Consider the following 42,088-nt stretch of genomic DNA (forward strand, 5'->3'; position numbering starts at 1 on the left):
TTATCCACAACATCTTGCCTAAATGCGCAAGAATGCGCGTGTTTTAATAAGGGGTGCATTCAAAGACCTGGTAACCGTAGTCGTCACCGACATTTTCATAGGCACCATAGTCGATGCACTCGTAGTTCGGGGTAGAGACGGCTGTCAGCAGCAATTGCTTGCCCGCCTCTCGATCACACCCCAGAACACCAACCGTGACCGCCGCATCACCCAAAACATCCAGGATCGGACAGCCAGAAACCTGCGCCATCGCCAACGCGGCCCGATCCCGAACCGGACCCAGCCGAGGGGCATATTGTGCGTTGATCCGCACAGCCTCGGCCAGATCGCCGCGCACGCGCACATCGAACACACTGCCATTCACAGCCACGCGAGTGGCAGGAACATCGCGAAAATGCGGAGTGCCGGCGGCGCAGGCGGCCAGCAACAGAAGTGCGAGAAACCGGATCATGCCGCAAAGTTGCAGCATTTTGGTTAACAGAACCTTTCCGAACGTCAGGCCCGCAGCACCTCTCCCAGCCGGCGAATGCCTTCGCGGATCGTCGCCTCGTCGGAATTTGAAAAACTGAGACGGATCGTGTTTGCACCGCTGCCATCCGGGAAAAACGCCTGCCCCGGAACAAAAGCTACTTTGACTGTGTCCAGCGCACGCGCCAGCAGGTCAGAGCCAATCCTCCCCTCGGGCAACGTGACCCAGATGAACATTCCACCCTCAGGGCGTGTCCAATCCACCCCGTCCGGCATATGCTGTTCCAATGCGTTCAGCATCACATCACGGCGGCTGCGATAGACTTCGCGCACTTTTGGAATATGAGTGTCAAAACAGGCCTGCGCCACCTGATGCACGGCCATCTGGTTAATGGTCGCGGAATGAAGGTCGGCTGCCTGTTTCAGCAGTACCATCTGAGAAATGACTGGCTTGGACGCAACGACCCATCCCATGCGCAAACCAGGCGACAGCGTTTTCGAGAAACTGCCGCAATAGATCGTCCGACAGTCCTCGATTGACCCTTTGCGGGCCTGCTCCAAAGACAGTATGGGGGGGATCGGTTCCCCGTCGTAGCGCAGAGCCTGATAGGCTCCGTCCTCTATCAACGCGCAATCCAGCTCCTCGGCCAGATCCAGCAGAGCCTCCCTGCCCTGCAAGTCCACGGTTTCTCCTGTCGGGTTTGCAAAATCCGCTGACAGATAGGCGAACTTCACAGTGCCTTCGCCTGCTGCGGCCTTGTATTCGTCCGCCCCTTGGTTGCCATTGAGCCGGTCAAAGCGCGGCTCATAGGCGTTGAATGCCGCCAGCGCACCCAGATAAGTGGGCCACCCAACCAGGGCCGTATCGCCGGGGGACAGGAACAGCTTGCCCAGATAGTCCAGCGCCTGCTGTGAGCCAGAGGTGATCAGGATGTTGTCGATGTCACACTCCACCCCGATTTCGTGCATGTGCTGCACCAGCCACTGCCGTAATGGGACATAGCCTTCGCTGACCGAGTATTGCAGCGCCTGCGCTTGCATATCCGGCCCCAGGGCCTGCTGAAACGCCTGTGCAAATGCATCGGCGGGAAACAGGGCGGGATCAGGAATCCCACCGGCAAAGGAAATGATGCCGGGTTGGTCGAGCAGCTTCAGCAGTTCGCGAATCTCTGACGCTTTCATCCGCGAGGCCCGGGTGGCAAACAAAGGGTTTTGGGACATGAGGTTCCTCCGATCTCAATTCGGCGCAGCCTATGCCCTCTCACATTAAAGTCAATATTGCTGACCTTATTTTTCGGCGGATGTGACCGGGGATTCTTGAACAGCACCAGCGTCCATGGTCAAATGAATTGACCAATTTCGGAAGATGAGATGCCTTTTCACAAAGTTCAGACGGAAAAACTGTCGCTCGCAGTCGTTCGCCAGATCGAGCTTCTGATCCTGCGTGGCATCCTGCGCCCTGGAGAGCGCCTGCCATCAGAGCGAGAGTTGGCAGAGCGCATGGGCGTTTCGCGCCCGTCCTTGCGTGATGCAATTTCCGAACTTCAGGAACAGGGGCTTTTGACCGCGAAAGCCGGATCCGGGATCTATGTGGCCGAGGTTCTGGGCTCTGCCTTTTCCCCTGCGCTGATCCGTTTGTTCGGCAGCCATGAGGAAGCCGTATTCGACTATCTGTCCTTTCGCCGTGACATGGAAGGGCTGGCGGCCGAACGGGCCGCGCGGATGGGATCAGACAGCGACCTTAAGGTCGTTCAAGCGATCTTTGACAAGATGCAGGCGGCCCACAACCGAAACGCTGCGAATGACGAGGCGCAGCTGGATGCCGAATTCCACATGGCCATCATCGAGGCCAGCCACAATGTGGTGATGCTGCATATGATGCGGTCGATGTATGACCTGCTGGTGCAGGGGGTGTTCTACAATCGCCAGACCATGTTCCGTCAGCGCGCCACCCGCGAGGCCATCCTAGATCAGCACCGCGCCATCAATGTGGCTCTGCAACAGCGTGATCCTTTGGCTGCACGAAATGCAATTGAACGCCATTTGGACTTTGTGGAACGCTGTATGGCGGACCAACAAAAGACCGATCGGAACGAAGCTATTGCGCAACAAAGGCTGCAACACGAAACCGGGCGGACCTAAGGGCCGTCCTGATAATTCAGACCGAGCAGGGCAAGGCCGGGACTAGGCGGCGCCTGACGCGGCTGGAAGCAGATGTCGGGGAAACGGAGCCCCGCTGCCTTCTCCCAGACGGTCCTCAGCGGCCAGTGTTGTCAGGGCCGGGTCGATGAACAGCCTTGCACCGCGATCCCTCAGATGTTTGTGCAGCATAACATGTTCGCACACTTGTTGGCCTTTTTCGTCCCGGCAAGAATAGCGCAATCCCCGCAGCGCGCGGGATTTATACAACCCGGCACCTCCGAAAGCGCTGTCGACCGGGATCAGGGGCGTATCGGCAGGAATGTGAAACTGGCGGTCAAAAACAGCGGACTTCATAACAGACCGGCGCCATTTACGACGCCCGAACAGCGGCCTGCGCGTGCTTTGAATGCGTTGCCACACGTCTTCATCACACCAGCCAGGGCATCGCAGCGCGTAGATATCGTCATACGCTGGTTTGGGGTTGGCGAAAACACCTTCCCACAACGGGGCGACCCGCTGCGCTGCTGCCAGAACTGTCTGAGCATCCAGGCAGGTATTCGGACCATCCATATCCAACACCAGTGTCAACTCCAGGTCCCTGTCTTGGTCCTCGAGTTTTTTGAGAACTGCGTTCCTGGCCGCCGTGATGCGCTCGACCCGGTTTGGCAATTCTGACGCTAGACCATCCAGTCGCATGATATCGACATGCCTACTTTGACCCGCATAGTCGGACAACACTTGATCCGTACCGTCCGTGTTGTCGTTCGTCGCAATGGTGACAGTGAACCGGCGCAACTGCGCGGACAGGTTTTCGATCCTGTTGATCGTGTCGATCAGCGCCGACCCGCCATTTCGGACGACGCCGACAATATTCATCGAAACTGCGTTGCCTGACACCGCCTGTCTTTCCCTGCTATTGTCACGCCCCCAGCGGAGCGCTCCTATCAACCTGATCCCCGGCAGGTCGTAGGATTCGGAGTGTTTCGAACAACAGAAACAGAAGCGGGCCAAAAACAAAAGACCCGACAGCCAAAAGCTCTCGGGTCGTCTGTTTCATTTGTCTGTCGGGGTCACCCTTCAGTGCAGCTTGGCACCTACATCTGCAATCGATGCATCGATCAGCTTGTTGGCCTGCGCTGCGGTCATTTGCTTCGCCAGAACCGAGCTTGCCGCGGAAACCGCAACCGAAACGGCCTGATCACGCACTTCCTTCACTGCAGATGCTTCAGCCGAAGCGATCTGGTCTTGAGCAGCCGCAAGACGACGCTCGATCGACTTTTCCAAGTCAACTTTCGCCTGTTCTGCTGCCAAAGCCGCGTCTTCCTTCGCTGCTGCAACAATCGCATCGGCCTGCCCCTGAACTTCACGCTGCTTGCGCTCGTAAGAGGCCAGCAAAGTGCGTGCTTCTTCATGCAGCGCACGGGCTTCGTCCAGTTCGGATTTGATGCCTTCGGCACGGTTGTCCAGCGCACCGCCGATCATACCGGGGACCTTGAAGTAGAACAGGACCGCGATGAAGACGATGAAGCCCAGAAGGACGACAAAGTCGGTATTGCCAAGCGAGAAAAACGGGCCGCTTGCGGCAAAGGCCGGGCTGGCTGCACCAACGGTCAGGACAAGAGCAAGAGTGTTCCGCATGTCACTTATCCTTTCGTCTGCGCGTCAACAGCACTGGCAATAGCATCAGCTTCCGCTTCGCCGCCCAGCGCAATTACCAGTTCAGCCGCCGTATCCTTGGCAACCACCTGAATGCTTTCCAGCGCACCGACACGGATTTCGGCAATCGCCTTTTCCGATTCAGCCGCCTTTGCAGCGATTTCCGCGTCCGCCTTTGCAATCGCGACATCCAGACCAGACTGGATTTCGGCGCGTGCTTCGGCAGCGATCCGCTGCGCTTCGGCACGGGCATCGGCCAGCGCCTTGTTATAGGCCTCTTCGGCCTCGACCGCTTTGGCCTTCAGATCTTCGGCCGCAGCCAGGTCATTTGTAATGGTCCCCTGACGTTCCGCCAGGATTGCCGCGATGCGCGGCAGGGCCACGCGGGACAGGACCAGAAAGATGACGACCAGCGTAATGACCAGCCAGAAAATCTGGTTGGGGAACCAATCGAAGCAGAGCTGTGGCATCCCGATGGCAGAGCCATGCGAGTCGACGCACGAGCCAACTACTTCTTCTGAAATGGGTTCAGTCGCCATGATGTCCTCCGTCGGAACGTTGTCTTTACAACAGATGGGCCGCTATGGCTTGGGCCCACCTGCGCGTAAGGATCAGGTTCCGCAGATTAGACGGCGAACATCAGCAGCAGCGAGACCAGGAATGCGAAGATCCCCAGGGCTTCTGCGAATGCGATACCGATGAACAGGGTTGCGGTCTGCGAAGCAGCCGCCGAAGGGTTGCGCAGGGCGCCGGCCAGGAAGTTGCCTGCTACGTTGCCCACCCCGATTGCGGCTGCGCCGGAACCGATTGCTGCCAGGCCTGCGCCGATGTGTGCGAGATCGCCTTCCATGATGTTTCTCCTTACGAATTGGAAGTTTCGATGTTTGGGTATCGGACCTCAGTGCGACGGATGCAGCGCATCCTTCAGGTATACACAGGTCAGAATGGTGAATACGTAGGCCTGAATGAAGGCCACCAGGACCTCAAGGCCGTACATTGCGGTGATCGCCAGAACCGACACGGGCGAAATCACGGCAATCGCGGCGAAGCCTGCGAAAACCTTGATCACCGCGTGGCCTGCCATGACGTTACCGGCAAGACGAATGGAGTGGCTGACGGGACGCACGAAGTACGAGATCAGCTCGATGATTGCCAGGATCGGGCGCAGCGCCAACGGCGCGCTGGACACCCAGAACAAACCCAGGAACCCGGCGCCGTTCTTGACGAAGCCCAAAATGGTCACGGTCAGGAACACGGCCAGCGCCAGCGGGATGGTCACGGCGAAATGCGATGTCGTGGTGAACGAGGTCGGGATCAGACCCAGGAAGTTCGCGGTCACGATGAACATGAACAGGGTCATGACATAAGGGAAGTACTTGACGCCTTCCTTGCCGCAAATGTCTTCCAGCATCTTGTAGATGAAGCCATAGGCCAGTTCCGCCACCGACTGCATACGCGTCGGCACAATGGCACGTTTGGATGTGGGCAGAACCAGCAGAGCTGTTACGGCCAGCACTGCAAAGAACAACCACAGAGTCACGTTGGTGACCGTGAACATGCCTATCGCACCGTCGCCGAACAGCGGCTTGACGATGAACTGATCCATCGGGTGGAATACCAGGCTGCTGCCTTCTGCTGCGGTGGTCTCAGTTGCCACGTTCAGTCCCTCTCGTCCTTCTCGGCCGCCGATGCCGCCGTTTGTTTATCTTGAACCTCTTTCGCGCTGCGGAGCATAACCTTCACGCCCGCGACAAGGCCCAGCAATGTGAACAGCACCAGAAAGATCGGGATCGTCCCGAGCAGGCTGTCCAGCCCGTATCCGATGCCAAATCCGATCCCGAGACCGGAAACCATTTCAATGACCATCCTCCAGGCAAGCTCGCCCCCGGACACGTCAGCGTCCGCACGAGGTTTTGGCGCCTTGGCCTTTTTCGCCGCCTCGATCTTGGCCTCCAGCTGCGCCATCCGCTGCTTTTGGTCATCATCGGTCACGGGCGTTTCCCTCGTACAGTCTTGGGCATGGTGCTAAGGCGCGAAAGGCGCAGAGTCAACGACCTTGAACGCCCTGATTGACGCACCTTAACACTCTGAAAAAGTTGTATTTTCCAGAAGACCCAAGGCACGCCAATCGCTCCGATGGCCACCGGTGCGCCGCCAGAGCCCTGAATCTCCATATTCAACCAAATGGTTGACCAATCCCGACGGCTATGGTTGAGCGGACACATGTCCAACGATCTCGACACAGTCTTTGCAGCCCTCGCCGACCCCACCCGCCGCGCTATCCTGGCGATGCTGCTGGAGGATGATATGGCCGTGACAGATGTGGCCGAACCGTTCGAGATGTCGCTGGCCGCGATTTCCAAACACTTGGTGATACTGACCAAGGCAGGTCTGATCAGTCAGGAAAAACACGGGCGGGTAAAGTGGTGCAAACTCGAACCTGACGCCTTGCGCGCCGCTTCGGTCTGGATGCAGGGGTTCGGGCAATTCGAACCCGTCAATCTGGACGCGTTCGAACGGTTTCTAGAAATTGAACTGCCGAGGTCGGACGAGGCCTAACGCACCACAAAAACCGACATGCTGGCGTGTTTCGCCAGATAACCGGCGTGGCTCGAGAAGATGTAGTCGGTGATCCGGGGTGCGTGGGTGCCGACAATGACCAGATCTGCGCCAATCTCCTCCGCAGCACGGGTCAGATCGCTGTCCACTTCGGCGGCGACGTCGACCGAATGCACCTTGCGCATGGAAACGTCGGATCCACTCTCAGCAGCCAACTGTTCGGTGAACTCCGCCAATTCCTTGTCGATCTCAGCTTCGGTTTCCGAGGATTCACCCATATGGGCCCCGGTGACGCTGACCAGAGTAATTTTAGCCCCCTGCCATTTTGCAACTTGTGCAGCGACATCGGCCGCTTTGCGAACCTCGGGCGGTAGATGCCGGTCAATCGGCAACATGATGTGTTTGAACATGATCTCCTCCTTTAGCTTGCTGACGAAGCTAATGGAGGTGCCGCAAGGGCGCCTTGATCTGGCTCAACAAAATCTATCTCTGGGATGTATCTTGGATTCGCCCGGTTCCGCCCGAGAAGATGGGCCTTATTCCATGACGCGGCGAACTGGCACCGAGGGCGGGATTTCCTCTTTCAACAGCATAAGCAAAGCGATGATTGTCAGCGCCACACCACCCAGGATCAAACCGGGTGGCACGCCTTTGCCCAGCGCAATCTCCCACAAAATGACCCAGCTGGGAACTAGGTAGGTATAGGCCATGACCTTGGCCGACGGCAGCCGCAGGGAAGAAAACTGCACCAACACGAAGCTGGCTGCCGTTGCAAAGAACGAAATATAGAACAAGCCGGTCCAGACAATGGCCGGAAGCGCAGCCCAATCGGTGGCCATCAGGTCAGACCAGCCGAGCACGACCAACAACAGGCACCCGGCGACCAGCGTACCGAAGGTAAAGACCACGGCGGGCTCTCCTCGGTTCAGCTTGCGGATCGCGGGCGTATAAATCGCGTGGGCGACGCAGCCCCAGAAATAGATGATCTCGCCCCCACCGATTTCAAAGGCACGGAACATCTGCCAGTCGGCCCGAAAGATCACCCACAGCGCGCCCACCGCACCGATGGTCAGTGCCAGCGCCATGCGCGGCGTTGTGATCTGGCGCAACAAGACCCACCCCGCCATGGCAGAAACAACTGGTGTCAAAGTGAATACCGCGGCCGCACTGACAGGCGGCGCGGTTTGCAGCCCATAAAACATCAGGACGAAATAGGTGGCGAATAGACCCCCAAGTACCAGATAACGCCAAGGCGCCTGCGCGGCGCTGCGTGGCAGGCCGGTTGTTGCAAGCGCGGCCAAACCAATCACCGCAGCGGCAATCGCAAAGCGCACCGCGTTCAGAGCGGCCGGGGCAATCTCGTTGGCGATCATGGACCCCAGCGAAAAGCTGCCCGCAACAAGGGCTGAGAAGGTCAGCATGGCCAGATGGCCACGCATCTGCGGATTCATGGCTGCCAGCCTTTGGCTTCTTCTTTCAGATAGCTCAGGAACGCCTGCACCTTGGTGGTGCGATGCAAATCCACGTGGGTCACCAGCCAAAGATTGCCGAACCATTCCGGGAGCGGATCAATCACCTCGACCAGATTGTCGTGGCGGGCGGCCTCCCAACGGGCCATGAAACCGATGCCTGCACCGGCCAGAACGGCCTCGCGCATGCAGAAGTTGTTGGTACAGCGGAAGGTGATGCGATCGGCAGGTACCGTCGCGCGCAGCCAGCGGGTGAACGGCGCGCGGCTGGTCTCATCGTCAGAACTGACGAAGTGATAGTTTCCGAAATCCTCGATGCCGGATGGCCTGCCGAACCGTTTGACGTACGAGGTACTGGCATAAAGGCCGACTTCCTCTTGCCGGAACGGTTGGACAACATTGTCGGGTTGATCGGGAGCCGATCCGGCGCGGATCGCCACATGCGCCTCGCCATATTCCAGCCGGAACAGCCGGTCGCCGGTCAGGTATCGCACGATCAGGTCCGGATGCATCTTTTGAAACGCGGTGAGCGTTGGCACGACCAACGGCGCAAGAGACCCCAGAGATGTCACGACCAATTCACCCGAGACGTCGTCTCCGCGACCCTTCATCCGGCCGACAAGCTGATTGAACTGATCTTCGGTAGCCTGCGCCACACGCAGCAGATCGTCGCCTGCTTCGGTGGGTGTGTATCCCCGCGCATGACGCTGAAACAGTTTGACACCCAAACGCGACTCGATCGCATCGATGTGACGGATCACGGTGGCATGGTGAACACCCAGAACCTCTGCCGCGCCGCTGACCGTACCCATGCGTGCCACCTGATAGGCGGTTCTCACTTCATCCCAATTGTCCATGGCAATGTCATCACTGTGCAATTTCCAACAATAACTGTTGATGTATCCGAGTTTCGTTCGCAAACGCAATAATCATATTGGCGGCAGGACAAGATTTCCGTGACCCAAAGGACCTGAACAATGGCTAAAACTATCCTTCATATCGACTCTTCTGCCCGCCGCGTGAATTCGACCACCCGCGATCTGTCCGACCGCGTGGTCAAGCAACTGGGCGCAGAACGCATCATCCGTCGTGATCTGGCCACCCCCCTGCCCCTGCTGACGGAAGACTGGATCGCCGCCAATTTTACCCCCGCCGACCAGCGCGACGACGTACAGCGCGACCGGCTGGCCCTGTCGGACGAACTGGTTTCCGAATTGCAAGACGCCGACACCATCGTCATCGGCCTGCCGATCTATAACTTCTCGGTCCCCGCGGCGTTCAAGGCGTGGATAGACCTGGTTGCCCGCGCGGGTCTGACCTTTTCCTACACGGAAAACGGCCCCAAAGGCCTGCTGGAAGGGAAGCGTGCCATTCTGGCCATCGCATCGGGCGGTGTTCCTGTCGGGTCCGAAGCTGATTTCGCCACCAATTACGCGCGCCACGTTCTGGGTTTTATCGGCATTCATGACGTCGACGTCATCGCCGCGGATCAGATGGCCGTGAACCCGGATGCGGCGCTGGAAAATGCCCGCAAGGCAGTGGCGGAGCTTGCAGCCTGATCGCCTCTGGTCAATAGGCGTTAAAACGTCCAGTCTGCCGGTCAGCAAACAGGCAGACTGGACGGGGCGCATGAAAAAAATAGGTATTCTGGGTGGCGTGGGCTGGGCCTCGACCGTCGACTATTACAGGGCCATTGCCGAAGGGGCCGGGCGTTATTTCGCTGAACGTGGTCACGGCTCGCCTTTGCCAATCCCTCCGATGACCATCGAATCCATCACGCAGGCCAGGACACGTGCCCTTCGTGGTGTTGTCGGGGATGAGGCAAGCTGGGCGGATTTTGACGCGGTGTTCCGCGACGCCCTGCTGACTCTCGAACGCGCCGGGTGCGATTTCGGCATCATCGCGTCCAACACCCCCCATGCGCGGCTTCACGCGATACGGCAGAGTGTCTCGATGCCAATCCTCAGCATCTTTGACGCGACCGCCGAAGCCACTGCAGGAACTGGCGCGTCCAAGGCTCTGGTCTTGGGAACAGCTGTGACGATGCAGGCCACCAACTATGCGGATCGTCTGGACGCCGAAGGCATTGCCGCAAATGAACGGTTGCCCGAACCCGAGATTTCCAAGATGCAGGCCATGATCGACAGTGACTTCTACGGCGGCGCATCCGACGCGGCCCGGGCCCGACTACTGGCCTTTTGCGACAAGTACGCCAGCCCCGGAACCGCGATTCTGCTGGCCTGTACCGAGCTTCCACTGGCTTTTCCGAACCACCTGGACGATCCGGTGTTCGAGGCTGACCGACACCTGTTCGTCAACCCGTCAGCCGCGCATGTTGCCGCCGCACTGAAAGAGGCGCTGATGTAATCAGGGCAACCAGGTGACCTCGCACCCGATGCGATCGAAGAAGGCCATCATATCTGCCCGCTTCAGGGCCACGGTGCGGTCGTTGACAAGGGGGTGCATGTAAATCACCTCGGCCTGTTTTGCCGCCGCATCCATGAAGAACCGTACATCATTCTGAACTCCGTTGATCATCGCCAGCGGGCTGACCGCGCCGGGACGTATGCCTAGGTTCTGGAACAGACGGTCCGCCGAGCCAAAGGACAGGTTGCCAATGCCCAGCTCGGCCCCCAGCGCCTTAAGATCAATCTCGCGGCTTTGCTCCAAGGTCACCAGATAGTTGCGCTTTTTCTTGTCTCGCAGATACAGGTTCTTGACCCGAAGCGCGTACTCTCCCGGCACCATGAACTGGTCTTCAACCGCCTTGGCATCCTCAACCGTACGCAAAGGCGCATGGGTATGCAGGCGATAGGTCAAGCCCCAGCCAGCCATCCGCGTCAACAATGCGTCGGAGCTCAGCGGCAGTGTGTCCTGATAGGCAGATGAAGCGTCCACGAAACCCTCCTGTTTAGACTGCTCATCGCGCACCAAGGCTTGGAATTCAAGCGCGGGACATACAATCGCCCGGGTGATAGCCTGTCCGAATGAAAGTCGCGCGCAACACACCCCAACAGCTGATCCTCAGCGATACCCCTTGGTTCTTCGGAATTCTGTTTGCTTTGAATACCCTGATTTTTGCAGCGCTTGGCCTTTTGCTGACATGGGCTGGCGGGTCGGCTTTCTGGTACGGGTTAAGCATGATCATCTTTGGTGGCGCTATGGGTTTATGGAGCTTTCACCTGCTGGTGAGGCGCGTTCAGGTAATATTTGACCGGACCAAGGGCACGTTGGTGATCCGTCAGAAATCCATCTTCGGATATGCAGCTATAGAGCACGCTCTGTCCGACCTGTCCCATGCAGAAGTTGAAACCATACTGAACAAGCCCGCATGGTTGTTCGCAAGCCGTCATCGTCCGGTTCTGTTGCTGGACAAGGGTATGAGTGCGGGTCGTCATCCGATCATCCAAGCTTTTTCGACCGGAACCTGTGCCGAACGCATCACCGGCACGGTCAATGACTGGCTTGCTGCACGTGGAGGTGACCCCGGCACCCGCTCTGCCTGAAATCAAGGCGATGCGGTCTTGGTGCCTGCCTGTTTGCGATTCCATTCGCGCAAGGCGCGGGCAAATCAAACTGGAACAGGATGTTGGAACGGTGCTAGCGTACCGCCATGAAAGTGACCCGAGACACCCCGAACCAACTGATCATCGCCAATACGCCCTGGTTCATCGGTATCATGCTGGTCATTTTCATTCTGGCCTTTGTCGGTTCCGGTATTTTCCTGATGAGCACGGGCGGCGAAGGCATCTGGTTCGGCCTGATCTTCGCCCTGGGCGGAGGTGGTCTTGGCTTTGGTGCCTTTTGCGCTTTTGTAAGACGGGTTCAGATCATTCTGGACAGGAGGAAGGACAGTATCCTGATCCGCCGCCAATCCGTCTTTGGCTATGAAGCGGTTGAACACACGCTGTCCAACCTGTCCCACGCTGAAGTCGAAAGCACGACATCCCGCGGCAAAAACGGCACCTCGACGCTGTATCGCCCGGTCCTTGTTCTTGAGAAAGGGATGAGCGCCGGTCGCCATCCCATTGTCGAAGCATTTTCCAGCGGGTCTGGTTCTCATCGGTTGGCTGATGCCGTAAATGACTGGCTTCCATCGAAGCTCGGGCAAGACCGTCGTGAAGTCGGGGCGGGTTAAGGGGCCAAGCCGCGTTCCAGCCACAAGCGTTCCTCGGGTGAAACTAACTCGGACATACAGGCACCGTAACGCCCCATGTCTTCCGCCGTTAACTTGCCTTCCCATTTCTCGCTGGTTCCTGAGGCAAAGAACTGCGCGTAGTCGTGGAAGACAGTTTGGAAGCCCGGCGCTTGTGCCGCGCGTTCGGCATTGTTTTTCATCGAACCGAAGCTGCCTGCCTCGGCGATATCGTTGACCAGTTTTGGATCGATATTGATATCTGAAATCCGGGCTATCCGGGCCACCTGACCCGGCAGGTCACGACTGAGTTCTGCATAGTGCAGAAAGTGAATATTGGGCAGCTGCCGGTAACCCCAGAAGGATCGAAAGTGATGAATGATCGATCTGAGAGACAGATCATCCGTGCCCTTGGACGATGCGGGCCGTTCCAGAAACATCGCAAACGCCTCGGACAAATCATCGGGAAACAGATAGTCCAGCCAGTCTTCCTTCATATTGGCAACATGATTTCGAAGCGAGAAATGCACGTCAACCGGGTGGCGATGCACCACAAGATAAGTCGCATCTGGTGAATAAGTGATCCCGTCCAAAGGCGTATGAGTCTTGATGCAGCGCCGATGCGTCTGCGCCTCCAACTGAGAGGCTTGTTCTTCCTGATCCCTGAATCCAGCGTCCAACCATGGCGAGACCTTGTTGTCATAAACTGCAGGATCCGCTCTACCGGTGATCAGCATCCGAACCAGCGTCTGCGTCCATGTTGTTCCACACTTGGGCGGTGTGCAGACAAAGATATCGTCTGGGCGGATATCGAAACTGGACCAGATGTCTGTGTTGGTGACTTGTCCGACATACTCGTTCGTTCTTTGCGGAAGATTGTCCTTCATAGCGCCCCCTGGACTTGGTACATCCAGATTACACCACGCGCGGTGCGTTTACCTAGGGCCCACCTTGACTCGGGCAGTCCATCGGCGTAGATGACGCCACAACATCCGGAAGCGTCTGATCTTCCGGTCCCTTGAGTCGTTCAGGGATCGCCCCCCACCAGCGAGTTTCGCCCGTGGGGGCAATTGTGCATTTAACCGGTGTTTCTTATCTAAGAAGCGCCACGAGATAACCGGCTAAGGAGGCCGAAGGCATGTTTGAAAATCTATCCGAACGCCTCTCTGGTGTCTTCGACCGGCTGACCAAACAGGGCGCCCTGTCCGAGGAAGACGTCAAAACCGCCCTGCGCGAAGTGCGGGTTGCCCTGCTGGAGGCTGACGTCTCGCTGCCGGTTGCAAGGGAATTCGTCAAGAAGGTGCAGGAACAGGCGACCGGTCAGGCTGTTACCAAGTCGATCACACCCGGCCAGCAGGTCGTCAAGATCGTGCATGACGCTTTGGTTGACACCCTGCGTGGCGAGGAAGACCCGGGTGCGCTGAAGATCGACAACCCGCCCGCGCCGATCCTGATGGTCGGCTTGCAGGGCTCTGGTAAAACGACGACCACCGGCAAGCTTGCCAAACGCCTGAAAGAGAAAGAGGGCAAGAAGGTCCTGATGGCCTCGCTGGACGTCTATCGCCCGGCGGCGATGGATCAGTTGGCCGTTCTGGGCACGCAGGTTGGTGTAGACACTCTGCCGATCGTGCCGGGCCAGAAACCGGTAGACATTGCCAAGCGCGCCAAGCAACAGGCGACGCTGGGCGGCTACGACGTCTATATGCTGGATACCGCGGGTCGTCTGCATATCGACGAGGTTCTGATGAACGAGGTCGAGCAGGTCCGCAACGTGGTCGACCCGCGTGAGACGCTGCTGGTCGTCGACGGCCTGACCGGTCAGGTCGCCGTCGAGGTGGCCGAGGAGTTTGACGCCAAGGTCGGTATCTCGGGCGTGGTCCTGACACGGATGGACGGTGACGGGCGCGGCGGTGCGGCACTGTCGATGCGCGCCGTGACCGGCAAACCGATCCGCTTCGTCGGTCTGGGCGAGAAGATGGACGCGCTCGAAACTTTCGAGCCGGACCGGATTGCCGGTCGTATTCTGGGCATGGGCGACATTGTTGCCCTGGTCGAAAAAGCCCAGGAAACGATGGAGATGGAACAGACCGAGCGCATGATGAAGCGCATGGTCAAGGGTCAGTTCAACATGAACGACCTGAAAATGCAGCTGGAACAGATGATCCAGATGGGTGGCATGCAGGGCATGATGGGCATGATGCCGGGCATGGGCAAGATGGCCAAACAGATGGATCAGGCCGGACTGGACGACAGGATTCTGCGCCAGCAGATCGCCATGATCCAATCCATGACCAAGCGCGAACGCGCCAACCCGCAACTGCTGCAAGCCAGCCGCAAAAAGCGCATCGCGGCGGGTTCCGGGATGGAGGTCAGCGACCTCAACAAGCTGCTCAAGATGCACCGGCAGATGTCGGACATGATGAAGAAGATGGGCAAGATGGGCAAAGGCAAAATGCTGAAACAGGCCATGAAAGGCATGTTCGGCAAAGGCGGCCCCAGCCCCGAGGACATGGCCGCAGGAATGGATCCCAAAGCGTTGGAGCAGGCGGCCAAGGCCATGGGCGGCAAGATGCCCGGTCTGGCCGGCGGCATGGGTCTGCCACAGGGCCTAAGCGGGTTCGGAAAGAAAAAGTGACGCCAGCACGCTGCACCCAGCCCCCGTCCGGAAAGGCGGCGATGGCAGCAGCGCAATATCGCGCAGCCCTGCCGGTCATTCAGACCCGGCGGCTGGTTCTGCGTGTGCCCACCCTGGACGACCTGCCGGTGTGGACGTCGATCTGCAACGACAGCTTTGGTGATACCGCGCAAGACGCGTGGACCGAGTTTTCCTATTATACCTCGGGCTGGCTTCTGCATGGTCACGGGCTGTTCTCGGTCACGCTCAAGGGTGATGATCGCGCAATTGGCTTCGTCGTTCTGGGCCTGGAATGGGACGATCACGAACCGGAACTTGGCTATATGTTCAGCGCTGAACACCGCATGCAGGGCTTTGCCACCGAGGCATGCGCCGCCGTACGTGATTTCGGATTTGACCTGCTCGGATCCGGGCAGTTTGTAAGCTACGTTTCGCAATCCAACACCCGTTCGAACGCGCTTGCACAACGACTGGGCGCAGCGCGTGATGCCAATGCAGAAAGCACCTTTGGACCAACCCAGCATGTCTGGCGGTACAGCGAGGGGCAGGAATGACATTCGCGATGCCAATCCCGACGCTGGAAACCGAACGCCTGATCATGCGCGCGCCGTCCGAGGCTGATGTCAACGCGGACACTGCCTTCTTTGCCAGCGAAGCCGCGAAGTTCGTCGGCGGTCCTCTGCGCAAGGATGAGGTATGGCGGGTGGTTGCCTCGCTGCTGGGTCACTGGGCCATGCGCGGCTATGGGTATTGGAGCGTCGATGAAAAGGACACCGGCACCTATGTCGGGCGGATCGGACTTTGGTTTCCAGAAGGCTGGCCGGAACCCGAGATAGGTTGGACCCTGTTGAACCATGCCACCGGCAAAGGTTATGCGACCGAGGCCGCGCTGACTGCACGCACCTATGCCTATGATGTATTGAGTTGGGAAACCGCGATCTCACTGATCGACCTGGACAATCACGCCAGCAAGGCCGTGGCCAAGCGTCTGGGCGCGCAGTTCGAGTATCACTATGACCACCCCAAGTTCGGAAAGTCCGAAATCTGGCGGCACCCGGCACCCTCGGATCTGGTGAATGGCGGAATGGAGGCTTACGCATGACCTCTTTCACCATCCCCACCATTGAAACCGAACGCCTGATCCTGCGCGCCCCGCATCTGGATGACCTGCCCGCGATGACCGTGTTCTTCGCAACCGAGCGCAGCCATATGGTGGGTGGCCCCAGGGATGCGTTCGAATGTTGGAACTCATTGTCGAACCGACTGGGTCATTGGGCGCTGCGAGGTTATGGCCTTTGGCACCTGACCGAAAAGGCTGGCGGGGCATTCGTTGGCTGGGCCGGAATGATCTACGTGCCGGGCTGGGCGGAACCGGAATTGGGCTGGACCTTGCTGGAAGAAGCCGAAGGTAAAGGGCTGGCCTTTGAAGCCGCCCAGGCTGCGCGCGCGTACGCTGCACGACATCAGGGCCTGAACGGCGTGATCTCATACATAGCTCATGCCAATGATCGTTCGCGCGCCTTGGCTGAACGGCTTGGTGCCACGCTTGAGCTTGAGAATGCCGAACTTCTGGGCAAGCACGCTCAGATCTGGCGCCACCCGCAGATAGACTTGACCACCGAGAGGACCGGCCAATGACCAACCCCGTGACACAGGCTGCCACGCTGTTGAAAGAGCATCGCGAAAGCATCGACCGACTGGACGCGATCCTCGTCTATACGCTGGGCGAGCGGTTCAAGCACACGCAGGCCGTTGGCAAGCTCAAGGCCGCACACGACCTTCCCCCGTCCGATCCCTCGCGCGAAGCTGCGCAGATCGCACGGTTAGAAGACCTGGCGAATGAAGCCGATCTGGATCCCGACTTCGCCAAGGCTTTCCTGAACTTCATCATTCAGGAAGTCATCCGACACCACCGGAAGCATCAAGAGTGAACCTCCGGTTCAACAAACACCAGAACTAACCGGCACCCACGCCGGATACGCCATTCAAAGGAGATACCACCATGGCAATGAAAATTCGTCTCGCCCGCGGCGGCTCGAAAAAACGTCCCTTCTATCGCATCGTTGCGGCTGACAGCCGTATGCCTCGCGATGGCCGTTTCATCGAGAAACTGGGCACCTACAACCCGCTGCTGCCGAAAGACAGCGAAGAGCGCGTGAAAATGAACATGGAGCGCATCCAGTACTGGCTGGATCAGGGCGCACAGCCCACCGACCGTATCGCTCGTATGCTGGAAGCAGCCGGTGCCAAAGATAAGGCAGAGCGCAACAACCCCAACAAGGGCACCCCGGGCAAGAAAGCCCAGGAGCGCGCGGAAGAAAAGGCGGCAAAGGCGGCTGAAGCGGCTGCTGCACCGGCTGAAGAAGCCGCCGCAGAAGAATAAGCAGGCGGACGCGTGCAAGATCAAACTTTTTCTGACGATTTTCGCACGCAGTTCGACCTGTTGTTGCGGCTCCGGCGTGATGTGCGCCGGTTCCGCTCCGAGGCGATTGACGAGGCAGTGCTGGCGCGCTGCCTCGACGCATTTCGACTGGCCCCTTCGGTGGGGCTCAGCGAACCCTGGCGCGTGATCCGCGTCGAAAGCGAAGCGGCTCGGGCCGCAGCGCTGAAGAATTTTCGAACCGCCAATGACCACGCTTTGGCTGGGTACTCGGGTGACAAGGCGCAGCTGTACAGCAGCCTGAAGCTGTCCGGGATGCAAGAAGCGCCTGTGCAGCTAGCCGTCTTCTGCGACGACGGCACCGAAAAGGGACTGGGACTTGGCGCCGGTACGATGCCCGAGATGCGGCGCTATTCTGTCGTGTCCGCGATCACCCTGTTCTGGCTTTCACTTCGCGTGGAAGGGCTGGGGCTGGGTTGGGTTTCTATACTGGATCCCGACCAGATGATGCGCGATCTGAATGCTCCCGAGACCTGGCGTCTGATTGGTTATTTCTGTGTTGGCAGGCCAGAGCAGATGTCGGACATGCCTGAACTGGAACAGGTCGGCTGGGAAAACCGGGCACAGGGCCTGATGATCGAAACACGGTAAGACCTCATGTTCGGATTGATACGACTTCCCATTCTGCTGCTGATCGCCTTTATTGTAGGCGTGTTCTTTGAGCGCAACAACCAGCGCGAAGCCTGCAATGGGCTTGGCGAATGGAGAAACGGGATATGTTTGACGACAGGGGCAGCCAATGAGTGATCTGATCTGCGTCGGCAGAGTTGCGGGGTCTTATGGCGTGCGAGGTGAGGTGCGACTGAAGAGTTTTTGCGCCGTTCCCGAAGATATCGAGGCCTATTCGCCGCTGACCGATGAAGCGGGCAAAGAACGTTATCCGGTGGTATTGACGCGCACGATCAAGAACGGGTTCGCGGCCCGCCTTGGTGGCGTTGAGACCAAGGAACAGGCGGATGCCCTGAATGGTTTGCGCCTTTTTGCGAGGCGCGACCAGTTGCCTTCGCTGCCCGATGACGAGTTCTACCACAACGATCTGATCGGGCTGGACGTCTATGACACCGGCGGCACCCTTTTGGGCAAGGTCAAATCCGTGCAGAACCATGGAGCGACAGACTTGTTGGAATTGCACGGGCCGGGCTTGAAAACCACGGTTTTGCTACCTTTCACGATGCAAGTTGTACCCACAGTGGACTTGGAGCAAGGCCGTATCGTAGCCGACCCGCCCGAAGGCCTGATCTGATGCGTCGGGTCCTGTTGCATCTGGGCCTGCACAAGACAGGCATGACCGCAGCACAGTCCTTCCTTCATGAAAACCGGAAACTGATCTGGCCCCGCTTCGCATTGGTTCTTCCCTATAAAACACGCAACTGCGGCTTAAGCGAGATGGCCACGCGTCATTCGCTTTATCGGCTGGATGCAACCCTGGCGGGTTTTGGGAGTCACCTGCACGCGTTTCTCGACAAGCTGCACTTCGGTGCATACCGGGGGTTGATCCTGAGCGAAGAAAACTTCGCAGGCTTGCGCCCCAGCAGGAATAAGCATGAAGGTTACGGGGCCGCACCGGAACTGGCGGAAACTCTGGTCAGCGTCGTTCGGCGTCGGTTCCTGGGCAACAAGACCGACATCACGATCTACATGTCCTTGCGCAACCGCGATCAATGGCTGCGGAGCCTGTGGGCCCATGACTTGCAGAAATCACGCATGGTGCAGGACTTGGACACTTTTTCGACCGACCTTGCCCATTTGCCATCCCTTCAGGAAACCGCCGACGCCGTCAGGAACCGGCTGCCGTCTGTCACAGTCCGAACGGAATGGATGGAGGCGTTGCAGAACCACCGCTTTGGTGCAGGTGCGCCGTTGGCCGAATTTCTGAACCTGCCGCCCGAACAATCGGCACAGCTTGTCGGGCCTGCACATAGCACGTCTGCATTTTCCGACGATGTGCTGCTGGAAATCCTGGCTCTGAACCGTTCCTCGCTGGACGAAACCGCCATGATCGCCCAGAAGAAAGCACTGATTCACTCCGCACAGAACGAACTGGCCCGCCAGACATGACAGAGAAACCCAGCAGATCCCATGGCCGTAAGGCAATCCGTCCTGCCCTGAAACCACGCGAGCTGATGACGCCGAGTCCTGACCTGCACGGGGTCTGGAAAACCAAGATCATCACTCTGTTCCCGTCCGCCTTTCCCGGTGTTCTTGGCGAAAGCCTGACAGGCAAGGCCTTGCAGGAAGGGCTATGGCAACTGGAAACAGTGGATCTGCGACAGTTCGGTATAGGCAAACATCGCAACGTTGATGACACCCCGGCCGGGGGTGGCGCCGGAATGGTTCTGCGGGCCGATGTTCTGGGTGACGCGATCGAGCATGCGATGGCAGGTGTTCAAGGGAACTGGCCGCTGATCTACCTCAGCCCGCGCGGGCGCCGCATGGATCAGCGCATGATGCAGAATCTTGCCCGTTGTGACGGCATTACCCTTCTGTGCGGTCGTTTTGAAGGCGTGGACGAGCGCGTTTTGGAACATTATGGCGTGCAAGAGGTGTCGTTGGGTGATTTCGTCATGACCGGCGGCGAAATTGCGGCACAAGCCCTGATTGATGCCACAGTACGGCTGATTCCCGGAGTTCTTGGAAATCAGGCTTCGACCGAAGAGGAAAGTTTTGCCTCGGGTCTGCTGGAGCACCCCCAATATACCCGTCCGGCAGATTGGAAAGGACACCCGATCCCCGAGATTCTGATGTCGGGCCATCATGGCCGGATCGCGGGGTGGCGCCATAAAATGGCAGAAGAAATCACGCGCGAACGGCGCCCTGATATCTGGGCAGAGTATGTCAAAACCAACTCCGAATCTCAGGACTAAGCCCGCATGATGTGGCCGGGTTGCCGAAGGTTCTAGGTTTGTCAGATTGCCAGTTTTAGTTGATCACACCTCAATGTATTCGCTCTTAGGTTACATGGGGTTTGGGATAAAAAGAAGTGAAACTGAAGTTACTATGAAAAAGCTACTGCTTGGCACTTTATTGGTTGCCTCCGCCTGTACCACCAAACCGCTTGGGATGTCCGTTCCGACGCAAGCCGGTCATAATCTGCACTCTGCGAAGGTTGCCGTTGATTCCTGCTCTCAGGAAGCTGACGAGGGCGGCAACAGCGCCGTAATCGGCGGTTATGCAACCAATATCCTGCTTTGGGGCATCATCATCGGGCCTGCCGTCACCGCGCCATTTCAGGACGAGCTGCGGCAACAGGGCGAAATCGATCAGGTTGATCGCTGCCTACGCGCACGCGGTTTCGAGCGGCGCGAACTGACCGCGGGTGAGTCGTTCTGGGTGCGAAACGCCTTTGGTGATGAACGCGAACGGCGGCTGGACCACCTGGTCGGGGGCGGCACTATCGAAACCTACGGAACATCACAAAACTAGCGCCGCGCTTTCCAGCTGGCCCAAGTCTCTGGGGTGCCGTTGAACGTGTTGATGTCCACCCTACCCTGAACCCCCGGCACCAGCCCGGTGCCGGTGTATTGCCAAAACCGCCAGACCGTGCGGGGATAGACCTGACGCGGATGGCCTGCGACGGATCGCAACCAGAACTCGGTTTTGGGCAAACGCCCGATATCCGTATCCGCAAAGAAATCCACTGTCGTGTAGACGATCGGACGCCGACCATAATGCCGTTCGAGAATGTCCAAAAAGCGCTGCGCTTCGGCGCGGACAGTTCTGCCATCGGGCCGCAACGTGCAGGTCTTGGAATGCGGCGTCCACTCCATGTCAAGAACATGCGGCAGATCTGCCCCTTTCGGGACGTTCTGAATGAACCAACGTGCCTGTTCCCGGGCCGATCGGCAGAAATAATAGTAGTGATAAGCCCCCCACGGCACGCCCGCTGCCTGAGCACCGCGCCTGTGGTCGTCGAATAATGGATCCGCCACATCGCCGCCTTCGGTTGCTTTCAGAAACGCAAAGCTTACGCCCGAAGCTTTGGCCGTGCGCCAGTCTATCGGTCCCTGCCAGCGCGAGACGTCAAGCCCGTGGATCGGATACAAGCCAGGGTGACGGCCCTCCCAGTCATGTGGATCGGCGTCACCAAAATCAGGATAGATTACGGACGGTGCTGTCCTGTCCACGCCCGGCGTGGGCTCCACGACCTGCGGTTTCGGGCCGCCGCGTCCACACGACATAAGCAAAGCGGCTGCAATCGTCAGCATAAGTCCAATTCGCATCATGGGGTCCTGTCTGAAATTTCTGCTCTTTCAATTCCCTTCAGAATGCCTGATCTGACTGCTGTGGCAACGGTGGGATTTTCGAAAGGCGGATTCCCACTGCTTCGCCATACGATTTGTCCTTGATCCCGGCACACAATACCCTTAAACGACCGCAATCCGGTGCCGCATTCTGCGACTCCGGTGTTTTGGTTTGATTCATGGCTTGAAGCTCGGCTTTCTTCGGCGGGGATGTGTCAGATCAAACCAGACCAAAGGAACATTCGATCTGACCTCTGGCGGGCTGCATGCAGGACCCGGTGAAGACCAAGAGCTCTCAGGCCGTGCCCAAACTTCGTGGACCAACCACGAGCATATAGGAGTACCTGCGATGGATCTTATCGCACAGCTTGAGGCGGAACAGATTGCCGCCCTGGGGAAAGACATCCCCGACTTCAAAGCGGGTGACACCATCCGTGTCGGCTATAAGGTGACCGAAGGGTCGCGCACCCGTGTGCAGAACTATGAAGGCGTCTGCATCGCGCGCAACAACGGCAATGGCATTGCCGGTTCGTTCACCGTTCGCAAGATTTCGTTTGGCGAAGGCGTGGAACGTGTGTTCCCGCTGTATTCGACCAACATCGACAGCATCACCGTTGTCCGCCGTGGCCGCGTTCGCCGCGCCAAACTGTACTATCTGCGCTCGCGCCGTGGTAAATCCGCGCGTATCGCAGAAGTCACCAACTACAAGCCCAAGGCTGGCGCCGAAGCGTAAGGAACGGAAAGATGAAAAAAGACATCCATCCCGATTATCACGTCATCGACGTCAAAATGACCGATGGCACCGTGGTTCAGATGAAGTCCACCTGGGGCGCCGAAGGCGATCAGCTGGCTCTGGAAATCGACCCCTCCGTGCATCCAGCATGGACCGGTGGCTCGTCGCGCCTGATGGACGCTGGCGGCCGCGTGTCGAAGTTCAAAAAGAAATACGAAGGTCTGGGCTTCTAAGTCTGACTGGTTGCGAATTCGAAAGGCCGTCCCTTGGGGGCGGCCTTTTTTTGTAAGCTTCCATGTGTCTTATGGACGCGACACCGGACAAACCGGACAAGATGCGTTTGGGCACAGGCTCAGTGATGCTACACTCCGGGTGACCAACGCCCAGCTTCCACGGAGACCCGGACATGCCCCAGTACAACGACATGATCGAGCTATCGGTCGAGGACATGGATCTGATTGAAACGGCATTGCGCGGTTCGATCGCTTCGTTGTCACAAGCTGCACTGGACGAACCAGAGAACAGCAGGACCAACCGTGAAGACACATTGCGGCGCATTCACGAACTTCTGGGCAAGCTGCACGATCAGAAGGTCTTTTTTCGTCCTCATAAAGGGGTGTACCTCGGAGGTTAGGGACAAGGCTATCGCGGTTTGCGCGTCAAGTCCGCTGCACTGTGGGGAGGGGGAACTGGTCCACGCAATAGCATGAGTGCCAGAGTCATCCCGGCCAGCGCCGCGATCGCTGCAACCATCATGGCACTGTTAAAGGCGTTGTCCTGCATATCCCTTAGGGCCTTCGCCAATTTACTTCCCGTTGCCGGATCCATCTCCGAGATCAATTGCTGTATCTGGCTGGGCGCTCCATGTGTCAGCGCATGGGCCAGATCCTCGCGCTGGGTTGACCCGGCAGGCAACGCGTCGATCACCTCGGACAGACCGCGGCGTTTCGTGATTGCTTCAGCCAGACCTCCGACCACGGCGCCAAGTGTTGCTCCGAAATAGAGACAGGCGTTTATGACCCCCGAACCCTGCCCGACATGTTGCTCGGGTAACAGGCGCAGACCCAGACGAGGCAACAGCGAAAAGCAGATGCCCAGCCCGACCCCGACGATCAGCAGCTTCCACCAGATTTCGGAAAAATGCGTGGTGTTCGTGGTTGTCGTCAGCAGCAGGAACCCGCAGGCCATTGCCCCCAGGCCAATCGCTATCGGCCACTGAAAGCTGTACGGGGCAAGAAAGCGGGGCGCGGTGACAGATATCACAAACATGCTGAGGCTGAGCGGCATGATCGCCAGCCCCGCATCGATGGACGAATACCCAAAAGCATCGGGCGATTGGACGAATGTATTGAAATAGACAAAGAAGCAGAACAGCGTGAAGCCGGTAAAGAACATCCCCGCCGCGGCCATCAAATAACGCGGATGGCGAAAGTACCGAAGCTCGATCAGGGGGTCGTCGCTGCGGCGGGATACGATGACAAGGGCAATTGTCGACACGGCCGCCACGCCCAGAGGCACCAGCGTCAGAGGCGAAGTCCACCCACCGCTTTCCCCATTGCTGAGCGCAAAGGACAATGGCCCGAGGAAAAACAGTATGGCAACGGCCCCTGCATAATCGAACTTTGCGTCGGCAAGACGGGTTTCGGGAACATATTTCCGTTTTCTGACATGCAGACCGATGGCAAAGGCCAAAGCCAGCAGAACCAAGTCGGCTGCAAAGACCGCGCGCCAACTGACATAGTGGCCGAATGCGCCGCCGACGATAGGCCCTACACCAATCGCCAGTCCGACAATCGCGCCCCAGATGCCGGTGACGCTGGCGCGCTGCTCCTCGGGCGTGGCTGCCGTCAGCAGTGACAAAGAGGTGCCAAACAACGCCGCCGCGCCTGCACCTTGCGCGCAGCGCCCGATGAGCAGCATGGCCCCATCCTGCGCAAACAGGGCCGAGGCTGACCCGATTGCAAAGACAATCATGCCAACGAAAAAAACACCCATCTTGCCGGTGATGTCCCCCAACCGGCTAACGATGCAAACAAGCGTCGCGCTGGTCACGGAATACGCGGCCATCACCCATTGCAATCCTGACGGGGTCAAATCGAAATCAGCCTTGAGGTTGGGCAAGATGGTGGTCACAGCAGTGGTGTTAAACCCCACGACCATCATGCAAATTGCCGTCAAGGCCAGCACCACGCGGGCGCCGGATTGCGGAGATACATTTGCCGAGGTCTCGTCGCCCATTAAGCACTCGCAAACCAAGATTGTTTGATACGATTATTCATCAGTTTAGCGATTTCTGACCCTGAGCATAGGGCTGCGTCAGATCCAGTAGGACAGGGCAAACGGCAGCACCAGGATTGTGCTGAGCGTGGAGACAAGAATATACCCGGCCACATCTGCCCCGTATTCCGGAACATGCTGGTCGATAAACAGATAAGTCGCCACGGATGAAGGCATCAGGCAACACAGGATCAGAGCACCCCGTTGCACTCCCGTAAAACCAAACAACCAGATCAGAACGCTGGCAATTGCAACGGCCATCGCCAGATGCAAGGCTGTCAGCAGAACAGCACGGCCCAGGCTTTTCACCTGCAACGTCGCAAGAGTATGCCCCAGTGTCAGCAGCATGAGAGGGATCGACAACCCACCAAGGATGTCAAAGGACTTTGCGACCGGTTGTGGCAGGCTTTGCCCGGTCGCCATCAGGATCAGAGAGAACCCCACGGCGTAAATAATCGGGGACGTCGCCAGTTTCCTGGCTGAGAATTCTCCGGCGGGAATCCACATGCCCACGGTAAAGATGCTGATCAGCACCACCACCACGAACGCCATGGTGTAGGCCATACCTGCATCACCCAGCGCCAGCAGAGTGATCGGCAGGCCAATGTTGCCGACATTGCCGTGCATCAATGGTGTCAGAAACGCGCGCACCGGCAAGCGGAGACTCCTGAGCGCGACATACCCCAAAACACCGAAACCCGCCACCGCAAGGGCAGCGGCGGTCATCATGTCAAGAAACGTGCCTACGGCCAGTTTGGTGGTCGACAAATGAGAAATGATCAATGTCGGATAGCCGACTTTCGAAACGATCCCGCCAATGACCTTGTTGTCAAATGGGGCCTGAATCACGGCAAGAACATAGCCAATACCGGCGCAGATCAGAACTGGCAGAACCACGTTCAATACGTTCAGGAACAGGTGCTCCAAGCAGAATTCTCCTAGCCGAAACCGTTTTTCGACAGTGAATCAGCGTCATTGCATTGGCAAGCGCCCTGTGTAACCCGTGTTCTGCGTTAGGTTTTCCCAAATAGAGTCTGATATTGCCCGAAAGCGCCGCTTGAGGTTCTTTTCATCGCGGTCGACACAACATATAGTGGGCACCAACAACGTGTAGTGAAGCACGGCGAGACTTGGGAATACAAGCATGGCACATATCATTGTGGTCGGGAACGAAAAGGGTGGCGCAGGCAAATCGACCGTGTCGATGCATGTGGCAACCGCACTGGCCCGATTGGGGCACAAGGTCAGCACCTTGGATCTGGACCTGCGTCAACGCAGTCTGGGACGCTATTTCGAGAACCGCAACAACTTCCTGAAAAGCTCGGACCTGACTCTGCCAAGCCCGCGCCATCACGACCTGCCCGAGATTGATGCCGCCACGCTGAAACCGGGCGAGAATATCTATGACCATCGCCTGTCTGCCGCCGTTTCCCAACTGGAAAGCGACAGCGACTTTATTCTGATCGACTGCCCGGGGTCTCATACCCGGCTCAGTCAGGTGGCGCATTCGCTGGCCGACACACTGATCACCCCGCTGAACGACAGCTTCATTGATTTCGACCTGTTGGCACGGATCGACTCGCAGGGCGAGAAGATCCTTGGCCCCTCTGTCTATTCCGAGATGGTCTGGAACGCACGACAGTTGCGGGCGCAGGCTGGACTAAAGCCCATCGACTGGGTCGTCGTTCGCAACCGCGTCGGTACACAACGCATGGTCAACAAGGAAAAGATGCAGCGCGCGATCGAGATGCTGTCGCAGCGCATCGGCTTTCGCGTCGCCTCGGGCTTTTCCGAGAGGGTTATTTTCCGCGAGTTGTTTCCCCGTGGCCTTACCCTGCTGGACCTCAAGGACATCGGCGTCAAACAGCTGAACATCTCGAACATCGCCGCCCGTCAGGAGCTGCGCGACATGATGAAAGAGCTGAACCTGCCGGGTGTGGAGATTGATTTCTGATATGCTGTTTCGGCGGCCGCTCTGCGGACAAAGTTGCCGTTCCGCTTGGAGGACCATATGTCCGTTTAGCTGAGATACAGTAAGTTTTGTTTCAAAGTCCCAAACTCATCTCATGCCATACCATTCCTCCGTGGTCGGAGGCAGACCGTCTCAGATAGCTATAGCCCAGCTTCTCGTAAAGCGACACGTGATGCTCTTTGCACATCAGATGGATCGTTGCCTTGTTCATCTGCTGCATTCGCCTGACAAACTCATCCATCAGAGACCTTGAATAGCCCTTGCCTTGTTCGGTCGGGTCTACGACAACGGACATGATGACCACATTGGGCGCGTCAGGGTCGTGGCCGATAAGTTCCTTGAACTCCTCGTCAGACATTTCAACCTCATGAGCGCATCCGCAGTTGATAAAGCCAACGACCGTTCCATCCACTTCAAGGATCAGAAAGCCATCGGGGTAGGTCTCAATCCGTCTGCAGATTTTGGCGTGTGTCGCAGCCTCTTCACCTTCGTAGGCCGCGGTCTCGATTTCGAAGCAGCGATCCGCATCAGCGACATGGGCATTTCTAAACTTGCACATACAGTTCTCCCACTTGTTATGGAGAGATATAGCCTAAGAAACCCGAAGCTGTCTCGCGGCCGGCAAAGCGTATCGATAACCAGACAAAGGCGCGAATTGCAGCCTCTGCCGAATTGGCTTGAACTGTTCATCTGACGATTTCAGCAGGTCATCCGGTAGGTTCAGGGGATATCAAAATCCGGCTAGCGGGACAAACTTGCCAGTCGCTGCACGCGCATAATCACAAAGAGTTTGCTAAAGTCAGCGGCGAACGGCCGAAACGATGACGGACGGAGCCGGGACCAGAAAACCGCCATTGTGTTTAATACCTTGAGAGCGAGTACGTGCCGCCAGATCAGAGCGAATTGCATCTCGTTTTTGGACTGGCTGCGCTCCCAAAAGTGATGCTGCGCGAACGGCACCTTGGTCAAAGGCATCAAACAAGTCTTCAGGTTGCTGCACATGCAGTTCTGACGGCACATCGATCAACTGAACCTCTGCAAATCCCGCTTTGGTGACTTTAGTTTCAGCAGCAGCGCGGTCCGCAAGCATATGAGCATCAGGTCCGAAGGGCAATGTGACCGAGGGATCGCCCAGACGTCCAACCGCATCGAACAACCAACCGAATGCTCCATCTGATCCTTTCCCTCTCCAGATTGAAAATGCGATATGCCCTCCCGGTCTCAATACCCTTGCCGCTTCCGCCAAACCACGTTCGGGATCGGGAAAGTGCGGTACGCCGAAACCAATAGTGACAGCATCAAAGCTGTTATCGGCAAAGTCCATTGACATCGCATCTCCTTGAATGAAGGAAGCGTCCGGCACAGCTGCTTGCGCAAGGGAAATCATTGCCGCAGAAAAGTCGAGCCCGGTTACAGTAGCGCCTCTTGACGTGAGTTCTGCAGCGACCACACCATGCCCGCTGCATAGATCAAGAACCGTTGACTTAGGTCCAGCCGAAACTGCATCCGAAAGCCTTTGCGCCACAGCGAGCGTAGCTCGGTCGAACCCATCTGCATAACCCTTGGCGATAGCTGGATTGGCCCAGCCTTCGCGCTCCATCTTTTCAAAATCATTGAGGTCGGTCATGCATCCTCCAAATCAGGTCAGCGTAGCATCAACAATTTTCTGAAGCCAATGGAAGCCCTCTTCGCGCCCTACGACAGCCTCCCGGCAGTCTTGCCACGACCTCCGCTGGAAGCACAAACCAGCTATTGGATTAAAGCCGCATTATTCTTGAACGCCCGGGCTAACCCGCCGCTCATGCCCAGCTAAACCAAGACGTTCCATCTAGTCCTTCAGGTTCGGAAATGCTGAACGTAATAGCCGCAGTTTCACTCGGTTCCTGATGGTTCGCCGGGACTGTATACCGTAAACAGCTCTTTCGGCTCATTCACACCCCGCAGCATGTAGCGACCGACCGAGACAAGTTCCTGTGCGCAGGGTCGTGCAGCGCGGGCGACGTCGTCCGAGATCAGGATCCTCTGACCCAAAGACCGGTGCATGCCCGCGATGCGGGCGGCCTGGTTTACAGCCGGGCCGATCACGGTGAAGTCCAGCCGTGTCTCGGACCCGATATTGCCATAGAGAATTTCGCCGGAGTGTAGCGCCAGCGTATAGTTTGCCACAGGCAGGCCTTGCGCACGGCGTTTGGCGTTCAGTTCATCCATGCGGGACTGCAACAAAGGCACGGCGCTCAGCGCAGCGCGAGCGTCTTCGTCGATCTCTCCGACATCGAACATGGCCATCAGCCCGTCGCCCATGAATTTCAGGATGTTACCGCCCTTGTCATGCACCACACCCACGGCAACAGCCAGATAGTCGTTCAGCATGTCGATGATCTCATGCCCTGGCAGGTCTTCGGACAGCGTGGTGAAGCCTTCTAGGTCGAAATTCCAGATCACCGCATCGATTTGCTGTAAGGACCCGCGCCGAATTTCACCCGACAGAACCCGGCGACCGGCATCCCGCCCCAGGTAAACCCGCATCAGATCCTTGGCCAATTCCTGGTTCTTTGCGGATTTGAGCGCCAGCCCCAGATGCGGCAGTACAGTGTGTATTCGGTTCAGATCGCTGTCTTCAAATCCGTTCGGTGCGTCGCAGGTCCAGGACATCAGAACGCCATCGCTGACCTTTTTCGTGCCGTCGGGGCGCAGTTGTTTCGTTCCTTCATAAGACAGGCCGGTGGCATAATAATCGGTTGCTCCGATTTCACGCAGATCGTTCAGCAGGGGAAAGCGGCTGGGTTCGTTGTGCTCGACCATTTTGACCCGGATTTCATCCAGATCTTCGTTTAGCAGCGCATAAAGAGGGCTTCGCTGCCAAACTTCGCTGGGCGTGTCCGTGTATTCAAACGTCTCGGATTCGCCACCCGCGCCGTTGTACCAGCTGTAACCGGTGCCGCCATAGACCGGATGCAGGGTCGATTGCGCCGCATGAAAGCGCATCAACGGAACACCCATATCTACCAATCGGGTACAAAACCCTTCCAACAACTCTTCTTGCCCGGCGCCCTCAAGCCCCTTGTTAACCAACCAATCGATCAGAGAATGTGTGGAATCCGAAGCGGAATCTAGCGAGGTCATTTTAATGTCCGTATCAAGCATGATCCCCATTTGGGGGCGGCACGCATCAATTGCCATAGGTCAGTCCAAACCGGCCAACCTTTGCAGCATTTGACGCAACAACGCGGCCTCTTCCGGTTTGAACAGGCCTGACAGTTTCGCATCGTACTTGGCAGCAACGCCGCGCAGGTCACGATACACAGCCTGCCCTGCCGGTGTCAGTGTCAGCCATTCCGCTCGCCGATCCGCTTCGTCCCGCGTGCGTTTCAGATATCGACGTTCTTCCAGCTTGGCGACCGCACGGCTGATCTTGGTTTTGTGCATTCTGGCGCGCTCTCCGATTTCCTTGGCGGTCATCTCGCCAAACAGCCCCAAATGGAACAACACCCGCCATTCGGTTCTGAGCATCCCATAGCGGCCCTTGTAAACAGCCTGAAACTCAAGCGAAGCCCGTTCGGCAGCCTGATTCAGCAGGAAGGGCAGAAAATTCTGCAAATCAAAGTCATCATTTTTTTCGGATTCATCGTGTGTCATGCTTGTTAGTTACAAAATCAACTATTAACCGACAAGCAGCAAACGGAGGAAAACGCAATGAATCGTCCGACTGATCCGCATACGCTGACACAGGCTGCAACGCCTGTCGGAACTCACGCAGGCTATATGCCCGGCTTTGGGAACGACTTTGAGACCGAGGCCCTGCCCGAGGCCTTGCCGCAAGGGATGAACAGCCCGCAACGGTGCAACTATGGTCTTTACGGAGAGCAGCTGAGTGGCACGGCCTTTACCGCCAACCCACCTGAGCGCACCTGGTGCTACCGTATTCGCCCATCCGTAAAGCACTCGCATCGTTATGAAAAAATCGATCTGCCCTACTGGAAATCGGCCCCATGTATTGATCCGGATGTGATCAGCCTTGGTCAGTACCGTTGGGATCCCATCCCGTATTCCGATGAAGGTCTGAATTGGATGACGGGTATGCGGACCATGACGACCGCAGGTGATGTGAACACGCAGGTCGGCATGGCAAGCCACATCTATCTGGTCACGGAATCCATGGTCGATGACTATTTCTTCTCGGCAGATTCCGAATTGCTGGTTGTGCCACAGGAAGGGCGCCTGCGATTTGCGACAGAACTGGGAATCATTGACCTGGAGCCAAAGGAAATCGCGATCATTCCGCGTGGTTTGCTGTACCGGGTTGAGGTTCTGGAAGGCCCTGCGCGCGGCTTTGTCTGCGAGAATTACGGTCAGAAATTTGAGTTGCCGGGTCGCGGGCCGATCGGGGCCAATTGCATGGCCAATCCGCGCGACTTCAAGGCACCGGTGGCGGCTTATGAAGATCGTGAAACCCCTTCTACCGTGACAATCAAATGGTGCGGGCAATTCCACACCACCAGGATCGGCCACAGCCCGCTGGATGTCGTGGCATGGCACGGCAACTATGCGCCCTATAAATACGACCTGCGCAACTATTGCCCCGTCGGCGCGATCCTGTTTGACCATCCCGACCCGTCGATCTTTACCGTTCTGACGGCCCCGTCCGGCCAGCCGGGTACGGCCAATATCGACTTTGTCCTGTTCCGTGAACGCTGGATGGTGATGGAAGATACCTTCCGCCCGCCATGGTACCACAAGAACATCATGTCCGAGCTGATGGGCAACATTTACGGTCAGTACGACGCGAAACCGCAGGGCTTCGTGCCGGGTGGGACTAGCCTGCATAACATGATGATCCCGCATGGCCCTGACAGGGAAGCTTTTGACAAGGCGTCATATTCCAATCTGGGGCCGGACAAGCTGGATCAGACGATGTCGTTCATGTTCGAAACCCGCTTCCCACAGCACCTGACCCCGTTTGCTGCCACCGAAGCGCCATTGCAGGATGACTACATCGACTGCTGGACATCCCTTGAGAAAAAGTTCGACGGGACGCCGGGCAAGAAATGAGCCTCCCACTGGTTCACTTTCATTGCAGCCGTTCTGCTGGCGTGGAATTGAACCGGTTGCTGAGCTAACATTCCTCGGCAACCGGTGTGCAGTGACGCGCCCCTCGCATACGATGTGCCACAACCGAGGCGGCTTCGTACTATTGCAATCGCTGTTCCGGAGTTAAGATCCTTCAGAACCTCTTAGAACATAACAAACAGGGGCAAGATATGCCTTTAATGACTTCTTGGGTTGCGTCGGCCAATGACGCGACACATCCGTTCCCACTGAACAACCTTCCGTACGGCGTCTTCTCGACCGAAGGTGATGATCCGCGCTGCGGCGTGGCCATCGGTAACATGATCCTTGACATTACCGCAGCCGAGGCCGAGGGCCTGATCTCCCTGACCGATGAGCCACTGTTCGACATGCCGTTCTGGAACCCTCTGATGGAGGAAGGTCCAGCCGTCTGGACCGCGCTGCGCGAACGGCTTATCAGCCTTCTGGCCGAAGGTTCAGACGAGCAAGCCAAGGTCGAACCTCTGCTTGTCAAACAAGAAGACGCGGAAATGCATCTGCCCTTCGCCGTCAGCGAATACACCGACTTTTATGCAGGTCGAAACCATGCCTTCAACGTCGGCACCATGTTCCGGGGGCCCGAAAACGCTTTGCCGCCGAACTGGCTGCATATTCCGATTGGCTATAACGGCCGGGCATCTTCGGTCGTGGTATCGGGAACGGAAATTCGCCGCCCCTGGGGTCAGCTGAAAGCCCCCGATCAGGACTTGCCCGCCTTCCTGCCCAGCCGTCGCTTTGACATCGAGCTTGAGATGGGCGCGATTGTCGGAACACCCTCGGATGGTCCGATCACCGTGCAGGAAGCGGATGACAATATTTTCGGCTACGTGCTTCTGAATGACTGGTCCGCGCGGGACATCCAGGCATGGGAATACCAGCCGCTGGGCCCGTTTCAGGCAAAGGCCACGGCCACCTCGATCAGCCCATGGATCGTGACCAAGGCGGCCCTCGAGCCATTCCGCTGCGACACGCCGCCCCGCGAGTTCGAGCTGCTGGATCACCTCAAGGATTGCGGCCCGATGCTCTATGACATCGATCTGGCGATCACCATGGCACCTACCGGGCAAACCGCCACGACGATTGCCCGGACCAACTACAACCAGATGTACTATTCTGCTGCGCAGCAATTGGCGCATCACACCACATCAGGATGCCCCATGAACACGGGCGACCTACTGGGATCCGGAACCATTTCCGGGCCAACCAAACCTGAACGCGGCTCGCTGCTGGAGCTCAGCTGGGGCGGCAAGGAACCCCTGACATTGGACAGCGGTGAAACCCGCAGCTTCATCGAGGATGGCGACACGTTGACCCTTACCGGTGCGGCCAGTGCGGACGGCTACACGATCGGCTTCGGTGAGTGTGTCGGCACCGTTCTGCCTGCTCTTGAAAACCCATATTCACGATAAGGAACCCACCATGGCCAAAGCATTCGCGTCCCAGGGGGACATGTCGGAAAAAAAGATCAGCTTCACTGAAGTCGGAGAAGGGCTCTATGCCTTTACCGCCGAAGGCGACCCGAACTCGGGTGTGATCATCGGTGACGACAGCGTGATGATAGTCGAGGCGCAGGCGACTCCGCGTCTGGCAAACAAGGTGATCGAATGCGTGCGTTCCGTCACCGACAAACCGATCACGCATGTGGCCCTGACCCACTACCACGCAGTACGTGTTCTGGGCGCAAGCGCGTTCGGCGCGCAGCAGATAGTGATGTCGGACATGGCCCGCGCCATGGTCGTGGAGCGAGGTCAGGAAGATTGGGACAGCGAATTCCAGCGTTTCCCGCGCCTGTTCGAAGGGCACGAAAGCATCCCCGGCCTGACCTGGCCCACCACCACCTTCAGCGATACGATGACCGTCTATCTGGGCAACCGCCGGATCGACCTGATGCATCTGGGCCGCGCGCATACGGCAGGCGATATCGTCATCCATGTGCCCGATCAGAACGTGATGTTCACCGGCGATATCGTCGAGTATCACTCGGCCTGCTATTGCGGCGATGGGCATTTCAGCGACTGGGGTGACACGCTGGACGAGATCAAGTGGTTCGATGTCGACGCCATTGCACCGGGGCGCGGCGATGCGCTGGTCGGCAAGGATATGGTGAATGCGGCCATTGAAAATACCCGCGATTTTGTCGAAAGCACCTACCGCCCGGCGGCCAAAGTTGCGGCACGTGGCGGCAGTCTGAAGGAAGCATGGGATGCAGTCCGAGCGGAATGTGACCCCAAATTTGCCGATTACGCGATCTACGAGCACTGCCTGCCGTTCAACGTGGCTCGCGCCTATGACGAAGCTCGCGGCATCGACACGCCCCGTATCTGGACCGCACAGCGCGATCTGGAGATGTGGGAGGCTCTGCAAGGTTGACGAAAAACGGTCGAGTTTGATCCAGATCGTTTTTTGCGGCGGGATTCGATGAAACCATAAGCCAAGGCCTCCGGCGCTCGTCGCCGGGGGACAGGATATGCAGCACATCGGTGCATCTGTTTGGGGGGAGCCCATGAACAAGATCTTTGAAACGCCGCTATACGGATATGAACGCAGCCCGGATCAGGACAGCCCGATGCCCGTCAGGCGCAAGGTCATCGTGATCGGTGCGGGCCCGGTTGGTCTGGCCGCCGCTATCGATCTGGCCCAACAGGGGGTCGAAGTCGTGGTTCTGGACGAGAACGACAAGGTCAGTTTTGGCAGCCGTGCCATCTGTTTTTCCCAACGTACGCTGGAAATTGCAGACCGGCTGGGTTGCGGTCAGCGATTGGTCGACAAAGGCGTTCTTTGGGACCGCGGCAAGGTCTTTTTCGATGATCGTCAGGTCTATGAATTCAACCTGCAACCGGACGAAGGTTACGCCAACCCGGCCTTCATCAACCTGCAGCAATACCACTTTGAAAATTACTTTGTAGAACGTGTTCGCGAGTTGCAGGCAGACGGCGCGCCGATCGAAATTCGCGGGCGCAACAAGGTTGAGGCGATCGGTACGCACGAAGACCACGTTCGGCTGGAAGTCGAAACCCCCGAAGGCCCTTATACACTCGAGACCGAATGGCTGATCGCCTGCGACGGCGCGGCGTCTCCCACCCGGCGGATGCTGGGTATCGATTTCGAAGGGCGCGTTTTCGAAGACAACTTCCTGATCGCGGACGTGATCATGGATGCCGATTTCCCCTCGGAACGCTGGTTCTGGTTTGACCCTCCGTTCAATCGCGGGCAATCCGCGCTTCTGCACAAGCAACCCGACAATGTCTGGCGTATTGACCTGCAACTGGGTTGGGACATCGACAAGGAACGCGAAAAGCGCCCCGAGAATGTGATCCCGCGCCTCAAGGCAATGCTTGGGGATGCCGTCGAGTTTCAGCTGGAGTGGGTCTCGATTTATACATTCCAGTGTCGCCGCATGGAAAGCTTCCGCAAAGGACGGGTCCTTTTCGCAGGCGACAGCGCGCATCAGGTCAGCCCCTTTGGCGCGCGCGGTGCCAATTCCGGCCTGCAGGACACTGACAACCTGTGCTGGAAGCTGAAACTGGTGCTGGATGGGAAAGCCCCCGAAAGCCTGCTGGACAGCTACAACGCGGAACGCGTGCACGGGGCTGATGAGAACATCCAGAAATCCAGCCGGTCGACCGATTTCATCACTCCGAAATCCGAGATGTCGCGGGTTCTGCGGGATGCGGTTCTGGACCTGAGCGAGCAGTACGAGTTTGCCCGTCCGTTGGTGAATTCAGGACGCCTGAGTCAACCTTGCACCTATGACAGCTCTTCGCTGAACTCTGCCGACGCGCTGGATGGCCCAGCCGAGACACGCCCCGGCTCGGCCTGCCCGGACGCGCCGCTGGGTGATGAGTTCCTGTTGCCCAGACTGGCAGGCAAATTCACCCTTTTGACAATTGACGCAGATGCCCCAGAGCTGCTGGAAGAAGACGGGGTTGAGGTCACGCGGTTGGCGCTGTCGGTCAAGGATGACCTGACCCTGGCGCTGAAACGTCGCTATCTGGGCGACGCAGCCAGCGCAGTTTATCTGATCCGCCCCGATCAGCACGTGGCGGCGCGACGGGGCAGCTATGAAGAAAACAGTTTCCGGCATGCGATCCGCAGAGCCTGTGGTAAGGAGTAAGCGATGTCTGACCTGATCCTATCCCCGAATATCGACAATGCTGACGACTTCTATGCCGAGCTGTTGGCTGCGCATGAAGGGCTTGATAAAGCCGACAGCGACGCGCTGAACGCCCGACTGGTTCTGGTGCTGGCCAATCACATCGGCGACGAACAGGTGTTGTCTGACGCCATTCGCGCCGCCGCCTTGACCGACAATTGACGGATTGGAATGTGAGCGAAGTCGTCCTTTATGACTATTGGCGCTCCTCGGCCAGCTATCGGGTGCGGATCGCCCTGAATCTGACCGGGATCGACTATCGCGCGGTTGTCGTCGACCTCGTGGATGGCGAACACAAGGGTGACGCACATATCGCGCGAAACCCACAAGGGTTCGTTCCGGTTCTGGATATTGACGGGCAGCGGCTGACGCAATCTCTGGCCATTCTCGACTATCTGGACAGAACACGTGAATTGAACCTTCTGCCCGACGATGCAGCGGGGCGCGCGCGCGTGCAGGCGCTGGCCTATGCGATTGCGGTGGACATTCACCCTGTTTGCAACCTGTCAGTTGCACGACATGCGACCGCCCTCAGCAAAGACCCATCCGATATGCCCGGAGAGTGGATGCGGCACTTCATCCGGCCGGGATTGCAGGCCTTTGAGGCCATGTTAGGTGAGTTTGAACAAACCCCCTATTGTGTTGGTTCGCAGCCCGGCCTCGCTGACATTTGCCTGATACCGCAGATATACAACGCGCGCCGGTGGAAGGTCGATTTATCGGACATGCCCCGTCTGTTGGGGGTCGAAAAGGCCTGCGCCGGTCACCCGGCATTTGTCGCAGCACATCCTGAAGCGCACGCACCCCAATAACCTTGCACAGATCCTGTGTGCTTGTGCGCCTAGGCGTCTGGCCCGATCGGACTTAGCTTTGTTTCATCAAAGCAATAGAGGTTCTGATGCCCGAGATCACCGGCTACCATGCCCATGTCTATTTTGACGCCGACACGCAGAACACGGCACAACAGGTCTGCGAAGAGGCCGCCCGTCTGTTCCCCGTCCAGATGGGGCACATGCATTGCCGTAATGTCGGCCCCCACCCGCGCTGGAGCTGCCAGTTGAGCTTTGCGGCTGATGCCTTTGATCAGGTCACTCCGTGGTTGATGCTGAACCGGCGGGGCCTTTCGGTTTTCACCCACCCGGAAACCGGCGACCATCTGGCCGATCACCGCGATCGCGCGATCTGGATGGGTGAAATGCTGGATCTGGACCTGTCGATCTTTGCCAAGCTTCAGCCCAGCGCCCGCGCCTGATCCCGCAGAACGAATTTCTGCACCTTACCGGTTGAAGTCTTCGGCAGGGTGCCAAACACCACGGTCTTGGGCGCTTTGAAATGGGCCATGTTGTCCCGGCAAAAGACAATCAGCTCTGCCTCGGTCGCGGTCGCGTCAGGCTTCAGCTCAACAAAAGCGCAGGGGGTTTCGCCCCATTTCTCGTCTGGCCGGGCCACAACCGCCGCTTCCATGACTGCCGGGTGTTTGTAGAGGATACCCTCGACCTCGACGGACGAGATATTCTCGCCGCCTGAAATGATGATGTCCTTGGAACGGTCTTTGAGCGCGATATAGCCATCCGGGTGCATGACGCCTAAATCGCCGGATGCAAACCAGCCGCCCTTGAAGGCCCCATCCGTGGCATCAGGGTTCTTGAGATACCCTTTCATCACCACATTGCCCTGCATAAAGATCTCGCCCATGGTTTCGCCGTCCGCGGGAACGGGCTCCATCGTTTCGGGATCGGCTACCATCAGACCAGACAGCGCCGTATACCGCACGCCCTGCCGTACTTTCAGAGCGGCGCGGTCTTCGGGTCCCTTGTCGTTCCATTCATCCTTCCACGCACAAACGACCGAAGGTCCGTAAGTCTCGGTCAGGCCGTAAACGTGCGTGACTTCGACCCCCATCGCCTCCATCGCTTCGATCACGGCGGCCGGCGGCGGAGCGCCCGCGGTCATCACCTTGATTTGATGGTCAAAGTCTTTCAATTCATCTGGCGCGTGGGCCAACATGTTCAAAACGATAGGAGCGCCACAGAAATGGGTGACTTTCTCATCGCGGAATGCCGCATAGATAGGTTCGGCACGCACGGCGCGCAGACAGATGGACACGCCTGCATTGGCTGCCATGGCCCAAGGGAAGCACCAGCCATTGCAGTGAAACATCGGCAAGGTCCACAGATATATCGAATGCTTGGGCATATCCCAGTCCAGCAAATCCGATTGTGCATTCAGGGTAGCGCCGCGGTGGTGATAGACCACGCCCTTGGGATTGCCCGTTGTACCGGACGTATAGTTCAGTGTGATAGCGTCCCATTCATCCTCGGGCAGTGACCAGTCAAACTCGGGATCTCCCCCTGAAATCAGGGCGTCATAGGTCAGGCTGCCGAGCCTTTCACCACCATCAAAGCTGGGATCCTCGATGTCGATTACCAAAATATCATGATCAACCTGCTCCAGCGCCTCTTTCACGACGCCGGAAAATTCGGGATCAACCAACAACGCCTTGGTTTCGGCGTGGTTCAGGATGAAAGCGACTATCGGCGCATCCAGGCGCGTGTTTATGGCGTTCAGAACGGCGCCCGCCATGGGCACACCAAAATGCGCTTCATACATTTCGGGGATGTTTGCAGCGATAATTGATACGGTATCACCCTTTACGACACCTCGTGCGTTCAAGGCACCCGCCAGCCGACGGCACCGGGTATAGGTTTCAGCCCAGGTATACCGCCGCTCACCATAAACGACCGACGGGTAATCGGGATAAACCTGCGCCGTGCGCTCAATGAACGAGAGGGGCGACAAGGGTGTGTAATTCGCCCGGCATTTGTCCAAATGACGCTCATAGATATTGGTCGCTGCCAACTGCTGATCCTCCCTGCACTCGGTTTGCGCGACTTGAGCATAAACTTGGTGCTCTGACAAATCCGTAGTATTACGATACCCTTATTGACTGGCAATACGGGATGGTGCGATCTGGCCCTACTTAGATCCGGCCATTCGCGGTGATCTGAAGCATCTTAAACATAGGCCGGGGCATACCGTTTCCTCACCCCGTGCACCGCATCTCACTGAAAGGACTTGTCATGGACGGCACGTTCAACGAAAACGATCTTTCCCGCGTGGTCGAGGCTGACCGCGCCCACATCTGGCATCATCTGATCCAGCATAAACCCTTTGAAACCAATGACCCCCGCATCATTGTCGAAGGCAAAGGCATGCGCGTCTGGGACCAGAAAGGCAAAGAGCATCTGGATGCGGTTTCCGGCGGTGTCTGGACTGTCAACGTGGGCTATGGCCGCGAATCGATCTGTAAGGCCGTATACGACCAGCTGATGAAGTTGTGCTATTTCGCCAATTCGGCCGGCTCGATCCCCGGCGCGATCTTTGCCGAGCAACTGATCGACAAGATGCCCGGCATGAGCCGCGTTTATTACACCAACTCGGGCTCTGAGGCGAACGAGAAAGCGTTTAAAATGGTGCGCCAGATCGCGCACAAGAAGTACGGCGGCAAGAAGACCAAGATCCTGTATCGTGACCGCGACTATCACGGCTCGACGCTGGCAACCATGTCGGCAGGTGGTCAGGACGAACGTACTGCACAATACGGCCCCTTCGCCCCTGATTTTGTGCGCGTGCCCCACTGCATGGAATACCGCAAGCACGAGCTGGACGGCGCCCCCGAAGAGAACTTCGGCGAATGGGCCGCAGACCAGATCGAAGCCGTGATCCTGCGCGAAGGCCCCGACACCGTTGGCGCGCTGTGCCTTGAGCCGGTGACCGCAGGTGGCGGCGTGATCGAGGCGCCTGAAGGCTATTGGCAGCGCGTGCAGGAGATCTGCAAAAAGTACGACATCCTGCTGCACATCGACGAAGTTGTCTGCGGCGTTGGTCGTACCGGCACCTGGTTCGGGTACCAGCAGTACGGCATCAAGCCGGACTTCGTGACGATGGCTAAGGGCGTTGCCTCGGGCTATGCGGCGATTGCCGTAATGGTGACCACCGAAGAAGTCTTTGACATGTTCAAAGACGACATGTCGGACCCGATGAGCTATTTCCGCGACATCTCGACCTTTGGTGGCTGCACCGCCGGTCCGGCCGCTGCGATCGAGAACATGCGCATCATCGAAGACGAGAACCTGCTGCAGAACTGCATTGATATGGGCGACCGGATGTTGGGCAACCTGCAGGCGCTGATGGATAAGCACGAAGTTATCGGCGACGTGCGCGGCAAGGGCCTGTTCCTGGGTGCCGAACTGGTTTCCGACCGGGCCACCAAAGAGCCCATGGACGAGAAAAAGGTTCAGGCGGTTGTTGCCGACTGTATGGCGCAGGGCGTCATCATCGGGGCCACCAACCGTTCGATCCCCAGCCGCAACAACACGCTGTGCTTCTCGCCCGCACTGATTGCAACCGCAGACGACATCGACCAGATCACTGATGCGGTCGACGGCGCACTGGGGCGTGTATTCGGCTGAACCTAACTGAATAAATCTGCCACCACTCATGCAATCACGGCGGATGAACTTAGACCGGCGCGCCCACCGCGCCGGTTTTTTTGTGTTTACACACACGGGTTTGTCAAAAGCGCCAACTCAAGTACCCTGTGGTTATTACACCCCATGCAGGAGACGTGTCCAATGGTACTAAAGCTCATCCGAAGCCTCGCGGCCGTGGCCATCCTTGCGGTTGCCACCCCTTCCAGCGCCAATGAAGGCAGCGGGTTTCCCCAGATCGTCGGCACCTGGCACGGCACCTATCTGGTGGCCTTCGCCAAATCGAACCCAAACCACGGGAAAGGCCTGCTGAAAACCGAGATGGAGCTGGAGATCACCAAGCTGGACGGCAACCTGATCACCGCCACCAATCGCTGGCGTCGGATCGGCGACACCGATTGGATCGTAGAAGAGGCTATGGGCACCTTTTCGTTGGACGAGCCCACCCGCTTTGTTCTGGCCGAGGCCGGGATATCGGGGGACGATGTGTCAGCCGGGATATTCAACGGAGTCTATCTGGATGACGTGATCATGGTCACCTATGCCGGGCCGGGAACGGGCGTGTCCTTTGCGGCGCAGTTGGTGAAGAAGAACGACAGCAACTAATGCGTGCCGAGAGTTAGTGCGATCCAGAAAACCTAATATGCAAAGACCGATGTCGCCTAAGTCCGCTGTGCGGACAAAGCCGACCTTCATATAGTGTCTGCACTACCTCGGGTTAGTCCCGCAATAATTGTTCATTGCTTCGTTGCACTGCCCTAACTTACCGGTCCAGCACTGTTCATCAGAGCGCCAGTTACTTCTTCGGAACCCCAAGCCCCACCGCTGCCCAAATCTGGAGCCGATTAGAGGTGTTTCCGATGACCCCATTTCAGAAATCGTTGTCGTGGAGTTTAACGGGCGCTCGGTTATTTCCATAATTTTGGGATAACTCACCCATGCAGCGTCAGTTTGAAAGAACTTTTCGCTTAGCCGATTGGGCAGTCTAAAGGAGCAATACAACTTAAGTTCGGGAGCAACGACATACATATCGCTACCATCAAGCTTAAATGGCACCTCTTTGGTTTCTATTCGGAATGCCTCAACGCAAAGATGATACAAATCTATATACAGCGTTGCGCCAGTTGGAAAATCCGTCTGTAGGCTCTCGAACCCGACACTTGTCGGCGTTCTTCCAGTCCTTGGCGCGCCATTTTTTAATGTCCATGGCCGTGCAAAGTGACCCTGATAACAAATTATGTCCGACTCTAGTGTTTCAACGCCACTCATGGTGCGAAGCTCGGCCTCCACAGTCACAACACGGGCAATACCTTCCTCCCAAATCCGCTCGTTCTTCGCATCCATTCGATAAACATTCAAAGCATGCTTGGCAGGATAAAACACAAAAAGCATGAATGCACCGAGCGCGAAAACCAAAACTAGTACGCCAATGACAATGCCGATTATCCAAAGAATGGCTCTTAGCATAAGCCTATGTTGGGTTCAGTATGTCTCTGCTTCAAGTTGGGAAAACCGTACTGTGCACCGAATAGGCTGTCACTAATGGGATGTACCGGCTGCTTCACCCAGCAGTTTAGGCTTTGCCTATATCTGCAAACAGGAGAAGTAGCTA

General features: G+C 57.6%; 53 protein-coding genes. 31 read left to right on the plus strand and 22 right to left on the minus strand.

Annotated elements, in window-relative coordinates; genetic code table 11:
* Positions 1-43: 43 nt before the first annotated feature.
* Positions 44-469, minus strand: coding sequence for a hypothetical protein (locus AC2FEB_RS19350; protein WP_254683711.1), 426 nt, complete (start codon positions 467-469; stop codon positions 44-46).
* A 26-nt stretch (positions 470-495) separates the two neighbouring features.
* Entirely contained in the window at positions 496-1,689 is a 1,194-nt protein-coding gene (locus AC2FEB_RS19355; protein WP_117869894.1) for an aminotransferase-like domain-containing protein, read from the minus strand.
* Between the two features lie 150 nt (positions 1,690-1,839).
* Between AC2FEB_RS19355 and AC2FEB_RS19360 the strand changes: the two genes are divergently transcribed.
* On the plus strand, positions 1,840-2,610 hold the full coding sequence (locus AC2FEB_RS19360; RefSeq protein WP_117869895.1) for a FadR/GntR family transcriptional regulator: 771 nt from the start codon (positions 1,840-1,842) through the stop codon (positions 2,608-2,610).
* Positions 2,611-2,652: 42 nt separating this feature from the next.
* On the opposite strand, the gene AC2FEB_RS19365 is transcribed toward AC2FEB_RS19360, so the two are convergent.
* From AC2FEB_RS19365 to AC2FEB_RS19390, 6 genes are all read right to left on the minus strand, one after another.
* A complete protein-coding gene (locus AC2FEB_RS19365) occupies positions 2,653-3,507 on the minus strand; it encodes a hypothetical protein (protein ID WP_162896810.1) in 855 nt (284 codons plus the stop codon).
* Positions 3,508-3,687: 180 nt separating this feature from the next.
* A complete protein-coding gene (locus AC2FEB_RS19370) occupies positions 3,688-4,248 on the minus strand; it encodes a F0F1 ATP synthase subunit B (RefSeq protein ID WP_117869897.1) in 561 nt (186 codons plus the stop codon).
* A gap of 5 nt (positions 4,249-4,253) precedes the next feature.
* Positions 4,254-4,805, minus strand: coding sequence for a F0F1 ATP synthase subunit B' (locus tag AC2FEB_RS19375; protein ID WP_117869898.1), 552 nt, complete (start codon positions 4,803-4,805; stop codon positions 4,254-4,256).
* Between the two features lie 86 nt (positions 4,806-4,891).
* Positions 4,892-5,116, minus strand: coding sequence for a F0F1 ATP synthase subunit C (locus AC2FEB_RS19380; RefSeq protein WP_005981269.1), 225 nt, complete (start codon positions 5,114-5,116; stop codon positions 4,892-4,894).
* 48 nt (positions 5,117-5,164) lie between these two features.
* Entirely contained in the window at positions 5,165-5,923 is a 759-nt protein-coding gene (locus AC2FEB_RS19385) for a F0F1 ATP synthase subunit A (RefSeq protein ID WP_117869899.1), read from the minus strand.
* A 2-nt stretch (positions 5,924-5,925) separates the two neighbouring features.
* The gene (locus AC2FEB_RS19390; protein ID WP_117869900.1) at positions 5,926-6,258 is read right to left on the minus strand and encodes an AtpZ/AtpI family protein; all 333 of its coding nucleotides are present in this window, start codon (positions 6,256-6,258) and stop codon (positions 5,926-5,928) included.
* A 231-nt stretch (positions 6,259-6,489) separates the two neighbouring features.
* On the opposite strand from AC2FEB_RS19390, the gene AC2FEB_RS19395 reads away from it, so the two are divergent.
* On the plus strand, positions 6,490-6,825 hold the full coding sequence (locus tag AC2FEB_RS19395) for an ArsR/SmtB family transcription factor (protein WP_117869901.1): 336 nt from the start codon (positions 6,490-6,492) through the stop codon (positions 6,823-6,825).
* On the opposite strand, the gene AC2FEB_RS19400 is transcribed toward AC2FEB_RS19395, so the two are convergent.
* The 3 genes from AC2FEB_RS19400 to AC2FEB_RS19410 all read right to left on the minus strand — a co-directional run bounded on the left by AC2FEB_RS19400 (position 6,822) and on the right by AC2FEB_RS19410 (position 9,151).
* Positions 6,822-7,235, minus strand: a complete 414-nt coding sequence (locus AC2FEB_RS19400; protein ID WP_117869902.1) for a universal stress protein — start codon at positions 7,233-7,235, stop codon at positions 6,822-6,824. The two genes, AC2FEB_RS19395 and AC2FEB_RS19400, sit on opposite strands and share 4 nt — an antisense overlap.
* 126 nt (positions 7,236-7,361) lie before the next feature.
* Complete coding sequence (locus tag AC2FEB_RS19405) at positions 7,362-8,276, minus strand: DMT family transporter (protein WP_496675940.1); 915 nt, start codon at positions 8,274-8,276, stop codon at positions 7,362-7,364.
* Complete coding sequence (locus AC2FEB_RS19410; protein ID WP_117869904.1) at positions 8,273-9,151, minus strand: LysR family transcriptional regulator; 879 nt, start codon at positions 9,149-9,151, stop codon at positions 8,273-8,275. Before AC2FEB_RS19410 ends, AC2FEB_RS19405 begins: the two co-directional genes overlap by 4 nt.
* Positions 9,152-9,271: 120 nt before the next feature.
* Between AC2FEB_RS19410 and AC2FEB_RS19415 the strand changes: the two genes are divergently transcribed.
* Together AC2FEB_RS19415 and AC2FEB_RS19420 are read left to right on the plus strand one after the other, a co-directional pair.
* Entirely contained in the window at positions 9,272-9,853 is a 582-nt protein-coding gene (locus AC2FEB_RS19415; RefSeq protein WP_117869905.1) for an FMN-dependent NADH-azoreductase, read from the plus strand.
* Between the two features lie 70 nt (positions 9,854-9,923).
* Positions 9,924-10,661 (plus strand): aspartate/glutamate racemase family protein, encoded by a 738-nt coding sequence (locus AC2FEB_RS19420; RefSeq protein WP_496675943.1) that lies wholly within the window; start codon positions 9,924-9,926, stop codon positions 10,659-10,661.
* On the opposite strand, the gene AC2FEB_RS19425 is transcribed toward AC2FEB_RS19420, so the two are convergent.
* Positions 10,662-11,192 carry a prolyl-tRNA synthetase associated domain-containing protein gene (locus AC2FEB_RS19425; RefSeq protein WP_117869906.1) on the minus strand — a complete coding sequence of 177 codons (531 nt, stop codon included), beginning with the start codon at positions 11,190-11,192 and terminating at the stop codon, positions 10,662-10,664.
* 89 nt (positions 11,193-11,281) lie between these two features.
* Here AC2FEB_RS19425 and AC2FEB_RS19430 point away from each other — a divergent pair, with 89 nt between their 5' ends.
* Both AC2FEB_RS19430 and AC2FEB_RS19435 read left to right on the plus strand, forming a co-directional pair.
* Positions 11,282-11,800 carry a hypothetical protein gene (locus AC2FEB_RS19430; RefSeq protein WP_496675947.1) on the plus strand — a complete coding sequence of 173 codons (519 nt, stop codon included), beginning with the start codon at positions 11,282-11,284 and terminating at the stop codon, positions 11,798-11,800.
* 107 nt (positions 11,801-11,907) lie between these two features.
* On the plus strand, positions 11,908-12,432 hold the full coding sequence (locus AC2FEB_RS19435) for a hypothetical protein (RefSeq protein WP_117869908.1): 525 nt from the start codon (positions 11,908-11,910) through the stop codon (positions 12,430-12,432).
* Here the strand turns inward: AC2FEB_RS19435 and AC2FEB_RS19440 are convergent.
* Positions 12,429-13,316, minus strand: a complete 888-nt coding sequence (locus AC2FEB_RS19440; RefSeq protein ID WP_117869909.1) for a sulfotransferase domain-containing protein — start codon at positions 13,314-13,316, stop codon at positions 12,429-12,431. The genes AC2FEB_RS19435 and AC2FEB_RS19440 overlap by 4 nt on opposite strands.
* A 251-nt stretch (positions 13,317-13,567) precedes the next feature.
* On the opposite strand from AC2FEB_RS19440, the gene ffh reads away from it, so the two are divergent.
* From ffh to AC2FEB_RS19500, 12 genes are all read left to right on the plus strand, one after another.
* On the plus strand, positions 13,568-15,064 hold the full coding sequence (ffh, locus tag AC2FEB_RS19445; RefSeq protein WP_117869910.1) for a signal recognition particle protein: 1,497 nt from the start codon (positions 13,568-13,570) through the stop codon (positions 15,062-15,064).
* Between the two features lie 41 nt (positions 15,065-15,105).
* The gene (locus AC2FEB_RS19450) at positions 15,106-15,618 is read left to right on the plus strand and encodes a GNAT family N-acetyltransferase (RefSeq protein WP_117869911.1); all 513 of its coding nucleotides are present in this window, start codon (positions 15,106-15,108) and stop codon (positions 15,616-15,618) included.
* On the plus strand, positions 15,615-16,166 hold the full coding sequence (locus AC2FEB_RS19455) for a GNAT family N-acetyltransferase (RefSeq protein ID WP_117869912.1): 552 nt from the start codon (positions 15,615-15,617) through the stop codon (positions 16,164-16,166). The genes AC2FEB_RS19450 and AC2FEB_RS19455 overlap by 4 nt, the downstream gene beginning before the upstream one ends.
* Positions 16,163-16,702 carry a GNAT family N-acetyltransferase gene (locus tag AC2FEB_RS19460; RefSeq protein ID WP_117869913.1) on the plus strand — a complete coding sequence of 180 codons (540 nt, stop codon included), beginning with the start codon at positions 16,163-16,165 and terminating at the stop codon, positions 16,700-16,702. The genes AC2FEB_RS19455 and AC2FEB_RS19460 overlap by 4 nt, the downstream gene beginning before the upstream one ends.
* Positions 16,699-16,995, plus strand: coding sequence for a chorismate mutase (locus AC2FEB_RS19465; RefSeq protein WP_117869914.1), 297 nt, complete (start codon positions 16,699-16,701; stop codon positions 16,993-16,995). Before AC2FEB_RS19460 ends, AC2FEB_RS19465 begins: the two co-directional genes overlap by 4 nt.
* A gap of 71 nt (positions 16,996-17,066) precedes the next feature.
* A complete protein-coding gene (rpsP, locus tag AC2FEB_RS19470) occupies positions 17,067-17,447 on the plus strand; it encodes a 30S ribosomal protein S16 (protein ID WP_496675954.1) in 381 nt (126 codons plus the stop codon).
* Positions 17,448-17,459: 12 nt separating this feature from the next.
* The gene (bluB, locus tag AC2FEB_RS19475; protein WP_117869916.1) at positions 17,460-18,095 is read left to right on the plus strand and encodes a 5,6-dimethylbenzimidazole synthase; all 636 of its coding nucleotides are present in this window, start codon (positions 17,460-17,462) and stop codon (positions 18,093-18,095) included.
* Positions 18,096-18,101: 6 nt separating this feature from the next.
* Entirely contained in the window at positions 18,102-18,251 is a 150-nt protein-coding gene (locus tag AC2FEB_RS19480; RefSeq protein ID WP_162896811.1) for a hypothetical protein, read from the plus strand.
* Positions 18,244-18,747 carry a ribosome maturation factor RimM gene (rimM, locus tag AC2FEB_RS19485; RefSeq protein WP_117869917.1) on the plus strand — a complete coding sequence of 168 codons (504 nt, stop codon included), beginning with the start codon at positions 18,244-18,246 and terminating at the stop codon, positions 18,745-18,747. The genes AC2FEB_RS19480 and rimM overlap by 8 nt, the downstream gene beginning before the upstream one ends.
* On the plus strand, positions 18,747-19,562 hold the full coding sequence (locus tag AC2FEB_RS19490; protein ID WP_496884322.1) for a hypothetical protein: 816 nt from the start codon (positions 18,747-18,749) through the stop codon (positions 19,560-19,562). The genes rimM and AC2FEB_RS19490 overlap by 1 nt, the downstream gene beginning before the upstream one ends.
* Positions 19,559-20,368 carry a tRNA (guanosine(37)-N1)-methyltransferase TrmD gene (gene trmD / locus AC2FEB_RS19495; RefSeq protein WP_496884323.1) on the plus strand — a complete coding sequence of 270 codons (810 nt, stop codon included), beginning with the start codon at positions 19,559-19,561 and terminating at the stop codon, positions 20,366-20,368. Before AC2FEB_RS19490 ends, trmD begins: the two co-directional genes overlap by 4 nt.
* 133 nt (positions 20,369-20,501) lie before the next feature.
* Entirely contained in the window at positions 20,502-20,927 is a 426-nt protein-coding gene (locus AC2FEB_RS19500; RefSeq protein WP_117869920.1) for a hypothetical protein, read from the plus strand.
* Here AC2FEB_RS19500 and AC2FEB_RS19505 read toward each other — a convergent pair.
* Complete coding sequence (locus AC2FEB_RS19505) at positions 20,924-21,724, minus strand: glycoside hydrolase family 25 protein (protein ID WP_205511819.1); 801 nt, start codon at positions 21,722-21,724, stop codon at positions 20,924-20,926. The two genes, AC2FEB_RS19500 and AC2FEB_RS19505, sit on opposite strands and share 4 nt — an antisense overlap.
* Positions 21,725-22,094: 370 nt before the next feature.
* Here AC2FEB_RS19505 and rplS point away from each other — a divergent pair, with 370 nt between their 5' ends.
* The 3 genes from rplS to AC2FEB_RS19520 all read left to right on the plus strand — a co-directional run bounded on the left by rplS (position 22,095) and on the right by AC2FEB_RS19520 (position 23,112).
* Positions 22,095-22,478, plus strand: a complete 384-nt coding sequence (rplS, locus tag AC2FEB_RS19510; RefSeq protein ID WP_117869922.1) for a 50S ribosomal protein L19 — start codon at positions 22,095-22,097, stop codon at positions 22,476-22,478.
* Positions 22,479-22,489: 11 nt separating this feature from the next.
* Positions 22,490-22,711 carry a 50S ribosomal protein L31 gene (gene rpmE, locus AC2FEB_RS19515; protein ID WP_050605278.1) on the plus strand — a complete coding sequence of 74 codons (222 nt, stop codon included), beginning with the start codon at positions 22,490-22,492 and terminating at the stop codon, positions 22,709-22,711.
* Positions 22,712-22,884: 173 nt separating this feature from the next.
* Positions 22,885-23,112: a hypothetical protein gene (locus AC2FEB_RS19520; RefSeq protein ID WP_117869923.1), complete on the plus strand. Its 228-nt coding sequence runs from the start codon at positions 22,885-22,887 to the stop codon at positions 23,110-23,112.
* 8 nt (positions 23,113-23,120) lie between these two features.
* On the opposite strand, the gene AC2FEB_RS19525 is transcribed toward AC2FEB_RS19520, so the two are convergent.
* A complete protein-coding gene (locus AC2FEB_RS19525; RefSeq protein WP_496675975.1) occupies positions 23,121-24,716 on the minus strand; it encodes an MFS transporter in 1,596 nt (531 codons plus the stop codon).
* A 78-nt stretch (positions 24,717-24,794) separates the two neighbouring features.
* Positions 24,795-25,682, minus strand: a complete 888-nt coding sequence (locus AC2FEB_RS19530) for an AEC family transporter (protein WP_496675977.1) — start codon at positions 25,680-25,682, stop codon at positions 24,795-24,797.
* A gap of 217 nt (positions 25,683-25,899) precedes the next feature.
* On the opposite strand from AC2FEB_RS19530, the gene AC2FEB_RS19535 reads away from it, so the two are divergent.
* Positions 25,900-26,709, plus strand: coding sequence for a division plane positioning ATPase MipZ (locus AC2FEB_RS19535; protein WP_117869926.1), 810 nt, complete (start codon positions 25,900-25,902; stop codon positions 26,707-26,709).
* 91 nt (positions 26,710-26,800) lie between these two features.
* Here the strand turns inward: AC2FEB_RS19535 and AC2FEB_RS19540 are convergent, their stop codons facing one another.
* The 4 genes from AC2FEB_RS19540 to AC2FEB_RS19555 form a co-directional block, all read right to left on the minus strand.
* Positions 26,801-27,286 carry a GNAT family N-acetyltransferase gene (locus AC2FEB_RS19540; RefSeq protein ID WP_496675979.1) on the minus strand — a complete coding sequence of 162 codons (486 nt, stop codon included), beginning with the start codon at positions 27,284-27,286 and terminating at the stop codon, positions 26,801-26,803.
* A gap of 240 nt (positions 27,287-27,526) precedes the next feature.
* Complete coding sequence (locus AC2FEB_RS19545) at positions 27,527-28,354, minus strand: class I SAM-dependent methyltransferase (protein ID WP_496675981.1); 828 nt, start codon at positions 28,352-28,354, stop codon at positions 27,527-27,529.
* Positions 28,355-28,599: 245 nt separating this feature from the next.
* Positions 28,600-29,850 (minus strand): adenylate/guanylate cyclase domain-containing protein, encoded by a 1,251-nt coding sequence (locus AC2FEB_RS19550; RefSeq protein ID WP_496675983.1) that lies wholly within the window; start codon positions 29,848-29,850, stop codon positions 28,600-28,602.
* A 60-nt stretch (positions 29,851-29,910) separates the two neighbouring features.
* Positions 29,911-30,363 (minus strand): MarR family winged helix-turn-helix transcriptional regulator, encoded by a 453-nt coding sequence (locus AC2FEB_RS19555; RefSeq protein WP_117869928.1) that lies wholly within the window; start codon positions 30,361-30,363, stop codon positions 29,911-29,913.
* Between the two features lie 57 nt (positions 30,364-30,420).
* On the opposite strand from AC2FEB_RS19555, the gene hmgA reads away from it, so the two are divergent.
* The 7 genes from hmgA (at position 30,421) to AC2FEB_RS19590 (ending at position 37,238) form a co-directional block, all read left to right on the plus strand.
* The gene (gene hmgA / locus AC2FEB_RS19560; RefSeq protein WP_117869929.1) at positions 30,421-31,776 is read left to right on the plus strand and encodes a homogentisate 1,2-dioxygenase; all 1,356 of its coding nucleotides are present in this window, start codon (positions 30,421-30,423) and stop codon (positions 31,774-31,776) included.
* 209 nt (positions 31,777-31,985) lie between these two features.
* The gene (gene fahA, locus AC2FEB_RS19565; RefSeq protein WP_117869930.1) at positions 31,986-33,242 is read left to right on the plus strand and encodes a fumarylacetoacetase; all 1,257 of its coding nucleotides are present in this window, start codon (positions 31,986-31,988) and stop codon (positions 33,240-33,242) included.
* 10 nt (positions 33,243-33,252) lie between these two features.
* Complete coding sequence (locus AC2FEB_RS19570) at positions 33,253-34,203, plus strand: MBL fold metallo-hydrolase (protein ID WP_117869931.1); 951 nt, start codon at positions 33,253-33,255, stop codon at positions 34,201-34,203.
* Positions 34,204-34,336: 133 nt separating this feature from the next.
* Entirely contained in the window at positions 34,337-35,947 is a 1,611-nt protein-coding gene (locus AC2FEB_RS19575) for an FAD-dependent oxidoreductase (protein ID WP_117872855.1), read from the plus strand.
* 3 nt (positions 35,948-35,950) lie between these two features.
* Positions 35,951-36,148: a DUF2783 domain-containing protein gene (locus AC2FEB_RS19580; protein WP_117869932.1), complete on the plus strand. Its 198-nt coding sequence runs from the start codon at positions 35,951-35,953 to the stop codon at positions 36,146-36,148.
* Between the two features lie 11 nt (positions 36,149-36,159).
* The gene (gene maiA, locus AC2FEB_RS19585) at positions 36,160-36,798 is read left to right on the plus strand and encodes a maleylacetoacetate isomerase (RefSeq protein ID WP_117872856.1); all 639 of its coding nucleotides are present in this window, start codon (positions 36,160-36,162) and stop codon (positions 36,796-36,798) included.
* 86 nt (positions 36,799-36,884) lie between these two features.
* The gene (locus tag AC2FEB_RS19590) at positions 36,885-37,238 is read left to right on the plus strand and encodes a DOPA 4,5-dioxygenase family protein (protein ID WP_117869933.1); all 354 of its coding nucleotides are present in this window, start codon (positions 36,885-36,887) and stop codon (positions 37,236-37,238) included.
* Here AC2FEB_RS19590 and AC2FEB_RS19595 read toward each other — a convergent pair.
* Positions 37,217-38,845: an acyl-CoA synthetase gene (locus AC2FEB_RS19595; protein WP_117869934.1), complete on the minus strand. Its 1,629-nt coding sequence runs from the start codon at positions 38,843-38,845 to the stop codon at positions 37,217-37,219. The two genes, AC2FEB_RS19590 and AC2FEB_RS19595, sit on opposite strands and share 22 nt — an antisense overlap.
* 221 nt (positions 38,846-39,066) lie before the next feature.
* Between AC2FEB_RS19595 and AC2FEB_RS19600 the strand changes: the two genes are divergently transcribed.
* Entirely contained in the window at positions 39,067-40,458 is a 1,392-nt protein-coding gene (locus AC2FEB_RS19600; protein WP_299900354.1) for an aminotransferase family protein, read from the plus strand.
* Between the two features lie 162 nt (positions 40,459-40,620).
* The gene (locus tag AC2FEB_RS19605) at positions 40,621-41,082 is read left to right on the plus strand and encodes a hypothetical protein (RefSeq protein ID WP_117869936.1); all 462 of its coding nucleotides are present in this window, start codon (positions 40,621-40,623) and stop codon (positions 41,080-41,082) included.
* Between the two features lie 102 nt (positions 41,083-41,184).
* Here AC2FEB_RS19605 and AC2FEB_RS19610 read toward each other — a convergent pair whose 3' ends face one another.
* Complete coding sequence (locus AC2FEB_RS19610; protein ID WP_496675989.1) at positions 41,185-41,943, minus strand: hypothetical protein; 759 nt, start codon at positions 41,941-41,943, stop codon at positions 41,185-41,187.
* Positions 41,944-42,088 lie beyond the last annotated feature (145 nt).

It is taken from the genome of Ruegeria sp. YTSC106, assembly GCF_059609765.1.

Bases quoted from the DNA above. Each gene is read 5' to 3' on its own strand.
- rpmE (WP_050605278.1), top strand. From the start codon at position 22,490: ATGAAAAAAGACATCCATCCCGATTATCACGTCATCGACGTCAAAATG.
- trmD (WP_496884323.1), top strand. From the start codon at position 19,559: ATGACAGAGAAACCCAGCAGATCCCATGGCCGTAAGGCAATCCGTCCT.
- AC2FEB_RS19540 (WP_496675979.1), bottom strand. From the start codon at position 27,286: ATGTGCAAGTTTAGAAATGCCCATGTCGCTGATGCGGATCGCTGCTTC.
- AC2FEB_RS19580 (WP_117869932.1), top strand. From the start codon at position 35,951: ATGTCTGACCTGATCCTATCCCCGAATATCGACAATGCTGACGACTTC.
- AC2FEB_RS19610 (WP_496675989.1), bottom strand. From the start codon at position 41,943: ATGCTAAGAGCCATTCTTTGGATAATCGGCATTGTCATTGGCGTACTA.
- AC2FEB_RS19435 (WP_117869908.1), top strand. From the start codon at position 11,908: ATGAAAGTGACCCGAGACACCCCGAACCAACTGATCATCGCCAATACG.
- AC2FEB_RS19355 (WP_117869894.1), bottom strand. From the start codon at position 1,689: ATGTCCCAAAACCCTTTGTTTGCCACCCGGGCCTCGCGGATGAAAGCG.
- AC2FEB_RS19450 (WP_117869911.1), top strand. From the start codon at position 15,106: ATGGCAGCAGCGCAATATCGCGCAGCCCTGCCGGTCATTCAGACCCGG.
- AC2FEB_RS19590 (WP_117869933.1), top strand. From the start codon at position 36,885: ATGCCCGAGATCACCGGCTACCATGCCCATGTCTATTTTGACGCCGAC.
- AC2FEB_RS19605 (WP_117869936.1), top strand. From the start codon at position 40,621: ATGGTACTAAAGCTCATCCGAAGCCTCGCGGCCGTGGCCATCCTTGCG.
- AC2FEB_RS19380 (WP_005981269.1), bottom strand. From the start codon at position 5,116: ATGGAAGGCGATCTCGCACACATCGGCGCAGGCCTGGCAGCAATCGGT.
- AC2FEB_RS19575 (WP_117872855.1), top strand. From the start codon at position 34,337: ATGAACAAGATCTTTGAAACGCCGCTATACGGATATGAACGCAGCCCG.
- fahA (WP_117869930.1), top strand. From the start codon at position 31,986: ATGCCTTTAATGACTTCTTGGGTTGCGTCGGCCAATGACGCGACACAT.
- AC2FEB_RS19370 (WP_117869897.1), bottom strand. From the start codon at position 4,248: ATGCGGAACACTCTTGCTCTTGTCCTGACCGTTGGTGCAGCCAGCCCG.
- AC2FEB_RS19545 (WP_496675981.1), bottom strand. From the start codon at position 28,354: ATGACCGACCTCAATGATTTTGAAAAGATGGAGCGCGAAGGCTGGGCC.
- AC2FEB_RS19375 (WP_117869898.1), bottom strand. From the start codon at position 4,805: ATGGCGACTGAACCCATTTCAGAAGAAGTAGTTGGCTCGTGCGTCGAC.
- AC2FEB_RS19455 (WP_117869912.1), top strand. From the start codon at position 15,615: ATGACATTCGCGATGCCAATCCCGACGCTGGAAACCGAACGCCTGATC.
- rplS (WP_117869922.1), top strand. From the start codon at position 22,095: ATGGATCTTATCGCACAGCTTGAGGCGGAACAGATTGCCGCCCTGGGG.
- AC2FEB_RS19525 (WP_496675975.1), bottom strand. From the start codon at position 24,716: ATGGGCGACGAGACCTCGGCAAATGTATCTCCGCAATCCGGCGCCCGC.
- AC2FEB_RS19600 (WP_299900354.1), top strand. From the start codon at position 39,067: ATGGACGGCACGTTCAACGAAAACGATCTTTCCCGCGTGGTCGAGGCT.
- AC2FEB_RS19460 (WP_117869913.1), top strand. From the start codon at position 16,163: ATGACCTCTTTCACCATCCCCACCATTGAAACCGAACGCCTGATCCTG.
- AC2FEB_RS19440 (WP_117869909.1), bottom strand. From the start codon at position 13,316: ATGAAGGACAATCTTCCGCAAAGAACGAACGAGTATGTCGGACAAGTC.
- AC2FEB_RS19360 (WP_117869895.1), top strand. From the start codon at position 1,840: ATGCCTTTTCACAAAGTTCAGACGGAAAAACTGTCGCTCGCAGTCGTT.
- AC2FEB_RS19520 (WP_117869923.1), top strand. From the start codon at position 22,885: ATGCCCCAGTACAACGACATGATCGAGCTATCGGTCGAGGACATGGAT.
- AC2FEB_RS19505 (WP_205511819.1), bottom strand. From the start codon at position 21,724: ATGCGAATTGGACTTATGCTGACGATTGCAGCCGCTTTGCTTATGTCG.
- AC2FEB_RS19465 (WP_117869914.1), top strand. From the start codon at position 16,699: ATGACCAACCCCGTGACACAGGCTGCCACGCTGTTGAAAGAGCATCGC.
- AC2FEB_RS19400 (WP_117869902.1), bottom strand. From the start codon at position 7,235: ATGTTCAAACACATCATGTTGCCGATTGACCGGCATCTACCGCCCGAG.
- AC2FEB_RS19350 (WP_254683711.1), bottom strand. From the start codon at position 469: ATGCTGCAACTTTGCGGCATGATCCGGTTTCTCGCACTTCTGTTGCTG.
- rimM (WP_117869917.1), top strand. From the start codon at position 18,244: ATGAGTGATCTGATCTGCGTCGGCAGAGTTGCGGGGTCTTATGGCGTG.
- rpsP (WP_496675954.1), top strand. From the start codon at position 17,067: ATGGCAATGAAAATTCGTCTCGCCCGCGGCGGCTCGAAAAAACGTCCC.
- AC2FEB_RS19430 (WP_496675947.1), top strand. From the start codon at position 11,282: ATGAAAGTCGCGCGCAACACACCCCAACAGCTGATCCTCAGCGATACC.
- AC2FEB_RS19500 (WP_117869920.1), top strand. From the start codon at position 20,502: ATGAAAAAGCTACTGCTTGGCACTTTATTGGTTGCCTCCGCCTGTACC.
- AC2FEB_RS19410 (WP_117869904.1), bottom strand. From the start codon at position 9,151: ATGGACAATTGGGATGAAGTGAGAACCGCCTATCAGGTGGCACGCATG.
- AC2FEB_RS19480 (WP_162896811.1), top strand. From the start codon at position 18,102: ATGTTCGGATTGATACGACTTCCCATTCTGCTGCTGATCGCCTTTATT.
- AC2FEB_RS19550 (WP_496675983.1), bottom strand. From the start codon at position 29,850: ATGACCTCGCTAGATTCCGCTTCGGATTCCACACATTCTCTGATCGAT.
- hmgA (WP_117869929.1), top strand. From the start codon at position 30,421: ATGAATCGTCCGACTGATCCGCATACGCTGACACAGGCTGCAACGCCT.
- AC2FEB_RS19395 (WP_117869901.1), top strand. From the start codon at position 6,490: ATGTCCAACGATCTCGACACAGTCTTTGCAGCCCTCGCCGACCCCACC.
- AC2FEB_RS19405 (WP_496675940.1), bottom strand. From the start codon at position 8,276: ATGAATCCGCAGATGCGTGGCCATCTGGCCATGCTGACCTTCTCAGCC.
- AC2FEB_RS19420 (WP_496675943.1), top strand. From the start codon at position 9,924: ATGAAAAAAATAGGTATTCTGGGTGGCGTGGGCTGGGCCTCGACCGTC.
- ffh (WP_117869910.1), top strand. From the start codon at position 13,568: ATGTTTGAAAATCTATCCGAACGCCTCTCTGGTGTCTTCGACCGGCTG.
- AC2FEB_RS19415 (WP_117869905.1), top strand. From the start codon at position 9,272: ATGGCTAAAACTATCCTTCATATCGACTCTTCTGCCCGCCGCGTGAAT.
- AC2FEB_RS19570 (WP_117869931.1), top strand. From the start codon at position 33,253: ATGGCCAAAGCATTCGCGTCCCAGGGGGACATGTCGGAAAAAAAGATC.
- AC2FEB_RS19490 (WP_496884322.1), top strand. From the start codon at position 18,747: ATGCGTCGGGTCCTGTTGCATCTGGGCCTGCACAAGACAGGCATGACC.
- AC2FEB_RS19535 (WP_117869926.1), top strand. From the start codon at position 25,900: ATGGCACATATCATTGTGGTCGGGAACGAAAAGGGTGGCGCAGGCAAA.
- AC2FEB_RS19555 (WP_117869928.1), bottom strand. From the start codon at position 30,363: ATGACACACGATGAATCCGAAAAAAATGATGACTTTGATTTGCAGAAT.